A 57,296-nucleotide genomic window follows, 5' to 3' on the forward strand; every position below is an offset into this window, starting at 1 on the left:
CCCATTCCAGCGTGCGCGCGAGGCATTCGTCGAAAGAACCGAGTTCCGAGCAGGGCGGCGGCGCGAGCACGGCGCGAGCTGCTTTTTCCCCGGCGATGCCCGCCAGCGCCTCGAACGATTGATCCAGCACCGCGTGCGGACTGCCGAATTCCGCGAGCAATGCACGCAGTGCGATGGGCTGCAAACCGCTCGCATTCGCGAGACGCAGCCAGGCTGAAACGTCGTTCGGATCGGTTACGCCCAAGCGGGGCGCGGCATCGGCCGTCGGCAACAGGAAAGGCGTCATGTTAAAATTTTCATATACCGAAATAGAAAAGCTTGGCCGAGCGGTCACATTCGAGAGCGCAGGGACAAGGCGTTGCCGCAACTTTCGCGGCGCTGATCGGGCGTTGAATCAACGGGATTCAGCCCAATCATCTTCTCGATACCGGCATCCTTTTACAACCTGGCCGAATGGCCGACTATCGCGCGCTGCGGCGTGCATCGATAATCTGAATCATGGCTCTGCTACACATACTTACCTACCCGGACAAGCGCCTGCACAAGGTCGCGAAACCCGTAGAAGTCGTCGATGACCGGATTCGCAAACTCGTCGCCGACATGGCCGAAACCATGTACGCGGCGCCGGGCGTCGGCTTGGCTGCAACCCAGGTCGACGCGCACGAACGCGTGATCGTGATCGACGTCTCGGACACGCACGATCAGCTTCAGGCGTTCATCAACCCCGAGATCATCTGGTCGAGCGACGAAAAGCAGGATCACGAGGAAGGTTGCCTCTCCGTTCCGGGCATTTATGACTTCGTCGAGCGGCCGGAGAAGGTGCGCGTGCGGGCCCAGAACGAGAAGGGCGAGACGTTCGAGATCGACTGCGAGGGGTTGCTCGCCGTGTGCATTCAGCACGAGATGGATCACCTGATGGGACGGGTGTTCGTCGAATATCTGTCGTCGCTCAAGCAGACGCGGATTCGCGGCAAGATGAAAAAGCTCGAAAAGGCGCTGTGACGCGTCGATTCATGAAGTTCGATGCGGGGATTTGCAAGTTGGTGAATCGATGACTCAATCGTTGCGTGTCGTGTTTGCTGGAACGCCTGAATTTGCGGCCGCCGCGCTGGCAGCCATTCACGTCGCAGGCTTTCAGGTGCCGCTCGTGCTGACCCAGCCGGATCGGCCCGCTGGGCGTGGCATGAAGCTGGCCGCGGGTCCGGTGAAACGCTTCGCGGTCGAACATGGCCTGCAAGTCGCCCAGCCAACGTCCTTGCGGCGCAACGGCAAGTACCCGGAAGAAGCTGATGCGGCTATCGAACGTCTGAAAAATACGCCGCACGACGTTATGGTGGTTGCGGCTTACGGCTTGATCCTGCCGCAGGAAGTGCTTGATATCCCGCCGCTTGGCGCCATCAACATTCACGGTTCGTTGTTGCCGCGCTGGCGCGGCGCTGCGCCGATTCATCGTGCGATTGAAGCGGGCGACGCGGAAACGGGCATCACGCTCATGCAGATGGACGCCGGTCTCGACACGGGCGCGATGATCCGCGAAGGGCGCATCGCCATCACGCCGCAAGACACGACCGCGACCTTGCACGACCGCATGGCGCAACTTGGCGCTGATCTCATAGTCGATGCCCTGCGCGATCTCGAACGCGACGGCGCCTTGCCTTCGACGGCCCAGCCGCAAGACGGCGCGACCTATGCTGAAAAGATCGCGAAACATGAAGCGGCGCTCGACTGGCGTCGGCCGGCGAGCATGCTGGCGCGGCAGATTCGCGCTTTCGATCCGTTTCCCGGTGCGTTCGGAACTATCGATGGCGTCGCGGTGAAGATTTGGGCGGCGGAGCCCGTCGAACTGGATACGAAAGAGGAAGCTGGCGTGATCGTGGAAAGCAACGCGGAAGGCGTGATCGTGGCTTGCGGCCAGGGCGCGTTGCGGCTCACGCAGTTGCAAAAGCCTGGTGGCAAGCGCCTGCCGGTGAGGGAATTCCTTGCAGGATCGCCTATTGTTAAAGGGCAGCGATTCGAGCTTCGGGAAGTCGCGCCGGGCGCCTGAAGCAAGTTCTTTTGCAGAATTCCACCGTTTCCCGAAGGCCCGCAATGTTTGGAATCACCGGTTTCACACTATTCCTTCTGGCCGTCGTGCTGTTGAGCGTGACGCCGGGGCCGGACACGGCGTATATCGTCGGGAGAAGTGTGGCGCAGGGGCGTGGCGCGGGCGTTGTATCGGCGCTGGGAATCGCGGTGGGTTGCCTCGTGCACACAATGGCATGCGCGTTTGGCCTGACGGCGCTGCTGGCGGCATCGGCGACCGCGTTCACAATCGTCAAGTTCGCCGGCGCGATTTATCTGATTTATCTCGGCGTGCGCTTGATTTTGACAAAGCCGGCAACTGCCGCCGATACGCCGAAACCACGCACTGGCGCAGCGCCGAAAACACTTCGGCAAGTTTTTACGCAAGGCTTCTTCACCAACGTGCTGAATCCGAAGGTCGTGTTGTTTTTCGTCTCGTTCATCCCGCAATTCGTTGCTGCCGACAGCCCGCACAAGACGCTCGCGTTCCTCGCGCTCGGTTGCGTGTTCGTCATTATCAGCACGTTCTGGAACATTTTGGTGGCGTGGATTGCCGGCAGCGTGACGCAAAAGTTCTCCGGGAGGCCCAGCGTCAAGATTTGGCTGGACCGCGTGGTCGGCAGCGCGTTCGTCGGTTTGGGTATCAAACTCGCAACTTCGCACCGATGATTGAATTATTCTGCAATGCCCTTATCTAACATTTTGCTTACAATCCGTGACCGCTTGATTGGGTCAGGCAAATGGGCCGATCCGGCCGCTCGCGCGAAACGCGCATTGATATTTGGGTGAGGAGTTCAAGACATGTTCAATTGGGTCAAAACCGCGATGCTGATGGCAGCGATCACGGCCCTTTTTGTCGTGATTGGTGGAATGATCGGCGGCAGCAAAGGTATGGCGCTCGCCTTGGTCGTCGCCCTCGCGATGAATTTTTTCTCGTACTGGTTCTCCGACAAACTCGTGCTGAAGATGTACAACGCACAGGAAGTCGACGAAGCCACGGCGCCGCAGTTCTATCGGATGGTTCGCGAATTGGCGACCCGGGCGCAATTGCCCATGCCGAAGGTGTATCTCATCGACGAAGCCGCGCCGAACGCCTTTGCAACGGGGCGCAATCCTGAGCATGCCGCCGTTGCCGCGACCACGGGCATTCTGCGCGTGCTTTCCGAGCGCGAACTGCGCGGCGTGATGGCGCACGAGCTGGCGCACGTGAAGCATCGGGACATCCTGATTTCGACCGTATCGGCGACCATGGCCGGCGCCATTTCCGCGCTTGCAAACTTCGCGATGTTCTTCGGCGGGCGCGATTCGGAAGGACGTCCGTCGAATCCCATCGCGAGTATTGCGGTTGCGATTCTTGCGCCAATCGCCGGTGCGCTGATCCAGATGGCGATATCGCGGGCACGTGAATTCGAAGCCGACCGCGGCGGTGCGCAGATTTCCGGCGATCCGCAGGCGCTGGCGAGCGCGCTCGAGAAGATTCACGCGTATGCGTCCGGCACGCCGTTTCCGACGGCCGAGCAACATCCCGCAACCGCGCAGATGATGATCATGAATCCGCTGGCGGGCGGCGGGATTGCCAATCTGTTTTCAACGCACCCGGCGACCGAAGAGCGTGTTGCCCGGCTGATGGAAATGGCGAGAACCGGCCGGATGGAATGATCGCCGCGTTCTCAAAGCAGTAAAAGATCGGGCCCATTGCGACAAACGTCGAAATGGGCCCGGTCTTTTTTAGCCCGAAGGCCAGGGGCCTTGTCCGTTCGGCCAACGTTGCCGCCTCGATCCCGGACCATTCCCCCTCCCGGGCTACAATGCTTCGTTTGTGCGGACCGGCATTGGCCGGCTCGAACGCCTTCGCCCCAACATGACCGAAAAGCCTTCCCGACGCCGGGCCGTATCATCGGCGGACAGCAGCCGGGCGTTTCCCGACGCACGCCTCGCCACGCTGCACCTCGCCCCCGATTCGCTTGCGTTCGCGCTCGACGCGGCTGCGCAAGCGGTCGGCGCCGTGCGCGCCGGTTCCGCGCTGCCCGCGGCGTTGCAGACCGTGATCGCGGCCACGCACGTGGCTGTGTCGCGTGGCGCGACGCAGGACATCGCGTATCGCACATTGCGGCGCCTCGCCGTTGCCGACGCGTTGCTTGCCAAACTGGTGCGCAAGGCGCCGCCGCCGCATGTGTCGAACGTGATGGTGTGCGCGTTTGCATTGCTCGTGGACGAGGAAGCCGATGCCGCCTACACGCCTTTCACTATCGTCGATCAAGCCGTGAATGCCGTCGCGGCGCGGCGCGAGTTTGCGTTCGCGAAGGGCCTGGTCAACGCCGTGTTGCGCACGTTCCTGCGCGAACGCCAAACATTGCTGGCCGAAGTGCGGCGCGATCCGGTCGCGCGCTTCAACTATCCGGCGTGGTGGATCGACGCAGTCAAACGCGGCCAGCCGGACGAATGGGAACACATCCTTGACGCCGGCAATCTACAAGGCCCATTGACCTTGCGGGTCAACGCGCGGCGCATGACGGTCGAGCAATATCTCGATGTCCTGAAGGCCGAGCAGATTGAAGCTGAAGCCGCCGGCTTGCATGCCGTGCGCCTGACAACGCCGATGTCCGTCGACAAGATTCCGGGTTTCGCCGATGGCGTCGTCTCCGTGCAGGACGCTGGCGCGCAACTCGCAGCGCAGTTGCTAAATGTGCGCGACGGCATGCGCGTCCTCGACGCGTGCGCGGCGCCCGGTGGCAAGACTGGCCATGTGCTGGAACTGGCGAACGTTGAGATGATCGCGGTGGAAAGCGACGCGGGGCGCGCCAGACGCATTGGCGAAAACTTGCAGCGTCTGAATCTTCAGGCCGAGATTCGCGTCGGCGATGCAGGCAACCCCGCCGATTGGTCCGACGGCGATCCGTTCGACCGCGTTCTTGCCGACGTGCCGTGCTCGGCGTCGGGCATCGTGCGGCGTCATCCTGATATTCGCTGGTTGCGGCGTCCGTCGGACATTGCTGCGCTGGTTGAAGAACAGCGCCGTATCCTCGCCGCGCTCTGGCCGCTTGTCGCCACCGGTGGCGAGTTGCTCTACGTTACGTGCTCGATCTTTCCCGAAGAGGGCGAGTTGCAGGCGCAGTGGTTTGGAGAGGTGCACGAAGATGCGGTACGATTGGACGCGCCGGGGCAATTATTGCCGACATCCAGCCATGCCGGCACGGCTGGTTTGCAAGATTCACCGGACCCGGTCACGAACTCGCTGACGGACACTTCAGGCGAGGCGCAACGTACCCGTTCAACATCGAAACGGGACACGGAAGCCTTTGCGGACCACGACGGATTCTTCTACGCGCGCTTTCAGAAACGGTGACGATCAAACGCTTTTTTCCGCTGCGACGCGCGCTCGCCGGCCAGTCCGTGCCGGCCTTGTTGTTGAGCCTCGCGCTGAGCCTCATTTTGAGTCTCGCGCTGTCGTTCCTGCCGGTCGAGGCCGCGCAGGCCGATCCCATTGCTGTGCAGCGCGCGTCGCTGCAGGCCGACGGTACGGGCTGGAGCCTCGACGCCCGTTTCGACTTCGATCTCAACAGCAGCCTTGAAGACGCCGTGAACAAGGGCGTGCCGCTCTATTTCACGACGGATTTCGATTTGTCGCGACCGCGCTGGTATTGGTTCGACGAGGAACCGGTCAGCGTATCGCAAAGCATCCGGCTTTCGTTTCAGCCGTTGACGCGCGAGTATCGTGTGTCAACGGGTGGTTTGCAGCTAGGCTTCGGCACGCTTGCTGAAGCGCTCGCGGTGATCAAGCACGTGACATCGTGGCATGTGATCGATCGCAATCAGGTCGCGGCCGGCGAGACATATACGGCGTCCGTGCGCATGCAACTGGACATCGCACTGATGCCCAAGCCGTTCCAGATCGACGCGGTCAACAACCGCGACTGGAATCTTTCTTCCGACTGGAAGCGGTTCAATTTCACGGCGGCGCCCAATGCTAAATAAGCTCCGCCGACGGCCGTTGCGCCGCACGAACATGACGAGCATCGTGGTTCGCGCGCTGGTGGTCACGGTCGCGCTCACTGCTATTTTGCTGCTCGTAATGCTGGCGCTTGCCAGCGCGAATACCGAGTTTTTCGACCGTTATTATCAGTGGCTCTACGCCGCGAATCTCGCGGTTGCGGTCGTGCTGATCCTGATTGTGATCGGACTCGTGCTGATCATCGTCACGCGCGTCCGGCAGGGAAAATTCGGCACGCGGCTGCTGGCGAAACTCGCGTTCATCTTCGCGCTCGTGGGCGTCGTGCCGGGCGGGATCATCTACGTGGTGTCGTATCAGTTCGTGTCGCGAAGCATCGAATCATGGTTCGATGTGAACGTCGAAACCGCGCTCACCTCCGGGCTGAATCTCGGACGCGGCATGCTCGATGCATCGCTGTCGGACCTGCAGAACAAAGGCCGCCTGATGAGCGACCAGCTTGCCAGTGCTGACCCAACCAGCCTCACGCTCACCTTGCTGCGGCTGCGCGACCAGTTCAATGTGCAGGACGCGACCATTGTCGAACCCGCGCGCGGTGGCTCGGGCACCGCGCCCGATGTCCGCGTGATCGCGCAGGCGTCGAGCAATTTCGCCGCGCTCGTGCCCGACAATTTGCCAACGCCGCTGCAGCTCAGCCAGGCGCGGGGGCATCCGTACGGCGCAATCGAAGGGGAGGTCGATGGCGATTCGAGCTTGACCGGACCCAAGGGCGCGCTCAGGTTGAGGGTGATCGTGAAGATTCCCGATAGTTCTACAACCGAGCTGCAGCCGGCCGAACGTTTCCTGCAAATCGAACAGCCCGTGAGTACCGCGCTCGCGCGCAATGCCGACGCCGTGCAGCGCGCGTATCGCGAGTATCAGGAGAAGGCGCTCGGGCGGACCGGTTTGCGCAAGATGTACATCGGCACGTTGACGCTCGCGCTGTTCCTCGCGACCTTCATCGCGATGATGCTGGCGCTCGCGCTCGGCAATCAGCTTGCCCGACCGTTGTTCCTGCTGGCGCAAGGCACGAAGGAAGTGGCGGAGGGCGATTACACCCCCAAGCGTGAAGTGAAATCGCGCGATGAACTCGGTTTCCTCACGCAGTCGTTCAACGCCATGACGCGGCAATTGTCCGAGGCGCGTGCGGCGGTCGAGAACAACCGGATCGCGCTCGAGCATTCGAAGGCGTATCTCGAAAGTATTCTCGCGAACTTGACGGCGGGCGTGTTCGTGTTCGACCGGCAATTCCGCCTGACCACGGCCAATCGCGGCGCGGAACGCATCTTCCGGCAGCCGTTCAGCGGATCGCTGAATTTTCCGTTGGAGCAGATCGGCGTGCTGGCCGAGTTTGGCGCGATGGTGCGCAAGGCGTTCGCGGATCGCGATGCAGCCGCGAGCGGCAGCGGCCGGCCTATTGGCGATCGTGGTCACTGGCAGCAGCAACTTGCGGTTCCGGTGCCGGGCGAAACCGATCCGTTGACCTTGCTGGTACGCGGCACGCAGTTGCTGACCTTGACTGAAAGCGATACCGACGACGCCGAAACTACCGGCTACGTGGTCGTGTTCGACGACATCTCCGACGTCATCTCGGCGCAGCGCTCCGTTGCCTGGGGCGAAGTCGCGCGGCGTCTTGCGCACGAGATCAAGAATCCGCTCACGCCAATTCAATTATCGGCGGAACGCCTGCAAATGAAGCTCGCCGATAAACTCGCGCCCGCCGACGCAGACGTGCTCAAGCGCGGTGCCACGACCATCGTGAATCAGGTCCAGGCCATGAAGCAGATGGTCGACGATTTCCGCGAATACGCGCGCACGCCGCCGGCGGTGCTTGGCAACCTGCAGCTCAACGACCTCGTGGCCGAAGTGCTGACGCTGTATGGCATTGAAGAGGGCAAGAGCCCGATCAACGTCGAGCTGACAAAACTGCCGGTGATTCGCGGCGATGCCACGCAACTGCGACAGGTGATTCACAACCTGTTGCAAAACGCGCAGGACGCGGTCGCCGATGTTCCGGTGCCGCGCGTGCTGCTCGAAACGAAGACAGTAGAATATGGCGACCCTGATGCCTCCGGAAATGCCCGCGTGGCGGTGCGGCTGACGGTATCGGACAACGGTCCTGGTTTTCCAGCGCGAATTCTCTCGCGCGCGTTCGAGCCTTACGTCACCACGAAGGCAAAGGGCACGGGTCTGGGTCTTGCAACGGTGAAGAAGATCGTCGATGAGCATGGTGCACGCATTGACATCCGCAATCGTTCGAAGACTGCCGACGTGATCGAAGGCGCGCAGATCTCGATTCTGTTCCTGCAACTCGCGGACGATACCGCCGAACCGGGCGCATCGGCGCCCTCGGCGGCGGCGGGTCATGGAACGACAAAAGCATTAGTGCAGACAAGGGCAGCGTAAATGGCAACCATCCTGGTGGTAGACGACGAAATGGGAATCCGGGAATTGCTCTCGGAAATCCTGAGCGACGAAGGTCACGTGGTGGAGACGGCAGAAAATGCGCAGCACGCGCGAGAGTACCGGTTGCGGCAGGCGCCGGATCTCGTGCTGCTCGACATCTGGATGCCCGATACCGACGGCGTGACGCTGCTCAAAGAATGGGCGGCGCAGGGCAAGCTCACCATGCCGGTGATCATGATGTCGGGCCATGCGACTATCGATACGGCTGTTGAGGCCACGAAGATCGGCGCGCTCAACTTCCTGGAAAAGCCGATCGCCTTGCAGAAGTTGCTGAAGGCGGTCGAACAAGGGCTCGCGCGCGGTAATGCGCCGGCGCCTGTCGCCACGACCGCGTTGCGACCGCCGCTGCCGATGGGCGGCTCGACGGTGCCCGCTTCGGCTGCATTGCCGGTGGCGTCGTCGCTGAATCTGGCCGGTGGCGACAGCAACGGCCTGGGCGCAAGCCCGGCGGCGAATCCGACGGGAGCGACTGCGTCCATCTCTTTCGACATCCCGTTGCGCGATGCCCGCGATGCTTTCGAGCGCGCGTACTTCGAGTATCACCTCGCGCGTGAAAACGGCAGCATGACGCGCGTGGCGGAGAAGACGGGCCTGGAGCGCACGCACCTTTACCGGAAGCTGAAACAGCTTGGCGTGGACCTTGGTAAGAACAAGAGCGAAGCTTGAAGAGCATGCTGAGCAAGGCGCCGGCGATCGTTTCATCAAAAAAATCGCTAAAAGCGCTTGAGCGACATAATCCCCTTTGATATACTTTCGTTCTTCGTGGCCCGGTAGCTCAGTTGGTAGAGCAGCGGATTGAAAATCCGCGTGTCGATGGTTCGATTCCGTCCCAGGCCACCACAGTTGCAAAAAAGGCCCGGAAACCGAAAGGTTTCCGGGCCTTTTCCGTTGTGCGGCGACAAATGCGTAAAACAGCGCCATGCTAAAATCCTTGGTTCTTCAAAGACTTGGCTGATATAGAACGTCGCATTCAATCGTTAGCCAGATCGCGCAAACCCACTTAGGAGCTTCACGGTGACTCGGACAGACGCTAAAGACAGCGCGCTGGTGCTGTTTTCCGGCGGCCAGGATTCCGCCACATGCCTCGCTTGGGCCCTCGACCGCTTCAAAACCGTCGAGACGCTCGGGTTCGACTATGGGCAGCGGCATCGTGTGGAACTCGAGTGCCGGGACGGCTTCCGGGCATCGTTGAAAAAGCAGTTTCCGAAATGGGCCGACCGGCTCGGTGAAGATCACATGATCGATCTGTCCGTGCTCGGCGCCATCAGCGACACGGCCATGACGCGCGAGATCGAAATCGAAGCGACCGCGAACGGTTTGCCCAACACCTTCGTGCCCGGCCGCAACCTGATGTTCATGACCATCGCGGCCGCGATTGCGTACAGGCGTGGATTGAAAGTGCTGGTCGGCGGCATGTGCGAGACGGATTTCTCGGGCTATCCCGATTGCCGCGACGACACCATGAAAGCGCTGCAAGTCGCGCTCAATCTCGGCATGGATTCGCGCTTCCTGCTGGAGACACCGCTGATGTGGATCGATAAAGCCGATACCTGGCGTCTTGCCGAACAACTCGGCGGCGAAGCGCTCGTGGAACTGGTGCGCGTCGAAACGCATACGTGCTACGTCGGCGAACGTGCCGAGTTGCACGCGTGGGGCTTTGGCTGCGGCCAGTGTCCGGCGTGCAAGCTGCGCAAGCGCGGCTTCGAAGCCTACCAATCGGGTGAGCAAGTCACCACGGAACCAGTCTGATCATGACGTACGCAGTAAAGGAAATCTTCTACACGTTGCAGGGCGAAGGCGCGAACGCCGGCCGCCCGGCCGTGTTTTGCCGCTTCGCCGGATGCAACCTCTGGTCGGGTCGCGAGGAAGATCGCGCTGAAGCGGTCTGCCAATTTTGCGATACGGATTTTGTTGGCACGGATGGCGAGAACGGCGGCAAGTACAAGACGCCGGCTGATCTCGTCGCGATGATTTCATCGCAATGGCCGGAAGGCGAGACGCACAAGTTCGTGGTCTGCACGGGCGGCGAGCCCATGTTGCAAATCGATCAGCATTTCGTGGATGCCTTGCATGCCGCGGGCTTTGAAATGGCTATCGAAACGAATGGTTCCATGCCGGTGCTGGACAGCATCGACTGGATTTGCGTGAGTCCGAAAGCCGGCGCGCCGCTGGTCGTGACGAAGGGCAATGAGCTGAAAGTCGTCGTGCCGCAAGACAATCAGCCGCTCGCCGATTACGCCAAACTCGACTTCGAGTATTTCCTCGTGCAGCCCATGGACGGTCCTTCGCGCGATATCAACACGAAGCTCGCCATCGACTGGTGTAAGCGGCATCCGCAATGGCGCCTGTCCATGCAGACGCACAAGTATCTGAACATCCCCTAACGCGAATCACCCAAGCTGAGCCGACGTGCAGACGATTACCCGAAAACTCGAATTCGATGCGGGCCACCGCATCCCCGATCACCGCAGCCAGTGCCGGAATCTGCATGGTCATCGGTACGTGCTGGAAATCACGCTGCAGGGTGAGCTCGTCGAAACGGAAGGCGCGCCGGATCGCGGCATGGTGATGGATTTCGCCGATGTCAAAGCGCTCGCCATGGAGCATCTGGTCAATAAGTGGGACCATGCGTTCATCGTGTATGCACGCGATGAAATCGTGCGCGGTTTTCTCGAGCAGATGGCTGATCACAAGACTGTCGTGCTCGACCGCATTCCCACAGTCGAAAACCTCGCCGCCGAGGCGTTCCGGATTCTCTCCGGTGTCTACGACGCGCACTACGGCGTCAATCTGAAACTCAAGCGCATCCGCCTCTACGAAACGCCGAATTGCTGGGCGGATGTCGAAGGCGTTTAAGCCGCTTTTGCCGCGCTCCGCGGCTTCGCTTTTGTCACGGTATGATCGTTAAAGATCGTTGAATAAGCCGCACGTTTTGCTGCGGCGCATCCCAGCGACATGCCAACGGAGCGAGACATGCCAGCGAACCTTTCCGCCAAGCTCAAGGCCGATCCAGCGAGGATCACGCCATGAGCACCTACACGAATCTCCTCAAGCAGCGTTTCAGCGAGCCGGGCACCATGTACGGCATGTGGCTGTCGATGGGCAGTGCCGACATCGCCGAAGCGGTTGCGCATGCGGGCTTCGACTGGCTTTGCATCGACATGGAGCATTCTCCGAACGATAGCCAGGACGTCGTCTCGCAACTTCGCGCAATTGCTGCAGCGCATCTTCCGACGGAGCCGATTGTCCGCGTGCCCGCGCACGACGGCTGGCTGGTCAAACGCGTACTCGATGCCGGTGCACGCACGCTGATGTTCCCGAACGTGGAGACGGCGGAAGAAGCCCAACATGCCGTGCGTCTCACGCAATATCCGAACGGCGATGCACGCGATGGCCTGCGCGGCGCCGCCGGCATGGTGCGCGCGGCAGCGTACGGCGTTCGTCGCGATTACGTGACATCGGCGAATGCGCAGATATCGACGATCGTGCAGATCGAATCGGAATTGGCGCTCGCAAACGTCGAAGCGATTGCCGCGATGCCGGGCGTCGATTGCCTGTTTATCGGGCCGGCGGATCTGGCTGCGAGCCTCGGGCATCTCGGCGATTCCAAGCATCCGGACGTGCAAGCCGCGATCACCAGGATCATCGATGCAGCGAAAAATGCGGGCATCGCAAGCGGCATCTTCGCGCTCGATTCCGCGAGTGCGCGGCAATACGCGGAGGCCGGGGTGAAGGTGATCGCGTTGTCGTCGGATGTCAGCTGGTTGTTGAAGGCGACGCGCCAGGCGTTGCAGGAGGCGAGGGCATGAAACCCGGATTATTGGGCGCAGTTTCCGTAGCGTTGATGCTGGCGTGCGGCGCGGCAAACGCACAGACGGTGAAGGGCAGCGACATGGCCACGCAAAACGCCGTCGCCGATTACAACGCCGGCAATTTCGGTGCGGCGCGCTCGGAGTTTCTTCGCGCGGCGAAGAAGGGCAGCCGACTCGCCGAATTCAATTACGCGATGATGCTGGTCAACGGCGAAGGCGGTCCCGCCGATGTACCCGAAGGCAAGAAATGGCTGCGCAAAGCCGCCGATGCCAACATGACGCAAGCGCAGTTCGTGTACGGCAAGATGTTCGATGACGGGCAGTTTGTGGATCGTGATCCGGCTGAGGCGCATCGCTGGTTTTTGCGCGCCGCGAACCAGGGACATGTGCAGGCTGAACTCGCGTTGGCGAATCAATTCCTCGATGGCCGGGGCACCCCGCGCGACAACGCCCAAGCGTTCGCGTGGTACAAAAAAGCGGCCGAAGGCGGAGACATGACCGCGCAATACGTGGCGGGATCGTTCTATGAACGCGGCGGCGATGGCGTACAGAAAAACATCAACGTCGCGCGCGCGTATTACGCAGCGGCGGCCGCGCAAGGCGATCCGGCGGCAAAGCTCAAGTACCAGCAATTGAGCGCCGAGCTATCGCACGAACAGCCGCAGTAAAAACAAAAAGCCCGCGATGATCATCGATCGAATCGCGGGCTTTTTAAACTCAAATCGCCTAACCCTTCATCAGCCGTTTCTGTCGCGACACGCTCATGATCAGGCCGACCGCGACACCGAGCGTGGTCAGCGCCGTTCCGCCATAACTCATGAACGGCAGTGGCACGCCGACGACTGGCAAGATCCCGCTCACCATCCCGATATTCACGAACGCGTACGTGAAGAACGCCATGGTCAGCGACCCGGCCAACAATCGCCCGAACAGCGTCGCCCCGTTCGCCGCGATAAACAATCCGCGCGCAATCAACGCCATATACAGGAAGAGCAGTACAAGGCCGCCGGCAAGGCCGAACTCCTCTGAAAACACCGCGAAAATGAAGTCGGTATGTTTCTCCGGGATGAATTCCAGATGCGCTTGCGTACCCTTCAGCCAGCCTTTGCCGAACGTGCCGCCTGAACCGATCGCGATCACCGCCTGAATGGTGTGAAAGCCTTTGCCGAGCGGATCGGAAGTCGGATCGAGCAGCGTACAAATCCGATGCTTCTGGTAATCGTGCATCAAAGGCCAGTTCACTTCCGGCTGGCAGATCCGCTCCTGGAACACGCCGATACTCGCCACCACCAGCACCGCCGCAACCAGCACCGGCACGATCAGCTTGAAGCTCAATCCCGCGAAGTAAATGACGAACAGGCCCGCCGCGAACACCAGCACGGCCGTGCCAAGATCGGGCTGCTTCGCGATGATCGCGACCGGCAACAGCAAGATCAAAAAGCCGACGATGTAATCCCACCATCGAATCTGGCCTTCACGCCGCTGAAAATACCAGGCAAGCATGAGCGGCATCGCGATCTTCATGATTTCGGACGGCTGGATCACTACGCCAACATTCAGCCAGCGTTTCGCGCCTTTTCGCGTCAAGCCGAACATGGCCACTGCAATCAGCAACGCCATGCCGAACGTATAAAGCGGCACTGCAAAGCGCATGAGCGTGGGTGGCGGAACATTGGCGAGAATCCACATCAGGCCGAACGTCAGCATGATGTTGCGCAACTGGTCCTCGACGCGCCCGGGCACATCGAGACTCGCGCTATACAGCGTCACGATCCCAACGCACAGCAGCAGGAACACAATCAGCGCGAGGGGTTTATCGAAACCCGCGAACATGCGCTTCGTGCGGTCGAGCCAGGCGCGCTTGTCGAACTGCATCGCTTGCATGGCGGTTCTCCTTCTTTACTCGTCGATGCCGCCGGACGGCGTCAACGTTTGAATGGGGCTCTTGCCGTTGTTACGGGGAATCGCAACCGTGGGCGCGGGTTCCTTCGGCGGCGCCGGTGGTTTGGACGGCGCGGGCATGGGCGCTTTGCGCGCTTCCTTCGCATTCGATGCCGCCACTTTTTCCTTCTGCCCATTGCCCTCTTTGGCGCCGGCGCGCGGGGCATCGGCGACTGAGATGATGGGCGCGCGCGGCGTTGCCAATGCACGCAACATCATGGCAGCCGGCGATGCAGGCACGGCCGGCGCTGCGGAGGCGGCTTCGCTGGGGGCATCGACGGATGAAGCGGAAGCAGCCGGAGCCGCTGACGAGGCCGCTGAAGCCGGCACAGCTGCCGACGCCCCCGCGATCGGCGCCGACGCCGCTGCCGGATTGAACGCCGCCGATTTCGCCGCCACCGATGCCGGCAACGCCGCGTCGACCGCAGATTGCGATCCGCCGATAACCGGTGCCGTCGCACCTTCCGTGGCTGATGCCGCCGCTGCCACCGCCGCCGCTTCCGCGCCGGGTTTCAGCCTGTCGACGAGGTAATAATCGAGCACTTTCCGCGCGATCGGACCTGCGGCTTCCGCACCCCATCCGCCGTTCTCGACAATAAGCGCAACCGCAATCGTCGGATGGTCGGCTGGGGCAAATGCGATATACAACGCGTGGTCACGCAGATGCTCGGCCGTCGCATGGCCGGAGTAATTCGCGCCCTGCAGCGAATAAACCTGCGCCGTCCCCGTCTTGCCTGCCGACAGATAAGGCGCACCGCGGAAGATCTTCACGGCGGTACCGTTGGTCACCACGCCTTCCATTGCGCGCTTGACGAAGTCGATGTCCGCCTGTTTCACGGCGATCTTGTCGCTTGGCGCCCGCACCGTCAGACGCACCGCCTTCGTGATCGGGTTCTCGACTTCCTTCACCAAGTGCGGCTTCATGACCACGCCGTCATTCGCGAGCGTCGCCGTGGCGTGCGCGAGCTGCAGGATGGTGAATGAGTTATACCCCTGCCCGATCCCGAGGCTGATCGTCTCGCCTTCATACCAGCGCTGCTGTTCGGGCTTGCGATACGCCTTCTTCTTCCATTCCGTCGATGGAAGAATGCCGCGCGCTTCGCCGTTGATATCAATGCCCGTGATCTGGCCGAAGCCCCACGGCTTCATGAAACCGGCCATCGCGTTCACGCCGAGATCGTGCGCGAGCATGTAGAAATACGTGTCGTTGGAGACCACGATCGCGCGGTTCATGTCGACCCAGCCCTGGCCCGCGCGCACGTCGTTGCGGAATGTGTGGCCGCCGAACGTGTACGAGCCCGGGTCCTGGAACCCCCAACCCGGTGTGCGTTTATGCAGCGTCAACGCGGCAAGCGCCATGAACGGCTTGTAGGTCGAACCCGGCGGATACGTGCCGTGCAGAGGACGATTCAACAGCGGGTGGTCGGGCGAATTGTTGAGCGAATCCCAGGTCTGCTGGTCGATGCCGTCCACGAACGAATTCGGATCGAAACTCGGCGCCGATACAAACGCGAGCACATCGCCAGTTGCAGGTTCGATGGCGACAAGCGCGCCGCGCTTGCCCGCGAACGCCTGCTCGGCGACCTGCTGCAAACCGATGTCCAGCGACAACACCAGATTGTTCCCGGGCGTGGCCTGCGTGCGCGACATGGTGCGTACCGGCCGTCCGCCCGCCGTTACTTCGACTTCCTCGAAGCCCGTCAGTCCGTGCAATTCGGTTTCGTAGCTTTGCTCGACACCGATCTTGCCCATGTAGTCGGTGCCCTTGTAATTGTTCGCGTCCAGCCGCGGATCGTAGTGATCGGTGTCGGCGTCGTTCTGGTCGCTTGCGGCGTCGATACGCTCCTGATCGCGCTGCGAAATCCGCCCGATATACCCGATCACGTGCGCCGCCGTCGGTCCCAGCGGATATTGCCGGAACAGCCGCGCGCGCACTTCCACGCCCGGGAAGCGGAAACGCTGCGCGGTGAACTGGGCGACCTCTTCGTCGGTGAGACGGGTGCGGATGGGCAGACTCTCGAAATTCTTCGAGTCTTCCAGCAGCTTTTTGAAGCGCCGCCGGTCGCGCGCGTCGACGGGAATCACGGTCGCGATGCGGTCGATTTCATCGTCGAGCGTGGTGTTGATCTTCGATGGCGTGATTTCCAGCGTGTAAGCCGAATAATTCTTCGCGAGCACCACGCCGTTGCGGTCGGTGATGATCCCGCGGTTCGGCACGATAGGCGCGACCGAGATGCGGTTTTCATCGGCTTGCAGCGAATACTTGCTGAAATGCCAGACCTGCAGATACAGGAACCGCACGCCGATCAACCCGAAGCAGACAAACACGAAGAGGCCCGCGGCGGCCACACGCAGGCGAAACTTCGATAACTGTTGTTCGGCGTTCTGAAATTCGGTCATGCAATCTTCGCGGGGACCGCGTGTGTGGCGACTGGGGCGAGCGGCTTAACCGACGCGCCGGCAGGCGCTTGAATCAACATCAACTCAGATGGGACGCGTGTCGTCGGGATCGGTGGCGCGGCGCTGCGGAATCAGCAGCAGGAAACTCGCAACCGGCCACAAAATGGCTTCCACGAATCCATCGACCAGATAACCCCAGCCGGGAAACGCCGCGCCGGTCAGCAGACGGATCACGAACGGGACAATCTGCGCGCCGATCAGAAGCGGTGCGACCACGAACGTTTGCACCGGCAACGACATCCACAATACGCGCCTGTGAATGGTGATGGCGCCATACGACAACAACGTATACGCAAGCGCGTGCTCACCGAGCAGACTTGCATTGTGAACGTCCATCAACATGCCGAGCAAAAACGCGATGCCCATTCCGACACGGCGCGGCTGGTGAACGTTCCAGAACAACAGGACGACGGCCACGAAATCGGGCACGCCGGCCATCCGGCCCCACGGCATCAGGTTCAGCAGGAAGGCGGCGGCCAAGCTGAACGTGATGAAGTACGGATTGACCGGCTGCAGGATGTATTGCGGGCGGCTCATGGCGTGGCTCCGGGCGCGGCCTTGCCGGCAGGTTCTCGCCGGGCGTGCCCGGATCTGTTCGATGCCGCGTGCTCAGGCTTCTTCGCGGCGGTCGCCGATGCCGGCTTGGCGGCTACAGCTGCAGATGCCGGCGCTGCCGGCGCCGCAGGTGTTGCGGCCGGGTTCGCCGCGGGCGCGGATGCCGGGTTCGCGGCAGCAGGCGCGCTTGTGCTTTTCGCCGGTGCTGCCTTCTTTCTGCCCTTGTTTTCCTTCGCTTCCTTCGCGGCGGCCGCGGCTTCGATTTCTACCGGGTTGGGCGGCTGGTTGACTTCGTAGTGCAGCACGAGCAACTGACGCGCACCACGCACCGGAGCAATAGGCAGACAGACGACGCGAGCGAAGGCAGTATCGGCTTGTTTATCGACCCGCACGACCTTCGCCACCGGCAATCCCGGCGGATAAATCCCGTCCAGGCCGCTGGTCACGAGTTCGTCGCCGGTTTGTACGTCGGCGCTGATGGGCACGAAGCGCAGATCCAGTGTGTCGCCCTTTGGCGTGCCATAGATCACGCTGCGCAAACCCGTACGCACGATTTGCACGGGAACGGCCTGGTCTTTGTCGGAGAGCAGCGTCACTTCGGATTGCAGCGGGAACACGCGGGTGATCTGGCCAATCACGCCGTCTTCGTTGACTACCGGCGCGCCGTCCTGAATGCCCTGTTGCGAGCCCTTGCCAATCACGACCTTCTGCGTGAACGGATCACGCGTGTCGTATTGCACTTCGACGGGAATGGTTTGCGTGACGGCGCGCGCCTGAAGCTGAAGGAGCGAACGCAGATGCGTGTTCTCGGCGTTGAGCTGGGAAGCATCACCCGCTTTCACCGATAACTCCAGGTTCTTTTCTTTCAACTTCGCGTTTTCAGTGCGCAGGATTGCGCTGGTCACAGCCAGATCGGCGGCGCCCATAAAAATATCGCGCGGTACGAGGGCGGCGCGCTGCAACGGGTATAACCCCGCGCCCAGCACGCCACGCACGATCTCGAGCGTGTTGAAACGCGCGTCCGAGATAAGAAGGGCGATTGCAAGCACCACGAAGAAGATCAATCTCGCGAGAGCGGATGGACCTTGCTTAAAGAGTGGCGGCGGACTGTATTCCATGGTCGGCGCCGAGGGCGTGAGCAGTTAAATCGATGCTGCGGGTCCGCGTCAAGGAGCGGCCCTGCCCAGCGCGGTGCGCCGCGGCCCGGAGCCACATTGGGCCGGGCCACGAAAACGCTCGCGCAAGTCGCATACCTCGCGCACGTCGCAGTTGTTCCATTGAGCGAGTGCGTGTTGTTGGCGCCTTCGTGAAAGGCGTCAAGACTTACTCGTAGGAGAAGATGCTGCCGAGCTTGTCCATGCGTTCGAGCGCCATGCCCGAACCGCGTACGACGCAAGTCAGCGGATCTTCAGCAACAAGCACCGGCAGGCCGGTCTCTTCTGCAAGCAGCCGGTCGAGGTCGCGCAGCAACGCGCCACCGCCAGTCAGCATCATGCCGCGCTCGGCAATGTCGGCGCCCAGTTCCGGCGGCGTCTGTTCCAGCGCGATTTTCACCGACGACACGATCTGGTTCAACGGATCGGTCAGGGCTTCGAGAATTTCGTTGCTCGAAATGGTGAAGCTGCGCGGAATGCCTTCTGAAAGGTTACGGCCCTTGACTTCCATCTCCTTGACTTCGGAGCCGGGGAAAGCCGAACCAATTTCCTTCTTGATGGCTTCAGCCGTTTGCTCGCCAATCAGCATGCCGTAGTTACGGCGAATGTAATTGACGATGGCTTCGTCGAACTTGTCACCGCCCACGCGCACCGAACCCTTGTACACGATACCGCCGAGCGAGATCACGCCCACTTCGGTCGTGCCGCCGCCGATGTCGACGACCATGGAGCCCGTTGCTTCCGAAACCGGCAAGCCGGCGCCGATAGCCGCGGCCATGGGTTCTTCGATCAGATAAACCTGCGACGCGCCTGCGCCATGAGCCGCTTCCTTGATCGCGCGGCGCTCGACCTGGGTCGAACCGCACGGCACGCAGATGATGATGCGTGGCGAGGGCGAGAACATGCGCGACTCATGGGCCGTCTTGATGAACTGCTTGATCATCTGCTCGGTGACCGTGAAGTCGGCGATCACGCCGTCCTTCATGGGCCGGATTGCTTCGATGTTGCCCGGCACCTTGCCGAGCATCTGCTTGGCCTCGCGGCCGACAGCCTGAATGGTCTTCTTGCCATTCGGACCGCCTTCCTGGCGAATGGAAACCACCGACGGCTCGTCTAGAACGATGCCTTTGCCGCGCATGTAAATCAGCGTGTTGGCGGTGCCGAGATCAATCGCCAGATCGTTTGAAAAGTAGCTGCGCAAAAAACCGAACATTCAAAAATCCTGTCTCGCTGGGAGCCGTGCCTCGCTTCGAGCGCCAAAGGACGGCAGCGGAAAAAAATGACAGCCTGCAGTCGCACCCAATTGGTCGCGAACATTGCAAAGCTGCGAAGAAAATCTACCGGAGGATGCAAGCAAACCAGGCGCACACTTTTCTGAAAAAACTGTAACTAAGAAAAGGCCGCTGGCAAGTCGATCCGGATTTGGGTCGAACGCGTAATGATACCTTATAATTTTGGGGTATTCGAAGGAAAAGGACGGTACATTTTGCCATCGTCAGGCCTGCTTTCTAAGGCTCCTTATCTCGAATTGAAGTCGCGCTGTTTGTAACGCGAAAGTCGCATAAATAGACCGGTGAAACAAATGTCTCTGACCCTGACCGATGTAAAACGCATTGCGCACCTCGCGCGTCTGGAATTGCCCGAGCACGAGGCCGAACCGACCCTCGCACGCCTGAACGATTTCTTCGGTCTCGTGGAGCAGATGCAAGCTGTAGACACCACGGGAATCGAACCGCTTGCTCACCCGATCGAACAAATCCAGCAAGTCGAACTGCGTTTGCGAAACGATGCTGTTACAGAGCATGTAAACCGCGAAGAGTTCCAACGGCCTGCACCCGCTGTGCGCGACGGCTTGTATCTCGTGCCGAAAGTGATCGAATGAGCGGCGCGCCAGCGTAACAACGGCAACACCGCACGAAAACTAAAAGACGCGGCACCCGGCGTCTATCAGGAAAAACGCAATGCATCAGAAAAGCTTGACCGAACTGCGCGCGGCACTCGACGCAAAAACCATTTCCGCCGTCGAACTCGCGCAGGTGTTCCTGCAGCGCATCGACGCCGCGAAGGATCTCAACGCGTTCATCAGCGTCGATCACAATCTCACCCTCGAGCAGGCCAGGGCCGCCGACGCGCTCATCGCCCGGGGCGAAGCGGGTCCGCTGACGGGTTTGCCGATCGCGCATAAAGACGTGTTCGTCACGCGCGGATGGAGCTCGACGGCGGGATCGAAGATGCTCGAGAACTACAAGAGTCCCTTCGATGCCACCGTTGTCGACCGCTTGAAGAACGCGGGCGTGGTGACGCTCGGCAAGACAAATATGGACGAATTCGCGATGGGTTCGTCGAACGAGAATTCGTACTTCGGGCCGGTCAAGAACCCGTGGGATCTGAAAGCGGTGCCGGGCGGATCGTCGGGCGGTTCGGCCGCGGCGGTCGCGGCGCGGCTCGCGCCAGCGGCCACGGGAACGGACACAGGCGGCTCGATTCGCCAGCCTGCATCGTTCACCGGCATTACCGGAATCAAACCAACGTACGGCCGCGTTTCGCGTTACGGCATGATCGCGTTCGCTTCGTCGCTGGATCAGGGCGGCCCGATGGCACGCAGCGCCGCCGATTGCGGCGTGCTGCTCAACGCGATTGCATCGTTCGATCCGCGCGATTCAACCAGCCTCCAGCGCGAGGACGAAGACTACACGCGCTATCTCGGTCAGCCATGGTCGGGTCATGACGCGAACAAACCGCTCGCGGGATTGCGCATCGGTTTGCCGAAGGAGTTTTTTGGCGAAGGACTCAGCGCCGAAGTTCGCAGCGCAGTAGACGCGGCGTTGAAGCAATATGAAGCGCTCGGCGCGACCTTGGTCGAGGTATCGCTGCCAAAGACCGAGTTGTCCATTCCCGTGTATTACATCATTGCGCCGGCGGAGGCATCGTCGAATCTGTCGCGTTTCGATGGCGTGCGTTACGGCCATCGCGCGGCCGAGTACACCGATCTTCTCGATATGTACAAGAAGTCGCGCGCCGAAGGTTTCGGGCCGGAAGTGAAGCGCCGGATCCTGGTAGGCGCGTACGTGTTGTCGCACGGCTATTACGACGCGTATTACGTTCAGGCGCAGAAAATCCGCCGCATCATCGCGCAGGATTTCCAGGAAGCATTCAATCACTGCGATGTGATCATGGGACCGGTGGCGCCATCGGTTGCATGGAATCTCGGTGAGAAAGCCGACGACCCGGTCCAGATGTACCTCGCCGATATCTACACGTTGTCGATCAGTCTCGCCGGTTTGCCGGGCATGAGCGTGCCGTGCGGTTTCGGCGCTGCGGGCAGCGCGCATGCCACGCGGCCGGTTGGCTTGCAGATCATCGGCAACTATTTCAACGAAGCCCGGTTGCTGCAGGTCGCCGACGCGTTTCAGCGCGCGACCGACTGGCATGTGCAATCACCGGCAGGAGTCTGAGTTATGCAATGGGAAGTCGTTATTGGTCTTGAGACGCACGCGCAGTTATCGACGGTCTCCAAGATTTTCTCGGGCGCGGCCACGCAATTCGGCGCTGAGCCGAACACGCAGGCCTGTCCTGTCGATCTGGCGTTGCCAGGCTCATTGCCCGTGATGAATCGCGGCGCGGTCGAGCGTGCGATTCGTCTGGGTCTGGCGATCGGCGCGACCATCGCGCCGCGCAGCATTTTCGCGCGTAAAAACTATTTCTATCCTGATCTGCCGAAGGGTTATCAGATCAGCCAGTTCGAGATCCCGGTCGTGCAGGGCGGCAGCGTCACGATCCACGTTCCGGCAAACGAAAAAACCGGCAAGGCCGCCTACGATAAAACCGTCAACCTGACGCGCGCGCATCTGGAAGAAGATGCCGGCAAGTCGCTGCACGAAGACTTCGCGGGTATGACGGGTATCGATTTGAATCGCGCGGGCACGCCGTTGCTTGAGATTGTGACCGAACCTGAAATGCGCAGCGCCGCTGAAGCCGTGGCGTATGCAAAGAGCCTCCATACGCTCGTGCAATGGCTTGGGATCTGCGACGGCAACATGCAGGAAGGTTCGTTCCGTTGCGACGCGAACGTGTCGGTACGCCCGGTTGGTCAGGCGGAATTCGGCACACGCGCCGAGATCAAGAACCTGAACTCGTTCCGGTTCCTCGAAGAAGCGATCCAGTATGAAGTGCGCCGCCAGATCGAGTTGATCGAAGACGGCGGTACGGTCGTGCAGGAAACGCGTTTATACGATCCAGATAAACGCGAGACACGTTCCATGCGCAGCAAGGAAGACGCGCACGATTACCGCTATTTCCCCGATCCGGACCTGATGCCGCTGGTTATCGATGAAGCGTGGATTGCGCGGGTTCGCAGCGAATTGCCCGAGTTGCCGGAAGCGATGCAAACGCGCTTCGTCGAGCAATATGGCTTGACGCCGTATGACGCGGTCGGGCTGACGTCGTCGCAGGGCATGTCGGCTTATTTTGAGAACGTGGTCTCGAAAGTCGGACACGCGAACGCCAAGCTCGCCGCCAACTGGTTGATGGGCGAGGTGTCGTCGCAACTGAATCGCGAATCGCTGGATATCGAGAGCTCGCCGGTTTCTCCGCCGCAACTCGCGCTCGTGATTCAGCGCATCGCCGACGGCACTATCTCGAACAAGATCGCGAAGGATATTTTCCAGGCAATCTGGGAAGAGAAAGCTACCGACGAAGCCGCGGCCGACCGGATTATCGAAGCGAAGGGATTGAAGCAGATTTCGGATACGGGCGCGCTGGAAGCGATCATCGACGAGGTGATGGCCGCGAACCAGAAGTCAGTCGATGAATACCGCTCGGGCAAGGAAAAGGCGTTCAATGCGCTGATCGGCCAGGCCATGAAAGCGACCAAAGGCAAGGCGAATCCGCAGCAGGTCAACGAGCTTTTGAAGAAGAAATTATCCTCTTGATCTGAACGCCGGCGTTTGATGGCTGAGGTACTCGCGGGTTGCTGCTGGTCTGGTCTGGCAGCAACCCTTTATTTTATGAATGTTCATGAGCGGGAGCGCACGCGTGGCCAAGAAACCTGATCTGGACGATTACCGCGTGCCTTACTTCGACGGCAAGAAGCTGAAGGCGTTTGATCTTGCTTCTATCGACACGGCGTCGAAGCCATTCTCGGCCGGGTCGAAAGACGACGATCGCGCGCGTTTGAGCGAGTTGAACGCAGCACTCGACGGCTTGCAGGACAAACTCCACACCCAGCCCAAGCAGCGGGTCCTGCTGATCCTGCAAGGCATGGATACAAGCGGCAAGGACGGCACCATTCGCGGCATTTTTCAGGATGTCGATCCGCTCGGGATTCGTATCGTGCCGTTCAAGGCGCCTTCCGAGGTCGAGGCCGCTCATGACTTTCTATGGCGCGTTCATTCGCAGGCGCCCGCCGCGGGTGAGTTGACCGTTTTCAATCGCAGCCAGTATGAAGACGTGCTCGTACCGCGCGTGCTGAAACAAATCGATAAAGACGAATGCGAACGTCGATACGCCCATATTCGCAACTTCGAGGCGCTTTTAGCGGATAGCGGCACGGCCATTGTGAAATGCTTTTTGCATATATCGAAGGACGAGCAGAAAGAGCGCTTGCAGGCGCGTATCGACAATCCAGAAAAGCATTGGAAATTCGATACCGCCGATCTCGAAGCTCGCAAGCAGTGGGACGATTATCACGAAGCTTATGCCGATGCGCTGGGCGCAACGTCGACCGAGTTTGCTCCGTGGTTTGTTATTCCCGCAGATTCAAAAACACACCGTAACGTCATGGTCGCGGAATTGATCACGCGCACCCTGCAAAGTTTGAAGCTCGAATATCCGCCGGCAAAGGATTCGCTGAAAGGGATCAAGGTCGAGTAGGTCAACAACATATGAGGACGTTTCATGTTTCGAGTCATCACCGCCAATTTGAACGGTATTCGATCGGCCGCGAAGAAAGGATTTTTCGACTGGTTTGGTCAGCAGGACGCAGACGTTGTCTGCGTGCAGGAAATCAAATGTTCGCAAGACGATCTGACGCCGGAGTTTCTCGCGCCGCATGGATTTCAGGGCTATTTCCAGCATGCCGTGAAGAAGGGCTATTCGGGCGCGGGGCTTTATACAAAGCACAAACCGGATGAGGTGATCATCGGCTTTGGCAGTGAGGAATTCGATCCCGAAGGGCGTTATGTGGAAGCCCGGTTCGGGGATTTATCGGTGATTTCCGTGTATGTGCCTTCCGGGTCCAGCGGTGAGGAACGGCAACAGGCGAAGTACCGGTTCATGGCCGAGTTCATGCCGCATCTGGAGAAACTCGCGGCGACGCGTGAAGTGATTCTGTGCGGCGACGTGAACATCGTGCACAAGGAAATCGATATCAAGAACTGGAAAAGCAACCAGAAGAATTCCGGCTGTTTGCCGGAAGAGCGCGCATGGCTCACCCAATTATTCGATGAAAAATCCTACGTCGATGTATTCCGAACGCTCGATCAGCGGCCTGAGCAATACACGTGGTGGAGCAATCGCGGACAGGCTTATGCGAAGAACGTCGGGTGGCGGATCGATTATCAGATCGCGACGAAAGGCGTGGCGGACACGGCGACAGCGACTTCAGTTTTTCGCGAGATCAAGTTCAGCGATCACGCGCCATTGATTATCGATTACGACTGGAAGGTTTGAAGAGGCGGGCAGCCTTCTCTATAACTTCGGCTTCTTGAACCGCCCCATCCCCGCATAATTAGGCAACTGATCGACCGTCTGACCGAGCGCCTTCGCGTATAGCGGCATCATGTCCGGCAGGCGCTTCATCAAATCGTGCACGCGATCCGAGCCGAACGGGTGCATCCAGATAAACCCGTTCGGCGTGCGCCGCGTCGCCGAGTCGATCTTCTTCCATAACGTCACGGCGGCGCGCGGATCGTATCCCGCGCGGGACGCAATCTCGCTGCCAATGACATCGGCTTCAGTTTCATCCGCCGGCGTGTATCGCATGGCCAGCAACTGCTCGCCTATACCCAGCGGCGCCGACGTGATATCGGCGAAACCAAATAGCGGCGGTATCGTGCCCGTGGTCAATTGCGCGGCCTGCTGACGTCCGAGCCGATCGCGCGCGTGTTCGCGCAAAGCGTGCGCAATCTCATGGCCGATCATCATGCCGAGTTCGTTGTCATTGAGCCGAAGCCGCTCGATCAAACCGCTGTAAATGACGATCTTGCCGCCCGGCAGGCAGTACATGCGAATCTCGTTGGATCGCACCACGTTGACCTGCCATTTCCAGTTCTTCGAGCGGTCATTCCACTTGAGCGCAAACGGAACCTCGCGATTCGTGATGTCGCGGGCGCGTTTGACGAGCGGGTTGTCATCGCCGAGAAGATGCTTGGTGCGCTGGGCTTCGTGGAGAATTTGCAGATATTCGTCGGCGGATTGCTGTTCGAGCGTTGCCGATGGAATCAGGTTGCGGAACAGCGCGGCATTGCCAAAGCGGATCTGGCCGCTCGCCGCCGAGTAGGGCTGCTGCGAAACTGCATCGGACGCCGCGAAGCTGACGCTCGCCTGGAGCGTCATGGCGCAGGCCGTGACGCGGATCAACGCGTGCACCTTCATCGGACAAGTCTCCAGGGCGCGATTTTCGGCAACAGTAACATGCCGGGAATCGACAGCGCCACGCAGACCATGAAGTACTCGAACCAGCCCGTCTGCGCCACGATAAAGCCGCTTGAAGCCGATGCCAGCGTGCGCGGCACCGAAGCCAGGCTCGTGAAAAGCGCAAACTGCGTGGCCGTATAACGCGGATCGGTCGTGCTCGCGATATACGCGACGAACGCCGCGGTTGTCAGGCCGGTTGCGAAAGTCTCGAAGCCGTAAAGCGTAGCCAGCGCGACAGGCGACGGCCCGATCTTGGCAAGCCACGCGAAGCCGAGCGTGGACACGATCTGCAGCACGCCGAAGATCCACAACCCCCGCCCGATGCCAATCTTCACCAGCCACATCCCGCCCACAATCCCGCCCGCAATACTTGCCCAAAACGCCACTGTCTTGGCGATCACGCCAATCTGCGTCTTGTTAAAGCCGATATCGAGGAAAAACGACGTGGAAAGCGTGGTTGCCATCGTATCGCCGAGCTTATAGAGAAAGATGAAGCCGAGGATCAAGAGCGCCGTGCGCCAGCCGTCACGCCCAATGAATTCCCGAAACGGATCGATGATCGCATCGCGGAGATTCTTGGGCGGCGTGCCATGGATTTCCGGTTCCTTGACCACCAATGTCAGCACCACGCCCGGCAACATGAACGCCGCCGTGACCATGAACACCGTGGACCACGGCAAATGATCGGCAAGAATCAGCCCGAGCGAGCCCGGAATCAGCGCCGCGATCTTGTACGCGTTCACGAAAACGGCATTGCCGAGGCCCTGTTCGGTATCAGCGAGAAGCTCGCGGCGGAACGCATCGATTGCTATGTCCTGGCTCGCCCCGAAGAACGCGACGAGCGCGGTCAGTGCGGCCACGGTCCAGATTTCCTGTTTCGGCGATATGAACCCGAGCGCGCCGATCGCCACGCCCACCAGCAATTGCGTGACGATCATCCAGCCGCGCCGCCGGCCTGGACGCCAGCCGGGCAGACGCGGCACGTAGCGGTCCATCAGCGGCGCCCAGATGAATTTCCACGTGTACGGGAACTGGATCAGCGCAAACAGGCCGATTTCCTTCAGATTGACGCCTTCGGTGCGCAACCACGCCTGGACCAGATAGATGAGCGTAAAAAGCGGCAGCCCGGACGTGAAGCCGAGAAACACGCAGATCAGCATGCGTTTGTTGAGAAACGCACGCCAGCCGGGGCGGTCTTCGTGAGCGGTTATAGCGGGCGCCTCGTTTGGCGTGTTGGACATATGAAATCAGTTTGATGCGGTGGGCGATGCGCCAAGCGGTGAACGGGCGATCAGTTCAGCTACGCTTTACGCGATAGACCGCAAGGCTACCACGCCAGTTCGCGCCCCAACGGATCGACTGCCCGCCGTGCAGCACAACCCGATCGAGTATCTCGATACCCACTTCCGGCGCCAGCGCCTCGAAATCCTGGATGGTCAGCACGCGCACGTTCGGCGTGTTATGCCATTGATAAGGCAGCGTTTTCGATACCGGCATGCGTCCCTGCAGCACCGTCAGCCTGTGCCGCCAGTAACCGAAGTTCGGGAACGAGACGATGCATTCACGCCCGACGCGCACGGTTTCGCGCAGGATCGCCGCGGTTTGATGGATGGTCTGAAGGGTCTGCGAAAGGATTGCGAAGTCGAAGCTGCCGTCTTCGAACAGGCGCAAGCCGTCTTCCAGATTCTGCTGGATGACGTTGACGCCCTTTTGCGCGCAGGCCAGAACGCCGGCGTCGTTGATTTCGATGCCGTAGCCGGTGACATCGAGTTCTTCGCCTAAAAGCGAGAGCAGCGACCCATCGCCGCATCCCAGATCCAGCACCGATGAATTCGGCTCGACCCAGCGCGCGATTGCCCGAAAGTCCGAGCGCAGGGAAAGAGAGTCCAGCGTGATCTGGTTCATGCGCCCACCTCGGCGGCAATGCGTTCGTAATAGGCGCGCATCAGGTTGTGATAGCGCGCATCGTCGAGCAGGAAGGCGTCGTGGCCGTGCGGTGCATCGATTTCGGCGTAGCTCACCGTGCGCTTGTGATCGAGCAGCGCCTTCACGAGTTCGCGCGAACGGGCCGGCGCGAAACGCCAGTCGGTCGAGAAACTCGCGATCAGGTATTTCGCCGTCGTGTGCGCAAGCGATTTGGTCAGGTCGCCGTCGAAGGCCTTGGCAGGATCGAAGTAATCGAGCGCGCGGGTGATCAACAGGTAGGTGTTGGCGTCGAAGTATTCGGCGAATTTATCGCCTTGATACCGAAGGTACGATTCGACTTCGAACTCGACGTCGAAATTGAAGTTGTAGGCGTCAACCGCGCCTTCTGCCCGGCGCAAGGCGCGGCCGAACTTGGCGGCCATGTCGTCATCGGATAGGTAGGTGATGTGGCCGATCATGCGCGCCACGCGCAGGCCACGTCGCGGCTTCACCCCGTGCGCGTAGTAATTGCCGCCGTGGAAATCGGGATCGGAGAGGATGGCCGAGCGTGCGACCTCGTTGAACGCGATGTTCTGCGCGGAAAGCTTCGGCGTCGATGCCACCACAATGCAGTGCGCCACGCGCTCCGGATACATCATGCTCCAGGCCAGCGCCTGCATGCCGCCGAGGCTTCCGCCCATCACGGCTGCGAATTTTTCGATGCCATACAGATCCGCCACGCGCGCCTGAGCGTGAACCCAGTCCTCGACCGTGACCACGGGGAAACTCGCGCCGTAGGGCTTGCCGGTGGTGGCGTTGATGCTCATCGGGCCGGTCGAGCCGAAGCACGAACCCAGATTATTCACGCCGATGACAAAAAACTTGTTCGTATCCAGCGGCTTGCCGGGACCGACCATGTTGTCCCACCAGCCGACATTCTTGGGGTCATCGGCATACACGCCGGCGACGTGATGCGACGCGTTCAGTGCATGGCAAACGAGCACGGCGTTGGAGCGTGCGGCATTGAGCGTGCCGTAGGTTTCGACAACGAGATCGTAATCGCCGAGCAAACTGCCGTTCTGCATGCGCAGCGGCTCGGTGAAATGCAGTGTCTGGGGAGTGACGATGCCGATTGATTCCATTCATCCGCCTAGAGAAAACAAGGGCGGCTAAACGGCGTCGGCTGTGCGCGTAGAAGAAAAAGCGGCGCGGCTGACAACCTCTTTAGCCGCATTTATAGTGAACCGGGTCAGGGTTCGCGCGCCCGCAATCGAGTCAGCAAATCGGCGCGATGAAACAAGATAAGTGATTAAGTATATCGGAATTTGTGAAGCGGTTCTCTTACCGGAATGCGCTCAAGCCCTTCAAGGACCGAATTTTGAGATCGACGTAATGCGGCCGGCCGCGCGCCGCAGAGCGCATGAAGCCGCTGTCGCTGGCATGTCGAACCGTCGGCAAATGTCCGGTGATCCAGACCGTTCGAATACCCAGGCGTTTATAACGTTTCAGATGTCCGCGCGTGTCTTCGACAAGAATGGCGTCGGAGAGCCGGACATCCGCGCGATGCATGGCGCGCCTCAACATGCCCGCGTCGGGTTTGGCGCGCCAATAGCCGCTGCGGTCCTGCATGTCCTCGATCGCGATCACGCGCTCGAACAACTTGCCGATACCCAACTCTGACAACACCGCGTGCGCGTAAATGGACGGCCCGTTGGTCAGCACGATCTTGCGTCCCGGCAAGGCGCGAATCATGCGAGCCAGCCCGCGCTCGGCGCGAACCATGGAAGGAAGATCGGTGAACGTATGAACGACGTCGAGAAAATCGTTGGCGTCGATAAAGTGATGACGCACGAGACCCAGCAGCGTGGCGCCGTATCGCTGGGTGTAACCGGTGCGAAGCCGGTTCGCCTCTTCCAGATCAACCCCCAACCGGTCGATGATGTATTGCGTCATGCCGCGGTTGATCGCCGGAAAAATCTCGTGCGACGCGTGATGCAGGGTGTTGTCGAGATCGAAAAGCCAGACAGGGCCACCGCGTTTGGTCACGCGGCGCCGGGTTGGACGTGGAGATTGCACGCTCAATGCGAGCGGATCATCGTCCCGAACGGCTGTTCGGTCAGGATCTCGAGCAGCACGGAATGCTCGATCCGCCCATCGATGATATGAACCGAGCGCACGCCGCTCTTCGCCGCATCCAGCGCCGACGAAATCTTCGGCAGCATGCCGCCGGAAATGGTGCCATCAGCGAAAAGCGCATCGATTTCGCGCGCCGACAAATCGGTCAGCAGGTTGCCGGCTTTGTCCATGACGCCAGGAATGTTGGTCATCATGACGAGCTTCTCGGCGTTCAGCACGACCGCCAGTTTGCCCGCGACCAAATCCGCGTTGATGTTGTACGACAGACCGTCTTCGCCAAAGCCGATTGGCGAGATCACCGGAATGAACGCGTCGTCCTGCAGCGCCTTCACGACGGCCGGATTGATGGCTTCGACTTCACCCACTTGTCCGATATCGATGAATTCACCCGGATTGTCGCGATCCGGCATTTGCAGCTTGCGTGCGTGGATCAACCCGCCGTCCTTGCCAGTCAGTCCGACCGCCTGCCCGCCGAAATGATTGATCAGCGTGACGATATCCTGCTGCACTTCGCCGCCCAGCACCCACTCGACCACTTCCATGGTCTCTTCGTCGGTGACGCGCATGCCTTGAATGAACGTGCCCTGCTTGCCGATTTTCTTGAGCGCCTGATCGATCTGCGGTCCGCCGCCGTGCACGATCACCGGATTGATGCCGACCAGTTTCAGCAGGATCACGTCACGCGCGAAGCCCTGTTTCAGGCGCTCCTCGGTCATCGCGTTGCCGCCGTATTTGATCACGATCGTTTTGCCGTGATACTGCTTGATGTAAGGCAACGCCTCAGCCAGGATTTCGGCTTTCAGGGTCGGCGCGATCTGCGTAAGGTCGGGAAGCTCGGACATGGCGGCGATGGGGCGAAGAGCAGTTTAAACAGGCGGAATTGTACAGGACTGACGCGTTGCATCAGGCGTTTGGCACTGTATTCAGCATTGCATTTGCGAGAACGGGCGGCAACCGGCGCGCGGCTGCTCCAGTATGGGGCCGGAGCGTGAAACAATGGTGTTCGCGCAAACCACTGCTCCGCTTTTACCGGGCTTCCTCAATATCGTGACCGATACGCGCTTCGGATCGTCTGCATCGCAACATTGCGCCCGCTGCGGCGCGGTTTTGCGTTGCGGTCAACAGATGGGCGATGCCACATGCTGGTGCGCGTCGATGCCGGTTTTGCCGGCCAATAAATTGGCGCCTCGGCTGGCGTGCTTGTGCCCCGCATGCCTGAGTCGGGAAATCAACCCGATCGAAGGCAAATAAAAACGGCGATCCGGCTGGCCGGACCACCGTGTAATGGCGGCTAAAAAACCGACGCGCCTTACGCTGTCGTTTTCTTTGCCGGGCGTTTGCGGGGCGCAGCACCCGTGTGCGTGGCCGCGAGCAATGCCAGATCGCGCGCGACCTCGCTCATGACCGGCTCCCACTGCCCGAACTTTTCCTGCCGATACAACTTGGCCGTTGGATACCACGGGCTGTCCGTGCGTTCGAGTTGCCAGACCCAGTGCGGATTGACGTCGAGCAGAATCCACGTTGGTTTGCCGAGCGCGGCCGCGAGATGCGCCACGCTCGTGCACACGGTGATCACGAGATCCAGTGAATCGATGAACGCCGCGGTGTCATCGAACGTCTCGAACTTGCCCGTGCGATCGGCGATCTCGAACCCGCCGTCCCGAGCCGTTGATACCGCGCCCGACGCTTCTTTCTGCAGCGAGAAAAACGCGACGTTTTCGATGCCCTTGAACGCCTCGGCATATCGTTCGATGCCCACGCTGCGGAACATATTTCGCTGATGGGTTTCGCTGCCGCTCCATACAAGACCCACGCGCAGGCGTTTGTCGGCGGCGAATTCGGCGCGCCATTCGGCGGCCAGATCCGTGTCCGACGAAAGATACGCGCGTTTCGACGGAATCGTTTCCTCTTCAATGCCGAAATGCAGCGGCAAACTCAGCAGCGGGAAGTGGAAATCGAAGTCGGGCAGCGGAGCGTCATGCGGAATGCACTCGACGTTCTTCGGCGCCATGCGCGCCATCAGCGGAAACACGGCCTTGAACGCGACCCAAACAAGATTGCCGCCCTGGGCGCTGACCTTTTTCGCCAGCATGGGAAGGAAGCGCGAGAATTGCAGCGCGTCGCCAAAACCCTGTTCGCCCCACAGCAGCAACGTCTTGCCCTTGAGTGACTCGCCGTTCCAGCGCGGCGTATTGAATTTAGGATGCGAATTGCGCAGCTCGCTGGACCCGTCCCAGCGCGTTTCGAAGTTCGCCCAGCCGCGCGCATAGTTGCCTTGCACGAGGTCGAGAATGGACAGGTTGAAGGGAAGGCGCGTCATGTGCGGCGCGAGGTCCACAGCCGCCGTGGCCGCCTCAGTGGATTCTTTCCAACGCTGCGCTTCTTTCAACGCGAGGCTGTAGTTCGACAGCGCCAGCGCGTTCGACGGATCGATCTGAGTGGCGCGTTTGCCCGCCACGAGCGCATGCTCCAGTTCCCAGCGGCGCGGATACATGCGCGTCAGATTCGTCCACGCTTCGATATCGGAGGAATTCGCAGCGACGGCTTCTTCAAGAAGCTTCAGCGCGTCTGCTTCCCGACCCGTCAGCTCGTAGGCAACTGCCAGATTGTTGCGCAGGGTTGGAACGGATGCATCGATTGCGTGCGCGCGTTCGTAAAGCGGAATGGCCTCGGCGTGACGGTCGGCGAGCTGTAGCGCATAGCCCAGATGCCAGAGTGCGAGCGCGTGCTGCGGATGCGTTTCGACGACTTGCGTGCCAAGCCTAATGCCCTCGGCAATGCGATTTTGCTTCAACAAGGAGTCGATGAGATCCAGCACTGTTTCCACGCGCGCGGGTTCAAGCAGCACAGCGGCGTGCAACCAGGTGGCGCGTTCTGCCTGACTACCGGCAGTACCGGCGATCCTGGCGTTTTCAAGGTACGCGGACAGGACGCGCGAGATAATGGAGTTCTGCGTGGTGTCCTGAGTAGCGTCTTGAACGAGTGGCGTTTCGCTCAAAAGCGCGTCGGGGCGGGACGATTGGCTGCGATTCATGTGAGTGTGCGGCCGAGCCGCCCTGTACGAGACAACATTCAATGGTGCGGCAAATCACCCATCGCGGCCATTAGACTATTCTGAAATTAAGCGCGACGATTACTGAAATGCATCGAATCACAACCACGGGCCGCGTCAATCTCGGTCACCTTTTCTGGCTTCGCAGCCTTGCGATCATCGGCCAGCTGGTGACCATTGCGGTCGTTCAGACTTTCTACGGCGCGCACCTTCCGATGGCAGCAATGCTGACCATCATTTCGCTCGAAGTCATGTTCAACGCGATCACGTGGACTCGCGTCATGCGCGAGCGGCCTGAAACCAATCTTGAATTGTTCGGACAACTTTGGGTTGATCTGGGCGCTTTGTCCGCGCTGCTGTTCCTGAGCGGCGGCGCGACCAACCCTTTCGTTACGTTGTATTTGCCGTCGCTTGCAATTGCATCCGCCGTGCTGCCGTGGAACCTGTCGGTCTGGCTAGCGCTGTTCGCCGTGGCTTGCTACGCGCTGCTTACCGTCAGCTACGTGCCGCTGAACATGGAAGATCCGCTGAACCTGTTCGAGTATTTCCGTATCGGGTTGTGGGTGAATTTCATGGTGAGCGTGGGCTTGATCGGGTGGTTCGTGGCCCGCATGTCGCGGGCGTTGCGTGCGCGCGATTTCGCCCTGGCCGATGCCCAGGAGCGCCTTCTGCGCGACGAACGCGCCGTTGCGCTCGGCGTTCAGGCCGCGACCGTTGCACATGAAATCGGCACGCCTTTGTCGACCATTGCGATGCTCAGCGAGGAACTGCGCGATTCCGCGCGTCACGATCCGCATCTTGCGCCGTACGCCGCGGACATCGAATTGCTGGAGCAGCAAATGAGCTTGTGCACGTCCGCGCTCGCCCGCTTGCGTAGCCGTGCGAGCGAGCCTGCGCCGCGGCAATCGCTGGATGACTGGCTGCATGGGTTTGTCGAACAATGGCGCTTGCGCCATCCGCACGTGCGCTTCGAGCTGATCGAAGCCGAGGAGCACAAGCGCGCCAGCCTATTCCTGAGTGATCCGGTCGCGGTCGGACAGATCCTGACCATTCTGCTGGATAATGCGGCCCGGGCCAGCAGCGATTCGGTGACGCTCTCGACATCGGCGGCGCGGCATCTTGGCGAGCCCGTGATTCAATTCGATGTACGCGACCAGGGTCCGGGCATTCCCGCCGGGCTGCGCGGCTCGCTCGGCGCGACGCCGGTCGACAGCACGCAGGGCGGTCACGGCGTCGGCTTGTATCTGGCATTCTCAGCAGCAGCGCGGCTCGGCGGATCGATCGAGCTGACGGCGGCAAGCCCTCGCGGCACGCACGCCATCTTGCGTCTCGCCGATACAAGCGCCCCAGAATCGCGTGACAAAGCAGCAAGGACGGGCCGCGGCGGAGTCGCGGCTTCCGTCTCCACGGAGAAAAGAGCATGAGCGACAAGAATTTTTTGGTTATCGACGACGATGAAGTGTTCTCGGGCATCCTCGCGCGCGGCCTGACTCGGCGCGGCTATACGCCGCATCAGGCGCACGATGCCGCCGCGGCGTTGCGTCTCGCGAACACGCAGAAGTTTGGACAAATCACCGTCGACTTACACCTTGGCAACGACTCCGGACTGACGCTCGTCGCGCCGTTGCGCGATCTGCAACCCGATGCGCGGATTCTCGTGCTGACGGGTTATGCGAGTATCGCGACGGCGGTTCAGGCTGTGAAAGACGGCGCCGATAACTATCTGGCCAAGCCGGCGAACGTCGAGACGATCTTGTCGGCGCTTCAGGAAGAGGCGAGCGAACAGACGGCGGAAGAGGCGATCGAGCATCCGGCGTTGTTGTCCGTGGCGCGGCTCGAGTGGGAGCACATTCAACGCGTACTGGCCGAAAACAGCGGCAACATTTCGGCTACGGCGCGGGCGCTGAACATGCATCGGCGTACGTTGCAACGCAAGCTCGCGAAGAAGCCGGTTCGCCAATGAAAAAGCGGCGCGCCATTTCGATGGTTCGAAATGGCGCGCCGCCTTCTTTTGCCCTTCGTGATTAAAGCACGTAGCGCGACAAGTCCTCGTCTTCGGCTACGTTGTTCAGCGCTTTATCGACATACGCCGCATCGATCTTCACCGGTTGACCCGCGTGATTTCCCGCCGCGAACGACACTTCTTCCAGCAACTTTTCGATCACGGTATATAGCCGCCGCGCGCCGATGTTCTCGGTCTTCTCGTTTACCGAAAACGCGATCTCGGCCATCCGGCGAATGCCTTCGGGGCTGAAGTCGAGCTGGACGTCTTCCGTTGCGAGAAGCGCCGTATATTGCTTGACCAGGCTCGCGTCGGTCGTATTCAGGATGGCTTCGAAGTCTTCCACCGACAACGAATCCAGTTCAACGCGAATCGGGAACCGGCCCTGCAATTCCGGGATCAGGTCGCTCGGCTTGGCAAGATGGAACGCACCGCTCGCAATGAACAAGATGTGATCTGTCTTAATCATCCCGTATTTCGTATTGATCGTGGTGCCTTCCACCAGCGGCAGCAAATCGCGCTGCACGCCCGCACGCGATACTTCAGCGCCGCCCGCTTCGCTGCGCGACGCAATCTTGTCGATCTCATCCAGAAACACGATGCCGTTCTGCTCAACGTTTTGAACGGCCTTCGTCTTGACCTCTTCGTCGTTCAGCAGCTTGCCGGCTTCTTCGTCGGTGAGCAGCTTCAGCGCTTCCTTGACCTTCAGCTTGCGCTGCGTCTTTTTGCCGCCGCCAATATTCGCGAACATGGAACGGATCTGGTCCGTCATCTCTTCCATGCCCGGCGGCCCCATGATGTCCATGCTGGCTTGCGGCGCTTCGACATCGATCTCGACTTCCTTGTCATCGAGCAGCCCTTCGCGCAGACGCTTGCGGAACGTCTGGCGCGTGCTGTTCGTGCTGTCGTCCTGTGTCTCACCCGCGCCGAAACCCACGGGACGCGCGCTCGGCAGAAGGATGTCGAGAATCCGGTCTTCCGCGCGATCAACTGCTTTCGATCGCACCTTGCGCATCTCGGTTTCGCGCGTCTGCTTGACCGAAATCTCGATCAGATCGCGCACGATGCTATCTACATCCCGGCCCACGTAACCCACTTCAGTGAATTTCGTTGCTTCGATCTTGATGAACGGCGCATCGGCGAGTTTCGCGAGACGCCGCGCAATTTCCGTCTTGCCGACGCCGGTCGGTCCGATCATCAGAATGTTTTTCGGCGTGATTTCCTGGCGCAGCGGCTCGGCGACCTGCTGGCGGCGCCAGCGGTTGCGCAACGCGACGGCGACGGCCTTTTTCGCGCGGCCCTGGCCGATGATGTGTTTATCGAGTTCCGAGACGATCTCGGCGGGAGTCATGGTTGTCATCGTTGGTCCTTGTCCTGTTACTCGATCGTCTCGATGACGCGATTGTGGTTCGTGTAAATGCACATGTCGCCGGCAATGGTCAGCGCTTTTTCGACGATTTCGCGCGGCGAGAGTTCGGTGTTTTCCGTCAACGCTTGCGCCGCGGCTTGCGCATACGCACCGCCCGAACCGATCGCGCAGATGCCGTTTTCGGGATCGAGCACGTCGCCGTTACCCGTGATGACGAGCGTGGTTTGCGCATCGGCGGTGATCAGCATGGCTTCCAGACGGCGCAACATGCGGTCCGTGCGCCAGTCCTTGGCGAGTTCCACGGCGGCGCGCGTCAGATTTCCTTGATGTTTTTCCAGCTTCGCCTCGAAGCGGTCGAGGAGCGAAAACGCATCGGCCGTACCGCCCGCAAAGCCGACGAGCACCTTGCCGCCATAGATACGGCGCACTTTCTTGGCGCCCCCTTTCATCACAATATTGCCCAGCGTCACCTGGCCGTCGCCGCCCAAGGCGACCTTGCCGTCGCGTCGCACGGAGACGATTGTCGTGCCGTGAAATTGTTCCATGTGCATTCCTTTGAAAGCTGAGGGGCGCGCTGCGCCGCCGGGGAATCCTTTGGGAACGTGAAAGAGGCCGGGCGCGTGCGGCGGTGCGCTCGACGGACTCTCGTCACGCCCGCGCCACGAGAGCGCGTCCAGTCCATTTTAGGGCGCGCGGGAAATTATCAAGACGCATCAGGCGGCATCTTGCGTCCAATGGCTTCTCCAGCCGTCGACGTATGGAAAAGGCGCCAAATCCAAAAGCGCGCGCACAAAACAAAAAGGCACACTCTCGTGTGCCTTTCCAATGCTTGCAGATTTTGCAGCCGGCGCGTTTCCCGCCGCGACTTCAGCCGCAGCGCGTGCCGGCAACGCGTATCAGTCGCCGAACAGCTTCTGGCGCAACTCGCGTCGTTCCTGCGCTTCAAGCGAGAGCGTTGCCGTCGGTCGCGCGATCAGGCGCGGAATGCCGATCGGTTCGCCCGTTTCCTCGCACCAGCCGTAATCGCCGGACTCGATGCGCGCGAGCGACTGCTGTACTTTCTTCAGCAGCTTGCGTTCGCGGTCGCGGGTGCGCAGTTCGAGGGCGTGTTCTTCCTCGATCGTCGCGCGATCCGCCGGGTCCGGAACGATGACGGTTTCCCGCAGGTTTTCCGTCGTCTGGCCTGCATTCTTGAGAATATCGGCCTGCAACTGCTCCAGTCGGACCCTGAAGAACGCGAGTTGATCGCCGTTCATGTAATCCTTGTCACCCATCTTCAGGATTTCGTCTTCGGTCAACAATCGATTCGTCGTCATCTGGCTTGCTTCTTCAATGTGGGGCGATGTCGTTCGCCATCTTCGCGGTCGCTCGCCGCGCTCGCCGCCGCCGTTGTCCGGATTTCCCCGAATTCCGGCGATACTCGCCAACAACTACTCCATCCACCGGTCAGGCCAAAAGCCTGCATCTTCCACGGTGCAAAGCGCACCTTGCAGCCAATCCCTTGGGTTGATTTTCAAGCGAATTGCCCGCTATCCGATGTTCGGAACAACACCTACTCTGCACTTACACCTTCTTGCCATCGTGTTTGGCTCGCGTAGCCAGGGTCGCCTTTGTCGGTGCGGATAGGGGCTTACCCTTGGCGCGCCAGGCTAAACCGTTTCCCGGGCCGGTCCAGTGGGGGCTGTATTGTAACTGAATCGCAATGGCGTACCAGGCTCACGCAAAACGCTCCAGCGATTCGTTCGATATCTCAAAAATATAACGCGGCGACGTTTAAAAAGCGATGGTTCTTGGTGGGTGCGAGCACATATTGCAACGACGGTCGTCGCCAAAAATCCCTGGCTGCTCGTCGAGCCCTTCGAGTGCCAAGGATTTTAGCCATCTCGATGCAGGCATTTGGGTGCGCTGCAGGCGAGAAATAGCGAGAAAGGTGCCAGAAACAGGCATTTCCGGCGTAAAACCGCAAAAAAATGCGCGAAGCCGATGGTCGACTTCGCGCAGGCCCGATTCAGGCGGTTGAAGCGGATTAAACCAGGCAGGCCGTCAGCCCGTCGATGATCAGATCCTGCGGTAATTCGATACCGATAAACACCATCTTGCTGTTCTTCTTTTCAATCGGTTGCCACTTTGCGGCGAGGTCGCTGCCCATCATCTGGTGCACGCCCTGGAACACGACCTTGCGATCGACGCCTTTCATATAAAGCACGCCCTTGTAGCGCAAGAGGCGTTCGCCGTAAATCTGGAGAATGCCGCCGAGAAAGTCTTCGAGCCGGTTTGGATCAAAGGCGCGATCGCTGCGAAATACGAACGACTTGATCTTGTCGTCGTGATGCGCGTGGTGATGGTTCGCATGATTGTGGCCGTGCTCGTGATCATGGCTGTGATCGTGACCGCAAGTCGCGTGGTCGTGATCGTCATCATGAGCGTGGTCATGACCATGATCGTGCGCATGGTCGTGATCGTCTTCCGCGAGGAAATCCGGGTCGATTTCCAGCTTCGAATTCAAGTTGAAGCCGCGCAGGTCGAAGATTTCCTTGATGTCGGCATCGCCGAAATTCACGACCTTGATGGCTGCACGTGGGTTCATGTGCACGAGACGATGCTTCAGGGCTTCGAGCGCGGCGGCATCGACGAGATCCGACTTCGTGATGAACAGGCGGTCAGCGAAACCCACCTGGCGCTGCACGACTTCGTGTTCGTCGAGCTGATGGTTCGCGTGCTTGGCGTCGACCAGCGTGATGATGGCGTCGAGCAGGAATGCATCCGCAATGGCGTTATCCATGAAGAACGTCTGCGCAACCGGACCCGGATTCGCGAGACCGGTGGTCTCGATCACCACGCGGTCGAAATTCAGCGTGCCGGCCTTCTTGCGATCTGCCAGATCTTCCAGCGCGCGCGCCAGATCGCCGCGAATCGTGCAACAGATGCAGCCGTTGCTCATCTGGATGATCTGTTCGTTCGTTTCCTGGACGAGGATCTCGTTGTCGATGTTTTCCTCGCCAAACTCATTCTCGATCACGGCGATCTTCATGCCGTGCTGGTCGTTCAGGATGCGCTTGAGCAGGGTGGTTTTGCCGCTGCCCAGAAAGCCGGTCAGGATGGTAACGGGAATCATGATGGTCGCCTGTTCTCTGAGGTCAAAGGTTATTCGTGCAGCGCGATTCGGGCGGCGGGATGGCCGCAGGGACGCGATATCGCCCTCTAAATCACGCAGTCAGCTAATTATTTGAACATACTTGTCAATAGGGTGCTTTGTATCGGGTTGCCTTGGCTATCAACCAGGGCGTCCACCGAGCTATCAACTATGGCCGCTCATTCGATTTGCAACAATAGGCCTTTCAGGTATTCCCCTTCAGGAAACGCGGTCAAAAGCGGGTGATCGATGCCGGCGCCCAGGCGTTTCAGGATTCGCGCGTCGACTTTTGCGTCCGCTGCGGCACCCGCGATGATCTTTTGGAACAAATCGGCGTCGATTGCGCCCGAACACGAATAGGTGAACAAAAGGCCGCCCGGGCGCAGCAGCTTGAACCCGGTGAGATTGATGTCCTTGTAGGCGCGCGCGGCCCGGTCGACATGTTCCCGCGATGCCGCGAATTTCGGCGGATCGAGCACGATCAGATCGAAGCGCTGGCCTTCTTCGTGCAATCGACGCAAGGTTTTGAAGGCATCGGCGTCGAGCCATTCGGCGCGCTCAGGATCAAATCTGTTCGCCGTCACGTTGCGCTGCGCGAGGGCGAGGGCGTCGCCGGAAGAATCGATCGAAACCACCCGTTTTGCTCCGCCTTTCAACGCCGCGAGCGAAAAACCGCCCGTGTAGCAAAAGCAATTGAGCACGTCGCGATCGGCGGCGTACCCGCGCACGAGCGCGCGGTTGTCGCGTTGATCGATGTAGAAGCCGGTTTTATGGCCGTGTTTTACATCGATGTGATAACGCACGCCGCCCTCGTTCGCGATCATCAGAGCTTCCGGCGGCGGCTCGCCGGCCAGCACACCGGTGATCGGTTCGAGACCTTCTTTCTGTCTGATCGATACATCCGAGCGCTCGTACACATTCGGGCAACCGGTCGCGCCAATCAGCGCCTTTACGATGGCGTCCTTCCACAATTCCACGCCCGTCGCCATGAACTGGCAGACGAGTTGGCCGCGCCGGGTTTCGTCGTCGGCGATGTAGTAATCCACGATCAACCCCGGCAACCCGTCCGCCTCGCCAAAGATCAGCCGCGTGGCGCCGGTATCGCGCACCATGGTTCGCCGGTGGGCGATTGCCCGCTGGACGCGCCGTTTGAAAAACGCGTGATCGATAGGTTCGGTTTCATCGAAACTCCAGACACGCGCGCGAATCTGCGACACCGGGCTGTACGACCCGCGAGCAAGAAAGCAGCCCTCGTGCGAGCGGATCAGCACGGTCGCGCCGGGCGCGGGCTTGCCCTCTACGTGCTCTATGGCAGTTGCGTAGATCCACGGATGGCGGCGCGCGAGCGACTTGTCTTTCGCCGGTTTCAGCGTGATGGTGTTCATTCGGCCTTCTTGTGAACGCGCTGACGGATACGGCGCAGCCACGCTTTGATGTTCCTGGCTATTTGTAAAAGCCAGGGTGAAGCGTTGCTTAGTCTCGCTTTTTGGCGCGAGGATGGGCCTGGTCGTAGACGCGCGCCAGATGCTGAAAGTCGAGAGACGTATAAACCTGGGTCGCGGTAATGCTCGCGTGGCCGAGAAGTTCCTGCACGGCGCGGAGATCGCCGCTGGACTGAAGCACGTGCGTGGCGAACGAATGCCGCAGCACGTGCGGATGCACATTGGATGGCACGCCGGCCAGCAACGCCATGCGTTTCACGCGATCACGCACCACATTTGGCGTCATGCGGTTGCCGCGTACCGATAAAAACAGCGCGTGCGGATCGAGCTTGACGAACTGTCCGCGGACTTCGATCCATGCGCGCAATGCGGTGATCGCCTTGCTGCCGACCGGCACCGAGCGCCGCCTGTTTCCCTTGCCGAGCACGTTCACTTCGGCGCTTGCCAGATCGAGCCATCCCGCCGACGAATACCCTTCCGATTGCACGAAATGGACGTCGATTCCAACCAGTTCAGCCAGGCGCAAACCGGACGAATAGAACAGTTCGAGGATGGCGTGGTCGCGCAGCGCTTCGGGGGTATCCAGATGAGGCGCTTCCATGAGCGCGTTGGCGTCATCGACGGAAAGCGCCTTCGGTAAGCTTTTCGCGCGTTTCGGCGCCCGTACGGTGGCGACGGGATTTGCCGGCATGTCCACGCGCTCGGCGAACCAGCGATAAAACGCCCGCCACACCGATAAGCGATGCGCAATCGACCGCGCCGAAAGTCCGCCGCCGTGAGCACGGGCGACGGCGCCGCGCATATCGGTTGCAACGAGGGATTCCAGCGCGCGGCCGTTGGCGAGCTTTTTTAGCTCGTCGAGTTCGTGCGTGTAGCCACGCAGCGTATGTTCCGATAACCGCCGCTCGTGCTCGAGCATCGATAAATAGGCGGAAACCGGATCGGCGATCATGTCAGTGGGGCAGCAAGCGGCTGAGCGCGGCGCTGCCGAGCGTGCCGATCTGCGAGAGAAAATCCGTTGCCATACCTTCGTGGAAGCGCCGCGGATCGGGCGAACCCATGACCAGGAGGCCGAACGCGGGCGCTTCCGGGCCCGCTGACGGATCGCGCAGCGCGATCAGCGCGATGGACTCGGTGGTGTTCGCGGTATCGACGATGCCATCTGTGGCAGCCGAAGCCACCGATACCGAACTGGCCGACGTCAGCCACTGAGCAGCCTCGAAACCGGTATTCGCACCGCAGTACGGCGTTGTCAGGCTGCTTGTGAAAGTGCGTACTTCTTCGCTGGTGGTTCGTGCGAACTCGGCCTGCGCGTAAGGTTCCGCCACGTCCCACACGCGCAGCGCCGCTTGCGGCACTTCGAAGATTTCGCAGAGACCCGCGGGAATGGTCTTGGGCAAGGCATGCGGATCGCGTTCGGACATGACCCGAATCGTCCACCTGTGAAACTTCGCCGCGATGCTGTCGTTCTCGTGCCCGTAGCGCAGCAATTCGGCTAAACGGCGTTCCATTTGCTTGTTCTTGTCGCGCAGCATTTCCATCTGCCTTTCCTGCAGCGACACGGCTGACTTGCCATGCGGATTGGACAGGCGGATGGTGCCCAGCAGCTCTGCATGCGCGGCAAAAAAATCAGGATTGGCGAGGAGATAATCGGCGACTTCTCGTTCGGTCATGGTATCGGGCAACATCGGAATCCTGGCGGTCAAACGGCTGTGGTGAGGTCGACATGCAGCTCGATCTCACCTTCAAATACGGTTGTGGCTGGGCCGGCCATGAAAAGCGCCGCGTCTGGATCGCGCGCGCCGTCCCAGGTGATGGTGAGCACGCCGCCGTGCGTCTGAACGCGTACCGGGGAGTCAAGCAGGCCGCGGCGAATGCCCGCAGCGACGGCCGCACATGCGCCGGTTCCGCAGGCTAGCGTTTCACCCGCGCCGCGCTCGTAGACCCGCAGCTTGACGGCATTCCGGCTCTCGATCTGCATGAACCCCGCGTTCACCCGCTTCGGAAAGCGCACGTGATGTTCGATCAACGGTCCTTCAGTCAGCACGGGCGCAATTTCAACGTCCGCGACGACCAGCACGGCGTGAGGATTGCCCATCGATACCGTGGAAATCCAGCGGGTTTCGTTCTGGACATTGAGCGGCCAAAGCAAATCGGCGCCTTCTGCACGGCTTTCCAGGCCCTCGGCATTGAACGGCACACGCGCGGGATCGAACTCGGGGCGTCCCATGTCCACCACGACGTCGCCGTTTTCCTGCATGGTCAACACGATCACGCCTTGATGCACTTGCACGCGAACGCTCATCTTGTTCGTCAGCCCGCGGTCGCGAACAAACTTCACGAAACAGCGCGCACCGTTGCCGCAATGTTCGACTTCGCCACCATCGCAATTGAAGATGCGGTACTTGAAATCCACGCCGTCGATATCCGGCCTTTCGACCAGCAGCAACTGGTCCGCGCCCACGCCGAAGTGGCGGTCCGCGAGCGCGCGCACCTGCGCCGCGTTCAATGAGAGCGGTTTTGAGTAGCCGTCGAGCACGACAAAGTCGTTACCGGCGCCCTGCATTTTCGTGAATTCGAGTTTCATGTCGCTATTGTAAGTGACGCGCAGCAAGCGCATGCACTAGGCCGAATGGGGGATGCGTCCGGGTTTTTGCAGCAATCGCCGGCCGTTTCCCCGATACTGGATCCGTCAATAAAAGCCCGGCTCGCCCGGCGGTCGCGTTTTGAAGCGTTTGTGCACCCAATAGTACTGTTCCGGCATGAGGCGCACTTGCTCTTCCAGGAACGCATTCATGCGCCGCGCGTCGGCGTCGTCTTCGCCGGTCGGGTAGTTGTCCCAGGGCTTGAATACCTTGAGCTTGTACCCCTTGTAGTTCGGCAGAACTTCGCCAATGAACGGCATGATCTGCGCATGGCCGGTTTTGGCCAGCCGGCCGACTGCTGTCAGCGTGCACGCCTGCACGCCGAAGAACGGCACGAAGGTCGAGTTGCGCATGCCGTAGTCCATGTCGGCGCCGAGCATCACGGGCTTGCGGTCACGCAGCCATCGCAACACGACCCGGGCGCTGTCGGCACGGCTTGCCAGTTCAGCGTCGAAACGGCCGCGCTGCTTCTTCGCGACGTCATCGAGCGTCTTGTTCGACATCGGCTGGTACAGCGATCCGCATGTGCGGTGCAGTTCGTGGTTGATCCAGACCGAGGCGGCTTCGATGGCAACGAAGTGAAAGCCGAGCAGCAAGGTCGGCGGCATGTCGGGATCGAGAAGATCGACCTCGCTTTCCACTTGGATCAGCTTGGTGAGCTTTTCCGCCGAGCCGAACCATTGCACGCTGCGCTCCACATAACTGCGGATCGCGTGCCGGAAATGCTTTTGCGCAACTTCCTCGCGGCGCTCCGGCGTCCACTCTGGGAAGCAGAGGCTCAGGTTGATGTGCACGATCCGTTTCCGATGGCTCGGAATCTGATAAAGCAGCCAGCCGAGGGCATCGCCGAAGCGAGCCGTAATGCCGTATGGGACGAGGGCAAGCAGTTTCAGCAAACCGACGGCGAGTGCGACCCCGATGCGACCTAACATGTGACGCTCCCGAGGATCGTGAAGGCAGGTTTCTTGTGGTACCGGGAAGCGTTCCGGGCAATGAGTGAATGAGGGTTTATCTTGGTTGGCAACAAACGGTCGGCTCTGTGACAAATTAGAGAAGTCGCTATAATAAAACCTTCGCCGAGTTAATGGACAACTTGCGGGGCGAAGCCGGAACGTGCTTAACGGTGCGTTTCGGACCATGTTTTCCGCTAAAGCGTCGCCGCTTCAGACTCCAAACGAAGTCGGCTACGTGAGTAACCTACCCGTATCTAAATTGGAGTCTGAAGCGTGTCAAACAATTACTTCTTTACCTCTGAATCCGTCTCCGAAGGCCACCCGGACAAGGTTGCCGACCAGATCTCCGACGCCATCCTCGACGCCATCCTGGCTCAGGACAAGTACTCGCGCGTCGCTGCCGAAACGCTTTGCAACACCGGCCTGGTCGTCCTGGCAGGCGAGATCACCACGCAAGCGAACGTCGACTACATTCAGGTCGCGCGCGACACCATCAAGCGTATTGGCTACGACAACACGGATTACGGTATCGACTATCGCGGTTGCGCGGTGCTCGTGGCGTATGACAAACAGTCGCGGGACATCGCGCAAGGTGTTGACGCTGCGCACGACGACAACCTCGACCAAGGCGCCGGCGACCAGGGTCTGATGTTCGGCTACGCCTGCGACGAAACGCCCGAGCTGATGCCGCTGCCCATTCACCTGTCGCATCGTCTGGTCGAGCGCCAGGCGAACATGCGCCGCGACGGCCGTCTGAACTGGCTGCGTCCCGACGCGAAGTCGCAAGTCACGGTGCGTTATGTGGATGGCAAGGCGCACAGCATCGATACGGTCGTGCTCTCCACGCAGCATGCGCCGGACATCGAATTGAAGGCGCTGCGCGAAGCCGTGATCGAAGAGATCATCAAGCCGGTGCTGCCGGCCGAGTTGATCAAGGGCGACATCAAGTTCCTCGTGAACCCGACCGGGCGTTTCGTGATCGGTGGTCCGCAAGGCGATTGCGGTCTGACGGGCCGCAAGATCATTGTCGATACATACGGCGGCGCGGCGCCTCATGGCGGCGGTGCGTTCTCCGGCAAGGATCCGTCGAAGGTCGACCGTTCGGCGGCTTACGCGGGACGTTATGTCGCAAAGAACATCGTGGCGGCAGGCCTGGCCTCACGGTGCCTGATCCAGGTGTCGTACGCCATTGGCGTCGCGCGCCCGACGTCGGTCATGGTGAACACGTTCGGCACGGGCCGTGTTTCGGACGCGAAGATCCAGGAACTCGTGCTCGAGCATTTCGATCTGCGTCCGAAGGGCATCATCCAGATGCTCGACCTGCTGCGTCCGATCTATGAAAAGTCGGCGGCGTATGGTCACTTCGGCCGCGAAGAGCCGGAATTCACGTGGGAAGCCACCGACAAGGCGCTGTTGCTGGCCGAAGCCGCTGGTACGGAGCCTGTAACCGAAACGGCATAAGTTCATCGTATGAAAAAAGCCCGCCGAGCGTTGTTCTTGCTCGGCGGGCTTTTTGCATTTCCAGCGGCTTAATGTATGCGGAAATGATTAACGCGTGGAAAACCCAAACCATCCCGAGCTTGCAGAAAGTCTGCGCGGACGTCGGCTCGACGTATTAATTACACCCGGTAATGGTTTCGATTTTGAAACAGGCGCGCGTAATTGCGCCGGTTTTCGCAATAAGGCTTTAAGCGCAGCTTGACGTGATACCGCCCTTAAACGGAGATTCGAGAAGAAACCGTGAAACCACGAACGAATCCCATCCACGGGGTGCGAATTTCTGAATTTCCCTGCGAGCAATTGAGTACGCGCCGAATGGTGGCGCAAGGCGCGGACGACGCGTCGCCCGGCGGGGCGTGCCGCGCGGACAGCGACACGAGTGAGACGATTGGCGAAACGGATATTCATGGATCTCACAAACTTGAGTTGCCTAAGGCAATGACCCGACATTAGTCGTGTCAAAAAAAGCGTTCAACAGTTCGAGCAGTTGAACACAAGAAAAGTTGCGGACTGAATCGCGCACTTATTTAATAGATTTTCATCGAAAGCGATTTTCGATGTGCTCTCTCAATGCGCCGGAGATTATCGAAGAATTGTTACCGCAGGAAGTCGGCACTTTCCCGCAGTTCGTTGGAGGCACCCTCCCACACGCGGCGGCGCGCCGGACCGGCCACGGCGATTTACAATCGATGTATTCGCCCTAAATTTGCCGGTTCGCTTACGGTTTGCTTATAACCGCGGTCAGCCGGCAAAACGCATTTCCCTGTGAGCCGATATGCCGAATCAATCGAAGTTGGAACAAGTCCGCGAGTTGCGGGAAAACGGATATGTCGTGGTACCCGGAGTCGTCACGCCGGAACGTTGCGAAGCCATGCGCGCGGTTGCGCGGCAAGATCTGGCGCAAGCCATCGCGCCGGTGGAGTTCGAAGCCGACCTGCAATATCCCGGCGCGCCGAACTCGAAGGACGCGCCCGGCGGACATACCGTACGCAGATTGCTCGACGCTTATAACCGTGACCCGCTGTTCGCGCACTGGGCGACGTCGCCCGATGTGCGTGGCTGGATGGAAATCTATTTCGGCGAAACGCCCGTGCTTTCCCTTGCGCATCACAATTGCGTGATGACGAAGCATCCGGCGTACGGCAGCCTGACCGGATGGCATCGCGATGTGAGGTACTGGAATTTCGAGCGTGACGACCTGGTTTCGGCATGGGTCGCGCTCGGCGACGAGACGGTGGAGAACGGCGGGCTGTGGTTCGTGCCGATGTCGCACAAGCTGCCGTTCACGTCGGAGCGCTTTGACGACGCCAAGTTCTTCCGCTCCGACCTGCCGGAGAACGCTGCGCTGATTCACAGCGCGGTATCGCCGAAATTGAATGCTGGGGACGTGGTCTTTTTCCACTGCAACACGCTGCACTCCGCCGGCAAGAATCTCACCGATGCCGTGAAGTTCTCGCTCGTCTACACGTACCGCGGCGCGAGCAACCTGCCTTTGCCGGAGACGCGGTCGGCATCGAAGGAAGACGTGCCGCTGATCTAGCGCCCTGGCTCAACGGCCCTTGCCTGGAATCGCCAGGCCAATCAGCCCGGCGAGCATGGCGACCATGCCGCCCGCGATCAACCAGATGGTCTTGTTGGTTGGCGATCCAGTGAAAAAGCGCGACACGTCGTTGCTCAGCGAATGGAACGACTGCCCGCCAAAATAAAGCAGCACCACGCCGCCCACGATCAGCGCAATGGAAATCGCCTTGGTCATATAAGTCTCGTCTATGTCTGGACCGAAAGCTTATTCAACCAGGGCGGATGCGTCCAGCATCGAAACAATGGCTTTCACGCCGGCGCGCTTCCGGGCTGTACAGCGGGTACTTCGGCAGGCTTGATCCCAGGCTTGATCTGGCGCAGCAAGTCCGCCTGCAGGTTCGCGTAATCGGTCCGGTTCGTCCATACGCCGATATTCAGCTTCACGCCGGTATCGGTGTATTCGGACACGGCAATCCACGGTTTCGTTTTTTCATCGTTGATGATTCGCGGGTCCGTTTCCACGATCCGATGCAGCGAAGCCAGCGATTCCTCGATGTTCTGATCTTCCGGAATGATCACGTTCAGCACCACGCGCCGGCGATCGTTCGCGGTGAAGTTCGTGACCGGATTCGCCCAGATCGTGCTGTTTGGAACGAACATGATGACGCCGTCGCTTTTCGTCAGGCGCGTGGTGAAGAGGCCGATCTCGTTGACGGTTCCGGCTGTAGCGCCCGCGCCTTCGATGTAATCGCCCACCTTGAACGGCCGCAGCAACAGCAACATCAGGCCGGCAGCGATGTTCTGCAGCGTGCCCTGCAACGCCAGCCCGATTGCCAGTCCCGCCGCGCCGAGCACGGTCAGAATGCTGGCCGCGGCGACGCCGAACTTGCCCAGCGCCGCGACGATTGCAACCACGCGGATGGACCATTGCACGAGGCTCGCCATCACCGGCGTGAACGTGGCGTCCGCATTCGTGCGACCGAGCGCGCGCTTGACGGCATTGGCAACGCGGTTCGAAATCCACCAGCCAACCAGCAATATCAGTACGGCCATCAGCAAGTCGATGCCAAACGAAACGCCCGACGTCATCAGAAAGTTGTAGACGGGGCGTAGTTTGTCGAGCGGGTCCATGAAACTTCTCCTTGTTCTTGTGAGCAGGATTGGGCTCATGCGGCAGGCAAAACGTTCCCCGCGCGTTCCCTGCGTTAGCCATCCGGCCTAGGTCCCGAATATCGGGATAGCCTTGAAGTCTTTCGGGTCAAGGCCGACACGAGTTCTCGTGATTCGATACCATGTCGGACCCGGCGCATGTCAGACGACATGAATCTGATCACGCGCCGCGCGATTGTTTCTCGTTTGTGCTTGCAAAACCCTTTCCCACATCATCGATTCGAGGATTACGTCATGGCTTACGAAGCAGCTTCCGAGCGCTATTCGCAGATGGCTTACCGCACCTGCGGCAAAAGCGGGCTGAAGTTGCCGGCGTTGTCGCTGGGTCTTTGGCACAACTTCGGCGACACCACGCCGATCTCCACGCAGCGCGACATCCTGCGCACCGCGTTTGATCTCGGCATTACGCACTTCGATCTGGCCAACAACTACGGCCCCCCGTACGGCAGCGCGGAGACCAATTTCGGACGCTTGTTCAAGGACGACTTCAAGCCGTATCGCGATGAGTTGCTGATTTCGTCGAAGGCGGGCTGGGACATGTGGCCGGGCCCGTACGGCCAGGGCGGCGGTTCGCGCAAGTACGTGCTGGCGTCGCTGGATCAAAGCCTGAAGCGCATGGGCCTCGACTACGTGGATATTTTCTATTCCCATCGTTTCGATGCCGATACGCCGCTCGAAGAAACCGCCGGCGCGCTCGCAACCGCCGTGCATTCGGGCAAGGCGCTGTACGTGGGGATTTCGTCGTATTCGCCGGCGAAGACGCGTGAAATGGCGAAGTTGCTTGCCGAGCACAAGGTGCCGCTGCTGATTCATCAGCCGTCGTACAACATGCTGAACCGCTGGATCGAAGAAGAACTGCTCGATACGCTCGATGGTGTCGGCGCGGGCAGCATCGCTTTCACGCCGCTGGCGCAAGGGCTCTTGACGGGCAAGTATCTGAACGGCGTTCCCGCCGATGCACGCGTGAACAAGCCGGGCGGCGGATCGCTGAAGCAGGAGCATTTGAGCGCGCAGAATATCGAGCACGTTCGCAAGCTCAACGATCTGGCGCAACGGCGCGGTCAAAGCCTCGCGCAAATGGCGCTGGCGTGGGCGTTGCGCGGCGGCCGCGTGACGTCGGTGCTGATTGGCGCGAGCCGTCCGGAGCAGGTGACGGAGAATGTCGGCGCGTTGAAGAATCTGGAGTTCACGAAGGAAGAACTCGCGGAAATCGATCAGCACGCGACCGAAGGCGGCATCAACCTTTGGGAAAAGCCATCGACGGATCAGCGCGTTTAAGACGTGACACCGTGGGAGCGGCGCGGCTGCGCCGCTCCTGCGCCGTTCCTGATGCCCTCGCGAGCTTCATATCTGTTTAAGCGCCGTCAGCGTTTCCCGGCGTGCTTCCCAGCCTGACGACAGCAGGGCTTTTGCCGTGCCGCCACGGTCGCGTTGCTATCATGCGGACTCCGGAAGTTCCTCCTCCAACCTGAGAAACGCGTGTGCGGTAAAATAGCCGATTACGCGTGCGGCAGCGGGGAATGCGGAACATTCGCTCCGGGCGCGAGGGCCTTCGTAGTTTTCGCAGTTACAGGCCCGGTTTGAAGCGTGCTGCCGGACTCCGGCGCGTGCCCGCGTGAACAATCTGCAGCATTGCTTTCGTTGCGCCTTTAAGGTGTTGTCGTCGCAATCGTGCCCAGTTGTCTGAACGGTCACCGGCACGCACCACTGCGCCGCCCTGATTCCGCACTATCCATGAAGCCATGAGCAACCTTAATCCTCAAACCGTTCTGAGCGTCCACCACTGGACCGACACGCTGTTCAGCTTTACGTGCACGCGCGATTCCGCTTTCCGTTTCGAAAACGGGCAGTTCACCATGGTCGGCCTCGAGGTCGACGGCAAGCCGCTGCTGCGCGCCTACAGCCTGGCGAGCGCCAACTACGAAGAGCATCTCGAGTTCCTCAGCATCAAGGTTCAGGACGGTCCGCTGACGTCGCGCCTGCAGCACTTGAAAGTGGGCGATCCGGTGCTGATCGGCAAGAAGCCGGTGGGTACGCTGGTCGCCGACAATCTCCTGCCGGGCAAGACGCTGTGGCTTCTCTCGACCGGCACGGGCCTCGCGCCGTTCATGTCGATCATCAAGGACCCGGACGTCTACGATCGGTTCGACAAGATCGTGCTCACGCATACCTGCCGTTTTGTCGATGAACTCGCGTACAAGGATTTCATCACCGAGCATCTTCCGGCGCACGAGCACCTCGGCGAACTGATCCAAGAAAAGCTGGTGTATTACCCGACGGTCACGCGCGAAGAGTTTGCCAACCGCGGCCGGATCACGGATCTGATCGAAACGAAGAAACTCTTCTCCGATCTGGACGTCGCGCCGTTCTCCGTGGAAAACGATCGCGTGATGCTTTGCGGCAGCCCGCACATGCTGCGCGACACACGTCAAATTCTCGATGAAATGGGCTTCCAGGAAGGCAGCAACAATCATCCGGGACATTACGTGGTGGAGAAGGCTTTTGTTGGCTGATTGATTGGCTGGTGAATGTTGGACAAGAAAACCGAAGCCTCGCGCTTCGGTTTTTTTGTTTGGCAGGGCATCAACCGCGCGGGATATGCAACGCACTATTGCGACAAAATGCCTCCGAAAGAGGCTTTTACTAGATATTCAGCTTACAAAAGTTGAACGTATTGAATTTTGATGTTTTTGAGCAATTTTTAGATATTTTTCCTCTAAACACGTTGCCCGGCGGAAGTCAAAATTCCATCACCCGCAACGTTTTGCGACGCATAGCGTCTTCTCTCCGATAAAATCTCCGGTTTTCCAATCGATTCTGCGCCGCCGATCCGGCGATCCGGCGCGCCGCGTCCGAGGTTAGGAGTTCCCTTTTCATGTCCCTGTTCCGTAAGAAAAGCATCGAGCACATGCTCGCCGGCGCGCAACGCGCCGGATTAAAAAAGACGCTCGGCGCGCTCGATCTGACGTTTTTAGGCGTCGGGGCGATTATCGGCACGGGGATTTTCGTGCTTACCGGAACCGGCGCCGTTCAGGCAGGACCGGCGCTGATGCTGTCGTTCATTTTCGCGGCCATCGCGTGCGGGCTCGCGGCGCTTGCGTATGCGGAATTTTCATCGACGATTCCGGTGGCCGGTTCCATCTACACGTACTCGTACGCCACGCTCGGCGAGCTGGCCGCGTGGGTGATCGGCTGGGATCTGATGCTGGAATATGGCCTGGCGACCTCCGCGGTGTCCGTTGGCTGGTCGGGCTATTTACAGTCCTTGCTCTCGGGCTTTGGCATTTCTCTTCCTACCGCGCTGACCGCCGCACCGGGCGCGGTGCCCGGGCAGTTCACGCTATTCAATCTGCCGGCGTTCCTGGTGATGATGGCGATTACGGCGCTGTTGTCGATCGGCATCAAGGAATCGGCGCGCGTGAACAACATCATGGTCGCGATCAAGGTCGCGGTCGTGTTGATGGTGATCGGCGTGGGCGTGTTTCATGTGACGCCGGCGAACTGGCATCCGTTCATGCCGAACGGCTGGGACGGCGTGTTCGGCGCTGCGGCCGTGATGTTCTTTGCGTTTATCGGTTTCGATTCCGTGTCATCGGCGGCTGAGGAAGTGAAGAATCCGAAGCGCGATTTGCCGATCGGCATCATCTCTTCGCTGGCGGTGTGCGCGGTGCTGTATGTCGCGGTGGCCGCAGTCGTGACGGGCATCGTGCCGGCCGCGCAGTTCGCGAGCATCTCGCATCCGGTTTCGTATGCGCTGCAGGTCGCGGGGCAACCGTGGGTGGCGGGTTTCATCGATCTGGGTGCGGTGCTCGGCATGTTGACCGTGATTCTCGTCATGAGCTACGGCCAGACGCGCATCATCTACGCAATGTCGCGCGATGGTTTGCTGCCGGCGCGGCTTTCGAAGGTGCATCCGAAATATGGCACGCCGTTCTTCACGACGTGGTTCGTCGGCATTTTCTTTGGTCTGATCGGCGCGCTCGTGCCGCTGAACGTGCTGGCGGAGCTGATCAATATCGGCACGCTGGCCGCGTTTTCGATGGTGTCGATTGCCGTGCTGGTTCTGCGTCGTACGCACCCGGATCTGCCGCGCGCATTCCGATGCCCGGGCGTGCCAGTCGTGCCCATTCTCGCCGTGGCGGCGTGTTTGTTCCTGATGATTAACCTGAGAGCCGTGACGTGGGTTGCGTTTATCGCCTGGCTTGCGATCGGGCTGGCGATTTACTTCGGATATTCGCGCCGGCATTCAAAACTGGGGCGCGGGACGGAATAAGCGCTCCACCACGAACCTGTGTTGCAGGCTTGCGCCGCCCATCGAGGCGGCGTTTTTACGTCGGTGCCGAAGCGGCAGTAACATGAGCGGGCATTCCGGAGCTGTGCTTTACTTTGGTTTCGAAGCATTTACGGCACTGGTCTGACTCGGTAAAACGAAATTCAGGCGACAGCCAGCAGCAACGGTGAAGAAGGGGAAAACATGGACAGCGTGGATCTCGAAGTCCTGAGAAACAGTGCGCGGTGGCTCGAACGCGGGCACCGCGTATTGCTGGTGACGGTGGTCAAGACGTGGGGCTCGTCACCACGGCCGGAAGGCGCAATGCTTGCCGTGCGCGACGACGGCGCGGTGATGGGATCGGTGTCGGGCGGGTGTATCGAAGATGATTTGATTGAGCGCGTTAGGCAGCGCGGGATTGAGCAGACGAAACCCGAGAGCGTGAAGTACGGAATCTCGGCGGAAGAAGCGCATCGATTTGGATTGCCTTGCGGCGGCACGATTCAGCTCGTGCTGGAACCGTTGTCGGCGGCAAGCGGCATTGCTGAATTGTGCGAAGCGGTTCTCGCCGGAAAGCTGGTGACGCGCACGCTGAGTATGGATAGCGGCGCGGTCAGGCTCGAGCCGGCGCAGGAAACTGACGGCGTCGTTTTCGATGAAACCACGCTCTCGACCATTCACGGGCCGCGGTACCGGATGCTGGTGATCGGCGCGGGACAGTTGTCGCGATATTTGTGCAGCATCGCGGTTGGGCTGGATTACCACGTGACCGTGTGCGATCCGCGCGAGGAATATACGGACGAGTGGGACGTGCCCGGGACGAAGATCGTGCGCACCATGCCCGACGATACCGTCACGGAAATGAAGCTCGATGAACGTTGCGCGGTGATCGCGTTGACGCACGATCCGAAACTCGATGACCTCGCGTTAATGGAGGCGTTGAAGACGCCGGCGTTTTATGTCGGCGCGTTGGGATCGCGGAAAAATAACGCGGCGCGAAGAGAACGTTTGAAAGAGTTCGATCTCTCCGACGCCGAGTTATCGCGTTTGCATGGACCGGTCGGGATTTATATTGGCAGCAGGACGCCGCCGGAAATAGCGGTATCGATTCTTGCCGAAGTGACGGCTGCGAAGAACGGCGTTTCCTTGCCGACAATCCTGCAAGTCGAAGGCGCGAAGGCTGCGCGGGAACTCGAAGGAGGTGGCGAGGTTTGCGGGATTCAAGAGGGTGTGGGTGTTGCCGCGCATTGAACAGGTCGAAGCCTAATTACGCGCGGCGCGTTTTTTTAGCTTACTTTGCCGTTGAGTTGCATGGCTCGAAGATATTTTCCCGACACCTCCGACGCGCCGTAATGCACGACGGTCTGATCGATCAACGCCCATATTGATAATCCCGCTTGACGTGCGCGCAAGCAGAAGGACACGTCTTCGCCAAGATAGACACCGTCCTCTTCGATGGTCTCGAAGAAACCGTAGAACTTTCCGCTGGGTATCATCGATTCATATTGTTTCGGCGGCGAATAGCATTCCGTAAAGGGTTGCGTGACTTCGAACGCTTCCCGTTGAGCGAGGAAAACGCCGGTGCCAATATGCCGCGCTTCAGCAAATCCATTACGAAAATCGATATCGCCATTTGCATTCACAACAGGTGCAAATGTGTAGTCGGCGTATTTCTCGAGCCAGTCGCGCATTGTTATACCGGTATCCTCGGTTGTGATCGCCCGGTCCAGATTGAAACGCCGGAACGGATAGGCGACGCCCGTTACGGGTTTGTTCGCGGCCAGAAGTTTGATGACGGCTTCGGCGGGGAACTTCATGTCGGTATCGAGGAAAAGCAGATGCGAAAATTTAGGATAATTAAGGAAATAGTTGGCAAAGAAGTTGCGCGCCCGAACGATTTGCGATGACGCGACGTGCAACAGTTCGTAGCTCGATCCTGAATCGGTCAATGCACGCGTCAGATCGAGCAGCGAAAAGGCGAAATTGACGTGGACTTCTTCGCTGTAGGTGGGGAGGCAGATTAGAACGTGGTGGGCCATGGATGTATCCATTTTTTAGGATGATCAAGTTTGCTCTTTCGGCGCTTGAACGGGCGAACTCGATCAAAGAAAAGCAGGTTAGCGATGCAAACGATGTTTTGAACGTTGCGGCGTGAGCAATGTTCGCGTGGCCGAAAGCTTAATAGGACGGATCGCGTTAGGACCCGGATCCAAAGGTCATAATTTGATGAGATGCAGGGAGCGCCGCGCGAGCTTATATAATAATGATTCTCATTTGAATTAACGGCGTCATCGCGCGGAAGCCTCAGCCTCATGCTCACCCCCCAATCCCTCCGCACCTGGTCGTTTGTCCATCGATGGACGAGCATCGTGTGCACGGCCTTTATGCTCTTGCTGTGCCTCACCGGTTTGCCGCTGGTTTTCGGCCATGAACTCGATGTGCTACTCGGCGACGCCATCGAAGCCCCCGAACTTCCGGCGAACCAGGCCAACGCGCGCGCAAGCTACGACGCCGTCCTGAAATCCGCGCTGGCAAAAAACCCGGGCCACGTGCCGCAATACATGATCTGGGAGCCCGATGAACCCATGCTGCCGATCATCGTCACCGCGCCGCGCGCCGATACCCCGCCCGACGACACCCAAAGCACGACCATCGATGGCCGCACGGCCCAAGCCTTAGGCGCGCCGCCAGGCAAGGGCTCGCTGAAATTCGTCCTGCTGAAACTGCACGTCGACATGTTCGCGGGCCTTACTGGCAAGCTGTTCCTCGGCGCGATGGGTGTGATGTTCGTCGCAGCGATTGTCTCGGGTGTGGTGGTCTATCTGCCGTTCTGGAACAAGGTCGGACTAGGCCGCGTGCGTATGAAAAAATCGCGGCGCATTGCGTGGCTCGATGGTCACAACGCACTCGGCATGCTGACGTTGATCTGGGCGCTGCTCGTCGGCGCAACGGGCTCCATCAACACGCTCGCCGATCTTCTGCTCGACGCCTGGCGCAACGACCAGCTCGCGCAAATGCTTGCGCCGTACCAAGGCAAGCCGCCGGTCGTGGCTACTGCGTCCATCGATGAAGCGATACAAACCGCGCGCAACACAGCGCCATCGATGATCCCTTCATTTGTAGCGTTCCCCGGCACGCGCTTCAGCAGCCCGCATCACTACACGGTGTTCATGCGCGGAGACGGGATCTTGACGACGCGGATGCTGCGCCCGGTTCTTATCGATGCGGAAACTGGCGCGCTCACCGACTCGCGTGAATTGCCGTGGTATCTGAAGTTGTTGCTCGGCTCGCAGCCGCTGCACTTTGGCGATTTCGGCGGCATGCCGTTGAAGATATTCTGGGCAGCGTTCGATGTACTGACGATCATCGTGTTGGGAAGCGGCTTGTATTTGTGGCTCTCACGTGGCAATAAAAACAAAGCCAAGCCTGCATAAAAAAACCCCGCGCAAAGGCGGGGTTTGTCTTCATTCAAAGCTTTTACGTTAACCCCATCCAGACCATAGCGACAATCGAAGCGCCCACAATCACCGCGCCCACGGTCTTGCGTTTATTCAACTCGGTCCACAACAACACGCCGGTCAGCGACAACAAGATGATACTGCCCGCGAGCGTATCGATCAGCAGCACCCAACCCACGCTCAAGCCAACGCCTTTGTGCAGATTGCTCATGGTCGAGAGAAAGCTGTTCTCGCTTTTCTTCACCGATACAAACCCGTTGCCCACCCAATATTCCGCCGTAACGGACCCACTCGGCGACGCCACCGCCACGGTCCATTGTTCAGGCTGCATGGTTTTCTGGTCGCCCCAGCCGACCGTGTGGGCCGGTTCGCGTTTTGCGCGGCCGAGATTGCCTTCGATCTTCAGTTCTTTCTTGAGCCATTTGCCGAGGTCCATCGGCGACTTGAGGCCTTGGGCGGGGAGCGCCAATTGCATTTGCGAGACTTGCGGTTCGCCGCTCGATATTCTCAACGGCCCGGCGCGATGATTCAGCAGAAAACCAGTCGAGCCGAAAAGAAGCCCGAGCACCGCGCCCCACAACCCGACCCATCCGTGGACTTTGCGCAGCCATTTGATAAACGTGGCGCGGCGCGAGCGCTGTTTGCGGGAAATCTGTTCGGCGTCGTCG

At 60.0% G+C, this 57,296-nt stretch carries 54 protein-coding genes and 1 tRNA gene (2 of these 55 running past the window's edge); 29 read left to right on the top strand and 26 right to left on the bottom strand.

Annotation, left to right across the window (positions count from 1 at the left end; genetic code table 11):
• Positions 1-286: the beginning of a DNA-processing protein DprA gene (gene dprA / locus HB633_RS21395; RefSeq protein WP_213780148.1), read on the bottom strand. 1,001 nt of this gene lie to the left of the window's left edge; only the first 286 of its 1,287 coding nucleotides appear in the window; it begins with the start codon at positions 284-286; the stop codon falls past the left edge of the window.
• Positions 287-498: 212 nt separating this feature from the next.
• Between dprA and def the strand changes: the two genes are divergently transcribed.
• From def to HB633_RS21465, 14 genes are all read left to right on the top strand, one after another.
• Positions 499-1,002 carry a peptide deformylase gene (def, locus tag HB633_RS21400; RefSeq protein ID WP_213780149.1) on the top strand — a complete coding sequence of 168 codons (504 nt, stop codon included), beginning with the start codon at positions 499-501 and terminating at the stop codon, positions 1,000-1,002.
• 49 nt (positions 1,003-1,051) lie between these two features.
• A complete protein-coding gene (fmt, locus tag HB633_RS21405; protein WP_213780150.1) occupies positions 1,052-2,044 on the top strand; it encodes a methionyl-tRNA formyltransferase in 993 nt (330 codons plus the stop codon).
• Positions 2,045-2,088: 44 nt separating this feature from the next.
• Positions 2,089-2,730 carry a LysE family translocator gene (locus HB633_RS21410; RefSeq protein WP_213780151.1) on the top strand — a complete coding sequence of 214 codons (642 nt, stop codon included), beginning with the start codon at positions 2,089-2,091 and terminating at the stop codon, positions 2,728-2,730.
• 132 nt (positions 2,731-2,862) lie between these two features.
• Positions 2,863-3,720: a zinc metalloprotease HtpX gene (gene htpX, locus HB633_RS21415; RefSeq protein ID WP_213780152.1), complete on the top strand. Its 858-nt coding sequence runs from the start codon at positions 2,863-2,865 to the stop codon at positions 3,718-3,720.
• Positions 3,721-3,922: 202 nt separating this feature from the next.
• Positions 3,923-5,407, top strand: coding sequence for a 16S rRNA (cytosine(967)-C(5))-methyltransferase RsmB (gene rsmB / locus HB633_RS21420; RefSeq protein ID WP_213780153.1), 1,485 nt, complete (start codon positions 3,923-3,925; stop codon positions 5,405-5,407).
• A gap of 62 nt (positions 5,408-5,469) precedes the next feature.
• Complete coding sequence (locus HB633_RS21425) at positions 5,470-6,036, top strand: DUF4390 domain-containing protein (protein ID WP_255581056.1); 567 nt, start codon at positions 5,470-5,472, stop codon at positions 6,034-6,036.
• Positions 6,026-8,455: a PAS domain-containing sensor histidine kinase gene (locus tag HB633_RS21430; protein ID WP_213780154.1), complete on the top strand. Its 2,430-nt coding sequence runs from the start codon at positions 6,026-6,028 to the stop codon at positions 8,453-8,455. The genes HB633_RS21425 and HB633_RS21430 overlap by 11 nt, the downstream gene beginning before the upstream one ends.
• Entirely contained in the window at positions 8,456-9,181 is a 726-nt protein-coding gene (gene esaR / locus HB633_RS21435; protein ID WP_213780155.1) for a response regulator, read from the top strand.
• Positions 9,182-9,279: 98 nt separating this feature from the next.
• Positions 9,280-9,355 (top strand) — tRNA-Phe (locus HB633_RS21440).
• A 174-nt stretch (positions 9,356-9,529) separates the two neighbouring features.
• Positions 9,530-10,264, top strand: a complete 735-nt coding sequence (gene queC, locus HB633_RS21445) for a 7-cyano-7-deazaguanine synthase QueC (protein WP_213780156.1) — start codon at positions 9,530-9,532, stop codon at positions 10,262-10,264.
• 2 nt (positions 10,265-10,266) lie between these two features.
• Complete coding sequence (queE, locus tag HB633_RS21450; RefSeq protein WP_213780157.1) at positions 10,267-10,899, top strand: 7-carboxy-7-deazaguanine synthase; 633 nt, start codon at positions 10,267-10,269, stop codon at positions 10,897-10,899.
• A gap of 25 nt (positions 10,900-10,924) precedes the next feature.
• Positions 10,925-11,371 carry a 6-carboxytetrahydropterin synthase QueD gene (queD, locus tag HB633_RS21455; RefSeq protein WP_060817535.1) on the top strand — a complete coding sequence of 149 codons (447 nt, stop codon included), beginning with the start codon at positions 10,925-10,927 and terminating at the stop codon, positions 11,369-11,371.
• A 170-nt stretch (positions 11,372-11,541) separates the two neighbouring features.
• Positions 11,542-12,324, top strand: a complete 783-nt coding sequence (locus HB633_RS21460; RefSeq protein ID WP_213780158.1) for an aldolase/citrate lyase family protein — start codon at positions 11,542-11,544, stop codon at positions 12,322-12,324.
• A complete protein-coding gene (locus tag HB633_RS21465; protein ID WP_213780159.1) occupies positions 12,321-12,995 on the top strand; it encodes a tetratricopeptide repeat protein in 675 nt (224 codons plus the stop codon). Before HB633_RS21460 ends, HB633_RS21465 begins: the two co-directional genes overlap by 4 nt.
• Before the next feature lie 58 nt (positions 12,996-13,053).
• On the opposite strand, the gene rodA is transcribed toward HB633_RS21465, so the two are convergent.
• The 5 genes from rodA to HB633_RS21490 all read right to left on the bottom strand — a co-directional run bounded on the left by rodA (position 13,054) and on the right by HB633_RS21490 (position 19,650).
• A complete protein-coding gene (rodA, locus tag HB633_RS21470) occupies positions 13,054-14,202 on the bottom strand; it encodes a rod shape-determining protein RodA (RefSeq protein WP_213780249.1) in 1,149 nt (382 codons plus the stop codon).
• A gap of 24 nt (positions 14,203-14,226) precedes the next feature.
• Entirely contained in the window at positions 14,227-16,668 is a 2,442-nt protein-coding gene (gene mrdA / locus HB633_RS21475) for a penicillin-binding protein 2 (RefSeq protein ID WP_213780160.1), read from the bottom strand.
• An 84-nt stretch (positions 16,669-16,752) separates the two neighbouring features.
• Entirely contained in the window at positions 16,753-17,265 is a 513-nt protein-coding gene (gene mreD, locus HB633_RS21480) for a rod shape-determining protein MreD (protein ID WP_213780161.1), read from the bottom strand.
• Entirely contained in the window at positions 17,262-18,401 is a 1,140-nt protein-coding gene (gene mreC / locus HB633_RS21485) for a rod shape-determining protein MreC (protein ID WP_213780162.1), read from the bottom strand. The genes mreD and mreC overlap by 4 nt, the downstream gene beginning before the upstream one ends.
• A gap of 205 nt (positions 18,402-18,606) precedes the next feature.
• On the bottom strand, positions 18,607-19,650 hold the full coding sequence (locus HB633_RS21490; RefSeq protein ID WP_017772379.1) for a rod shape-determining protein: 1,044 nt from the start codon (positions 19,648-19,650) through the stop codon (positions 18,607-18,609).
• 369 nt (positions 19,651-20,019) lie between these two features.
• On the opposite strand from HB633_RS21490, the gene gatC reads away from it, so the two are divergent.
• The 5 genes from gatC (at position 20,020) to HB633_RS21515 (ending at position 25,106) form a co-directional block, all read left to right on the top strand.
• Positions 20,020-20,319 carry an Asp-tRNA(Asn)/Glu-tRNA(Gln) amidotransferase subunit GatC gene (gene gatC / locus HB633_RS21495; protein ID WP_062168581.1) on the top strand — a complete coding sequence of 100 codons (300 nt, stop codon included), beginning with the start codon at positions 20,020-20,022 and terminating at the stop codon, positions 20,317-20,319.
• A gap of 79 nt (positions 20,320-20,398) precedes the next feature.
• Positions 20,399-21,892, top strand: coding sequence for an Asp-tRNA(Asn)/Glu-tRNA(Gln) amidotransferase subunit GatA (gene gatA, locus HB633_RS21500; RefSeq protein ID WP_213780163.1), 1,494 nt, complete (start codon positions 20,399-20,401; stop codon positions 21,890-21,892).
• 3 nt (positions 21,893-21,895) lie between these two features.
• On the top strand, positions 21,896-23,368 hold the full coding sequence (gatB, locus tag HB633_RS21505; protein ID WP_213780164.1) for an Asp-tRNA(Asn)/Glu-tRNA(Gln) amidotransferase subunit GatB: 1,473 nt from the start codon (positions 21,896-21,898) through the stop codon (positions 23,366-23,368).
• Between the two features lie 103 nt (positions 23,369-23,471).
• Positions 23,472-24,308, top strand: coding sequence for a PPK2 family polyphosphate kinase (locus HB633_RS21510; RefSeq protein WP_213780165.1), 837 nt, complete (start codon positions 23,472-23,474; stop codon positions 24,306-24,308).
• Positions 24,309-24,332: 24 nt separating this feature from the next.
• A complete protein-coding gene (locus HB633_RS21515) occupies positions 24,333-25,106 on the top strand; it encodes an exodeoxyribonuclease III (RefSeq protein WP_213780166.1) in 774 nt (257 codons plus the stop codon).
• Between the two features lie 18 nt (positions 25,107-25,124).
• Here the strand turns inward: HB633_RS21515 and HB633_RS21520 are convergent, their stop codons facing one another.
• The 6 genes from HB633_RS21520 to argB form a co-directional block, all read right to left on the bottom strand.
• Positions 25,125-26,030, bottom strand: a complete 906-nt coding sequence (locus HB633_RS21520) for a M48 family metallopeptidase (protein WP_213780167.1) — start codon at positions 26,028-26,030, stop codon at positions 25,125-25,127.
• Positions 26,027-27,313 (bottom strand): AmpG family muropeptide MFS transporter, encoded by a 1,287-nt coding sequence (locus HB633_RS21525; RefSeq protein WP_213780168.1) that lies wholly within the window; start codon positions 27,311-27,313, stop codon positions 26,027-26,029. The genes HB633_RS21520 and HB633_RS21525 overlap by 4 nt, the downstream gene beginning before the upstream one ends.
• A 55-nt stretch (positions 27,314-27,368) precedes the next feature.
• Positions 27,369-27,977, bottom strand: a complete 609-nt coding sequence (metW, locus tag HB633_RS21530) for a methionine biosynthesis protein MetW (RefSeq protein WP_213780169.1) — start codon at positions 27,975-27,977, stop codon at positions 27,369-27,371.
• On the bottom strand, positions 27,974-29,119 hold the full coding sequence (locus HB633_RS21535; RefSeq protein ID WP_213780170.1) for a homoserine O-acetyltransferase: 1,146 nt from the start codon (positions 29,117-29,119) through the stop codon (positions 27,974-27,976). The genes metW and HB633_RS21535 overlap by 4 nt, the downstream gene beginning before the upstream one ends.
• A gap of 199 nt (positions 29,120-29,318) precedes the next feature.
• Positions 29,319-30,053 carry a pyrimidine 5'-nucleotidase gene (locus HB633_RS21540; RefSeq protein WP_213780171.1) on the bottom strand — a complete coding sequence of 245 codons (735 nt, stop codon included), beginning with the start codon at positions 30,051-30,053 and terminating at the stop codon, positions 29,319-29,321.
• A 2-nt stretch (positions 30,054-30,055) separates the two neighbouring features.
• Positions 30,056-30,955 (bottom strand): acetylglutamate kinase, encoded by a 900-nt coding sequence (gene argB, locus HB633_RS21545; protein WP_056358576.1) that lies wholly within the window; start codon positions 30,953-30,955, stop codon positions 30,056-30,058.
• A 154-nt stretch (positions 30,956-31,109) separates the two neighbouring features.
• On the opposite strand from argB, the gene HB633_RS21550 reads away from it, so the two are divergent.
• Positions 31,110-31,364, top strand: coding sequence for a cysteine-rich CWC family protein (locus HB633_RS21550; RefSeq protein WP_213780172.1), 255 nt, complete (start codon positions 31,110-31,112; stop codon positions 31,362-31,364).
• A 58-nt stretch (positions 31,365-31,422) separates the two neighbouring features.
• Here the strand turns inward: HB633_RS21550 and HB633_RS21555 are convergent, their stop codons facing one another.
• Positions 31,423-33,147, bottom strand: a complete 1,725-nt coding sequence (locus HB633_RS21555) for a tetratricopeptide repeat protein (protein ID WP_213780173.1) — start codon at positions 33,145-33,147, stop codon at positions 31,423-31,425.
• A 107-nt stretch (positions 33,148-33,254) separates the two neighbouring features.
• Here HB633_RS21555 and HB633_RS21560 point away from each other — a divergent pair, with 107 nt between their 5' ends.
• On the top strand, positions 33,255-34,589 hold the full coding sequence (locus tag HB633_RS21560; protein WP_213780174.1) for an ATP-binding protein: 1,335 nt from the start codon (positions 33,255-33,257) through the stop codon (positions 34,587-34,589).
• Positions 34,586-35,128, top strand: coding sequence for a response regulator transcription factor (locus HB633_RS21565; protein ID WP_213780175.1), 543 nt, complete (start codon positions 34,586-34,588; stop codon positions 35,126-35,128). Before HB633_RS21560 ends, HB633_RS21565 begins: the two co-directional genes overlap by 4 nt.
• 61 nt (positions 35,129-35,189) lie before the next feature.
• Here HB633_RS21565 and hslU read toward each other — a convergent pair whose 3' ends face one another.
• From hslU to HB633_RS21610, 9 genes are all read right to left on the bottom strand, one after another.
• Positions 35,190-36,527 (bottom strand): ATP-dependent protease ATPase subunit HslU, encoded by a 1,338-nt coding sequence (gene hslU / locus HB633_RS21570; protein WP_213780176.1) that lies wholly within the window; start codon positions 36,525-36,527, stop codon positions 35,190-35,192.
• A gap of 17 nt (positions 36,528-36,544) precedes the next feature.
• Positions 36,545-37,081: an ATP-dependent protease subunit HslV gene (gene hslV, locus HB633_RS21575; RefSeq protein WP_056358562.1), complete on the bottom strand. Its 537-nt coding sequence runs from the start codon at positions 37,079-37,081 to the stop codon at positions 36,545-36,547.
• Between the two features lie 351 nt (positions 37,082-37,432).
• Positions 37,433-37,852, bottom strand: a complete 420-nt coding sequence (gene dksA / locus HB633_RS21580) for an RNA polymerase-binding protein DksA (RefSeq protein ID WP_062168608.1) — start codon at positions 37,850-37,852, stop codon at positions 37,433-37,435.
• Positions 37,853-38,562: 710 nt separating this feature from the next.
• Complete coding sequence (locus HB633_RS21585; protein WP_213780177.1) at positions 38,563-39,651, bottom strand: GTP-binding protein; 1,089 nt, start codon at positions 39,649-39,651, stop codon at positions 38,563-38,565.
• A 197-nt stretch (positions 39,652-39,848) separates the two neighbouring features.
• Positions 39,849-41,054 (bottom strand): class I SAM-dependent rRNA methyltransferase, encoded by a 1,206-nt coding sequence (locus HB633_RS21590; protein ID WP_213780178.1) that lies wholly within the window; start codon positions 41,052-41,054, stop codon positions 39,849-39,851.
• A gap of 88 nt (positions 41,055-41,142) precedes the next feature.
• Complete coding sequence (xerC, locus tag HB633_RS21595; RefSeq protein ID WP_213780179.1) at positions 41,143-42,063, bottom strand: tyrosine recombinase XerC; 921 nt, start codon at positions 42,061-42,063, stop codon at positions 41,143-41,145.
• Position 42,064: 1 nt separating this feature from the next.
• On the bottom strand, positions 42,065-42,784 hold the full coding sequence (locus HB633_RS21600; RefSeq protein WP_213780250.1) for a DUF484 family protein: 720 nt from the start codon (positions 42,782-42,784) through the stop codon (positions 42,065-42,067).
• A 29-nt stretch (positions 42,785-42,813) separates the two neighbouring features.
• Positions 42,814-43,698 (bottom strand): diaminopimelate epimerase, encoded by an 885-nt coding sequence (gene dapF / locus HB633_RS21605; RefSeq protein ID WP_213780180.1) that lies wholly within the window; start codon positions 43,696-43,698, stop codon positions 42,814-42,816.
• Positions 43,699-43,803: 105 nt separating this feature from the next.
• Positions 43,804-44,688, bottom strand: coding sequence for a lipid A biosynthesis lauroyl acyltransferase (locus HB633_RS21610; RefSeq protein WP_213780181.1), 885 nt, complete (start codon positions 44,686-44,688; stop codon positions 43,804-43,806).
• A gap of 294 nt (positions 44,689-44,982) precedes the next feature.
• On the opposite strand from HB633_RS21610, the gene metK reads away from it, so the two are divergent.
• Positions 44,983-46,170 carry a methionine adenosyltransferase gene (metK, locus tag HB633_RS21615; RefSeq protein WP_213780182.1) on the top strand — a complete coding sequence of 396 codons (1,188 nt, stop codon included), beginning with the start codon at positions 44,983-44,985 and terminating at the stop codon, positions 46,168-46,170.
• An 814-nt stretch (positions 46,171-46,984) separates the two neighbouring features.
• Positions 46,985-47,749, top strand: coding sequence for a phytanoyl-CoA dioxygenase family protein (locus HB633_RS21620; RefSeq protein ID WP_213780183.1), 765 nt, complete (start codon positions 46,985-46,987; stop codon positions 47,747-47,749).
• 9 nt (positions 47,750-47,758) lie between these two features.
• Here the strand turns inward: HB633_RS21620 and HB633_RS21625 are convergent, their stop codons facing one another.
• Entirely contained in the window at positions 47,759-47,965 is a 207-nt protein-coding gene (locus HB633_RS21625) for a DUF3185 family protein (protein WP_213780184.1), read from the bottom strand.
• Between the two features lie 74 nt (positions 47,966-48,039).
• Positions 48,040-48,861, bottom strand: coding sequence for a mechanosensitive ion channel domain-containing protein (locus HB633_RS21630; RefSeq protein ID WP_213780185.1), 822 nt, complete (start codon positions 48,859-48,861; stop codon positions 48,040-48,042).
• A gap of 273 nt (positions 48,862-49,134) precedes the next feature.
• Here HB633_RS21630 and mgrA point away from each other — a divergent pair, with 273 nt between their 5' ends.
• From mgrA to HB633_RS21650, 4 genes are all read left to right on the top strand, one after another.
• Positions 49,135-50,178, top strand: coding sequence for an L-glyceraldehyde 3-phosphate reductase (gene mgrA, locus HB633_RS21635; protein WP_213780186.1), 1,044 nt, complete (start codon positions 49,135-49,137; stop codon positions 50,176-50,178).
• 464 nt (positions 50,179-50,642) lie between these two features.
• Positions 50,643-51,413 (top strand): ferredoxin--NADP reductase, encoded by a 771-nt coding sequence (locus HB633_RS21640; RefSeq protein WP_062168626.1) that lies wholly within the window; start codon positions 50,643-50,645, stop codon positions 51,411-51,413.
• 362 nt (positions 51,414-51,775) lie between these two features.
• A complete protein-coding gene (locus HB633_RS21645) occupies positions 51,776-53,173 on the top strand; it encodes an amino acid permease (RefSeq protein ID WP_213780187.1) in 1,398 nt (465 codons plus the stop codon).
• A 201-nt stretch (positions 53,174-53,374) separates the two neighbouring features.
• The gene (locus HB633_RS21650; protein ID WP_213780188.1) at positions 53,375-54,421 is read left to right on the top strand and encodes an XdhC family protein; all 1,047 of its coding nucleotides are present in this window, start codon (positions 53,375-53,377) and stop codon (positions 54,419-54,421) included.
• 35 nt (positions 54,422-54,456) lie between these two features.
• Here the strand turns inward: HB633_RS21650 and HB633_RS21655 are convergent, their stop codons facing one another.
• Positions 54,457-55,209: a hypothetical protein gene (locus tag HB633_RS21655; RefSeq protein ID WP_255581048.1), complete on the bottom strand. Its 753-nt coding sequence runs from the start codon at positions 55,207-55,209 to the stop codon at positions 54,457-54,459.
• 273 nt (positions 55,210-55,482) lie between these two features.
• Between HB633_RS21655 and HB633_RS21660 the strand changes: the two genes are divergently transcribed.
• Positions 55,483-56,604 carry a PepSY domain-containing protein gene (locus HB633_RS21660; protein ID WP_213780190.1) on the top strand — a complete coding sequence of 374 codons (1,122 nt, stop codon included), beginning with the start codon at positions 55,483-55,485 and terminating at the stop codon, positions 56,602-56,604.
• 43 nt (positions 56,605-56,647) lie between these two features.
• On the opposite strand, the gene HB633_RS21665 is transcribed toward HB633_RS21660, so the two are convergent.
• Positions 56,648-57,296, bottom strand: partial view of a PepSY-associated TM helix domain-containing protein gene (locus tag HB633_RS21665; protein ID WP_213780191.1) — the 3' portion only. Its footprint extends 77 nt past the window's final position; 649 of the gene's 726 nt are visible here — the last part of the coding sequence; its start codon lies beyond the right edge, outside the window — the gene reads right to left on this strand; it ends in the stop codon at positions 56,648-56,650.

It is taken from the genome of Caballeronia sp. dw_276 (assembly GCF_018449635.1).
Lineage (GTDB): Bacteria > Pseudomonadota > Gammaproteobacteria > Burkholderiales > Burkholderiaceae > Caballeronia.

Excerpts from the sequence above, each read along its gene's own strand:
- def (WP_213780149.1), top strand. The coding sequence starts at position 499 with ATGGCTCTGCTACACATACTTACCTACCCGGACAAGCGCCTGCACAAG.
- fmt (WP_213780150.1), top strand. The coding sequence starts at position 1,052 with ATGACTCAATCGTTGCGTGTCGTGTTTGCTGGAACGCCTGAATTTGCG.
- HB633_RS21410 (WP_213780151.1), top strand. The coding sequence starts at position 2,089 with ATGTTTGGAATCACCGGTTTCACACTATTCCTTCTGGCCGTCGTGCTG.
- htpX (WP_213780152.1), top strand. The coding sequence starts at position 2,863 with ATGTTCAATTGGGTCAAAACCGCGATGCTGATGGCAGCGATCACGGCC.
- rsmB (WP_213780153.1), top strand. The coding sequence starts at position 3,923 with ATGACCGAAAAGCCTTCCCGACGCCGGGCCGTATCATCGGCGGACAGC.
- HB633_RS21430 (WP_213780154.1), top strand. The coding sequence starts at position 6,026 with ATGCTAAATAAGCTCCGCCGACGGCCGTTGCGCCGCACGAACATGACG.
- esaR (WP_213780155.1), top strand. The coding sequence starts at position 8,456 with ATGGCAACCATCCTGGTGGTAGACGACGAAATGGGAATCCGGGAATTG.
- queE (WP_213780157.1), top strand. The coding sequence starts at position 10,267 with ATGACGTACGCAGTAAAGGAAATCTTCTACACGTTGCAGGGCGAAGGC.
- HB633_RS21460 (WP_213780158.1), top strand. The coding sequence starts at position 11,542 with ATGAGCACCTACACGAATCTCCTCAAGCAGCGTTTCAGCGAGCCGGGC.
- HB633_RS21465 (WP_213780159.1), top strand. The coding sequence starts at position 12,321 with ATGAAACCCGGATTATTGGGCGCAGTTTCCGTAGCGTTGATGCTGGCG.
- rodA (WP_213780249.1), bottom strand. The coding sequence starts at position 14,202 with ATGCAGTTCGACAAGCGCGCCTGGCTCGACCGCACGAAGCGCATGTTC.
- mrdA (WP_213780160.1), bottom strand. The coding sequence starts at position 16,668 with ATGACCGAATTTCAGAACGCCGAACAACAGTTATCGAAGTTTCGCCTG.
- mreD (WP_213780161.1), bottom strand. The coding sequence starts at position 17,265 with ATGAGCCGCCCGCAATACATCCTGCAGCCGGTCAATCCGTACTTCATC.
- mreC (WP_213780162.1), bottom strand. The coding sequence starts at position 18,401 with ATGGAATACAGTCCGCCGCCACTCTTTAAGCAAGGTCCATCCGCTCTC.
- HB633_RS21490 (WP_017772379.1), bottom strand. The coding sequence starts at position 19,650 with ATGTTCGGTTTTTTGCGCAGCTACTTTTCAAACGATCTGGCGATTGAT.
- gatC (WP_062168581.1), top strand. The coding sequence starts at position 20,020 with ATGTCTCTGACCCTGACCGATGTAAAACGCATTGCGCACCTCGCGCGT.
- gatA (WP_213780163.1), top strand. The coding sequence starts at position 20,399 with ATGCATCAGAAAAGCTTGACCGAACTGCGCGCGGCACTCGACGCAAAA.
- gatB (WP_213780164.1), top strand. The coding sequence starts at position 21,896 with ATGCAATGGGAAGTCGTTATTGGTCTTGAGACGCACGCGCAGTTATCG.
- HB633_RS21515 (WP_213780166.1), top strand. The coding sequence starts at position 24,333 with ATGTTTCGAGTCATCACCGCCAATTTGAACGGTATTCGATCGGCCGCG.
- HB633_RS21520 (WP_213780167.1), bottom strand. The coding sequence starts at position 26,030 with ATGAAGGTGCACGCGTTGATCCGCGTCACGGCCTGCGCCATGACGCTC.
- HB633_RS21525 (WP_213780168.1), bottom strand. The coding sequence starts at position 27,313 with ATGTCCAACACGCCAAACGAGGCGCCCGCTATAACCGCTCACGAAGAC.
- metW (WP_213780169.1), bottom strand. The coding sequence starts at position 27,977 with ATGAACCAGATCACGCTGGACTCTCTTTCCCTGCGCTCGGACTTTCGG.
- HB633_RS21535 (WP_213780170.1), bottom strand. The coding sequence starts at position 29,119 with ATGGAATCAATCGGCATCGTCACTCCCCAGACACTGCATTTCACCGAG.
- argB (WP_056358576.1), bottom strand. The coding sequence starts at position 30,955 with ATGTCCGAGCTTCCCGACCTTACGCAGATCGCGCCGACCCTGAAAGCC.
- HB633_RS21550 (WP_213780172.1), top strand. The coding sequence starts at position 31,110 with ATGGTGTTCGCGCAAACCACTGCTCCGCTTTTACCGGGCTTCCTCAAT.
- HB633_RS21555 (WP_213780173.1), bottom strand. The coding sequence starts at position 33,147 with ATGAATCGCAGCCAATCGTCCCGCCCCGACGCGCTTTTGAGCGAAACG.
- HB633_RS21560 (WP_213780174.1), top strand. The coding sequence starts at position 33,255 with ATGCATCGAATCACAACCACGGGCCGCGTCAATCTCGGTCACCTTTTC.
- HB633_RS21565 (WP_213780175.1), top strand. The coding sequence starts at position 34,586 with ATGAGCGACAAGAATTTTTTGGTTATCGACGACGATGAAGTGTTCTCG.
- hslU (WP_213780176.1), bottom strand. The coding sequence starts at position 36,527 with ATGACAACCATGACTCCCGCCGAGATCGTCTCGGAACTCGATAAACAC.
- hslV (WP_056358562.1), bottom strand. The coding sequence starts at position 37,081 with ATGGAACAATTTCACGGCACGACAATCGTCTCCGTGCGACGCGACGGC.
- dksA (WP_062168608.1), bottom strand. The coding sequence starts at position 37,852 with ATGACGACGAATCGATTGTTGACCGAAGACGAAATCCTGAAGATGGGT.
- HB633_RS21585 (WP_213780177.1), bottom strand. The coding sequence starts at position 39,651 with ATGATTCCCGTTACCATCCTGACCGGCTTTCTGGGCAGCGGCAAAACC.
- HB633_RS21590 (WP_213780178.1), bottom strand. The coding sequence starts at position 41,054 with ATGAACACCATCACGCTGAAACCGGCGAAAGACAAGTCGCTCGCGCGC.
- xerC (WP_213780179.1), bottom strand. The coding sequence starts at position 42,063 with ATGATCGCCGATCCGGTTTCCGCCTATTTATCGATGCTCGAGCACGAG.
- HB633_RS21600 (WP_213780250.1), bottom strand. The coding sequence starts at position 42,784 with ATGACCGAACGAGAAGTCGCCGATTATCTCCTCGCCAATCCTGATTTT.
- dapF (WP_213780180.1), bottom strand. The coding sequence starts at position 43,698 with ATGAAACTCGAATTCACGAAAATGCAGGGCGCCGGTAACGACTTTGTC.
- HB633_RS21610 (WP_213780181.1), bottom strand. The coding sequence starts at position 44,688 with ATGTTAGGTCGCATCGGGGTCGCACTCGCCGTCGGTTTGCTGAAACTG.
- HB633_RS21620 (WP_213780183.1), top strand. The coding sequence starts at position 46,985 with ATGCCGAATCAATCGAAGTTGGAACAAGTCCGCGAGTTGCGGGAAAAC.
- HB633_RS21625 (WP_213780184.1), bottom strand. The coding sequence starts at position 47,965 with ATGACCAAGGCGATTTCCATTGCGCTGATCGTGGGCGGCGTGGTGCTG.
- HB633_RS21630 (WP_213780185.1), bottom strand. The coding sequence starts at position 48,861 with ATGGACCCGCTCGACAAACTACGCCCCGTCTACAACTTTCTGATGACG.
- mgrA (WP_213780186.1), top strand. The coding sequence starts at position 49,135 with ATGGCTTACGAAGCAGCTTCCGAGCGCTATTCGCAGATGGCTTACCGC.
- HB633_RS21640 (WP_062168626.1), top strand. The coding sequence starts at position 50,643 with ATGAGCAACCTTAATCCTCAAACCGTTCTGAGCGTCCACCACTGGACC.
- HB633_RS21645 (WP_213780187.1), top strand. The coding sequence starts at position 51,776 with ATGTCCCTGTTCCGTAAGAAAAGCATCGAGCACATGCTCGCCGGCGCG.
- HB633_RS21650 (WP_213780188.1), top strand. The coding sequence starts at position 53,375 with ATGGACAGCGTGGATCTCGAAGTCCTGAGAAACAGTGCGCGGTGGCTC.
- HB633_RS21655 (WP_255581048.1), bottom strand. The coding sequence starts at position 55,209 with ATGGCCCACCACGTTCTAATCTGCCTCCCCACCTACAGCGAAGAAGTC.
- HB633_RS21660 (WP_213780190.1), top strand. The coding sequence starts at position 55,483 with ATGCTCACCCCCCAATCCCTCCGCACCTGGTCGTTTGTCCATCGATGG.